At 63.1% G+C, this 54,700-nt stretch carries 58 protein-coding genes and 1 pseudogene (1 of these 59 cut by a window edge); 39 read left to right on the forward strand and 20 right to left on the reverse strand.

Annotated elements, in window-relative coordinates; translation table 11 throughout:
• Nucleotides 1-160: 160 nt before the first annotated feature.
• The 3 genes from NKJ20_RS06735 to NKJ20_RS06745 all read right to left on the reverse strand — a co-directional run bounded on the left by NKJ20_RS06735 (nt 161) and on the right by NKJ20_RS06745 (nt 2,994).
• Complete coding sequence (locus NKJ20_RS06735; protein WP_352586848.1) at nt 161-736, reverse strand: D-sedoheptulose-7-phosphate isomerase; 576 nt, start codon at nt 734-736, stop codon at nt 161-163.
• Nucleotides 737-743: 7 nt separating this feature from the next.
• On the reverse strand, nt 744-2,222 hold the full coding sequence (rfaE1, locus tag NKJ20_RS06740; RefSeq protein ID WP_352743201.1) for a D-glycero-beta-D-manno-heptose-7-phosphate kinase: 1,479 nt from the start codon (nt 2,220-2,222) through the stop codon (nt 744-746).
• A gap of 139 nt (nt 2,223-2,361) precedes the next feature.
• Nucleotides 2,362-2,994, reverse strand: coding sequence for a LysE family translocator (locus NKJ20_RS06745; protein WP_352743203.1), 633 nt, complete (start codon nt 2,992-2,994; stop codon nt 2,362-2,364).
• 176 nt (nt 2,995-3,170) lie between these two features.
• Here NKJ20_RS06745 and rfaD point away from each other — a divergent pair, with 176 nt between their 5' ends.
• Genes rfaD through waaC form a run of 3 tightly spaced genes read left to right on the forward strand, consistent with a single transcriptional unit; the run spans nt 3,171 to nt 6,087 of the window.
• Complete coding sequence (gene rfaD / locus NKJ20_RS06750; RefSeq protein WP_352450437.1) at nt 3,171-4,121, forward strand: ADP-glyceromanno-heptose 6-epimerase; 951 nt, start codon at nt 3,171-3,173, stop codon at nt 4,119-4,121.
• Nucleotides 4,094-5,101 (forward strand): lipopolysaccharide heptosyltransferase II, encoded by a 1,008-nt coding sequence (gene waaF / locus NKJ20_RS06755; protein ID WP_352743205.1) that lies wholly within the window; start codon nt 4,094-4,096, stop codon nt 5,099-5,101. The genes rfaD and waaF overlap by 28 nt, the downstream gene beginning before the upstream one ends.
• Entirely contained in the window at nt 5,098-6,087 is a 990-nt protein-coding gene (gene waaC / locus NKJ20_RS06760) for a lipopolysaccharide heptosyltransferase I (protein WP_352743207.1), read from the forward strand. The genes waaF and waaC overlap by 4 nt, the downstream gene beginning before the upstream one ends.
• A gap of 226 nt (nt 6,088-6,313) precedes the next feature.
• Here waaC and greA read toward each other — a convergent pair whose 3' ends face one another.
• Together greA and NKJ20_RS06770 are read right to left on the reverse strand one after the other, a co-directional pair.
• Entirely contained in the window at nt 6,314-6,787 is a 474-nt protein-coding gene (greA, locus tag NKJ20_RS06765) for a transcription elongation factor GreA (RefSeq protein WP_023719113.1), read from the reverse strand.
• 328 nt (nt 6,788-7,115) lie between these two features.
• Nucleotides 7,116-7,679 (reverse strand): tetratricopeptide repeat protein, encoded by a 564-nt coding sequence (locus NKJ20_RS06770; protein ID WP_352743209.1) that lies wholly within the window; start codon nt 7,677-7,679, stop codon nt 7,116-7,118.
• Nucleotides 7,680-7,915: 236 nt separating this feature from the next.
• Between NKJ20_RS06770 and NKJ20_RS06775 the strand changes: the two genes are divergently transcribed.
• The 4 genes from NKJ20_RS06775 to NKJ20_RS06790 all read left to right on the forward strand — a co-directional run bounded on the left by NKJ20_RS06775 (nt 7,916) and on the right by NKJ20_RS06790 (nt 11,054).
• Nucleotides 7,916-8,341 carry a DUF3775 domain-containing protein gene (locus NKJ20_RS06775; protein ID WP_023678354.1) on the forward strand — a complete coding sequence of 142 codons (426 nt, stop codon included), beginning with the start codon at nt 7,916-7,918 and terminating at the stop codon, nt 8,339-8,341.
• Between the two features lie 100 nt (nt 8,342-8,441).
• A complete protein-coding gene (locus NKJ20_RS06780; RefSeq protein WP_502900816.1) occupies nt 8,442-9,314 on the forward strand; it encodes an extensin-like domain-containing protein in 873 nt (290 codons plus the stop codon).
• A 111-nt stretch (nt 9,315-9,425) separates the two neighbouring features.
• Nucleotides 9,426-10,280: an extensin-like domain-containing protein gene (locus NKJ20_RS06785; protein WP_352743213.1), complete on the forward strand. Its 855-nt coding sequence runs from the start codon at nt 9,426-9,428 to the stop codon at nt 10,278-10,280.
• A 66-nt stretch (nt 10,281-10,346) separates the two neighbouring features.
• Complete coding sequence (locus NKJ20_RS06790) at nt 10,347-11,054, forward strand: LssY C-terminal domain-containing protein (protein WP_352743215.1); 708 nt, start codon at nt 10,347-10,349, stop codon at nt 11,052-11,054.
• Nucleotides 11,055-11,101: 47 nt separating this feature from the next.
• Here the strand turns inward: NKJ20_RS06790 and NKJ20_RS06795 are convergent, their stop codons facing one another.
• The gene (locus NKJ20_RS06795; protein ID WP_352743217.1) at nt 11,102-11,980 is read right to left on the reverse strand and encodes a zinc-dependent alcohol dehydrogenase family protein; all 879 of its coding nucleotides are present in this window, start codon (nt 11,978-11,980) and stop codon (nt 11,102-11,104) included.
• 269 nt (nt 11,981-12,249) lie between these two features.
• Here NKJ20_RS06795 and NKJ20_RS06800 point away from each other — a divergent pair, with 269 nt between their 5' ends.
• The 3 genes from NKJ20_RS06800 (at nt 12,250) to NKJ20_RS06810 (ending at nt 15,375) form a co-directional block, all read left to right on the forward strand.
• A complete protein-coding gene (locus tag NKJ20_RS06800; RefSeq protein ID WP_352743219.1) occupies nt 12,250-13,191 on the forward strand; it encodes a LysR family transcriptional regulator in 942 nt (313 codons plus the stop codon).
• Nucleotides 13,192-13,251: 60 nt separating this feature from the next.
• Nucleotides 13,252-14,562 (forward strand): hemolysin family protein, encoded by a 1,311-nt coding sequence (locus NKJ20_RS06805; RefSeq protein WP_352743221.1) that lies wholly within the window; start codon nt 13,252-13,254, stop codon nt 14,560-14,562.
• Between the two features lie 75 nt (nt 14,563-14,637).
• Nucleotides 14,638-15,375, forward strand: a complete 738-nt coding sequence (locus NKJ20_RS06810; RefSeq protein ID WP_352450450.1) for a class I SAM-dependent DNA methyltransferase — start codon at nt 14,638-14,640, stop codon at nt 15,373-15,375.
• Between the two features lie 133 nt (nt 15,376-15,508).
• On the opposite strand, the gene arr is transcribed toward NKJ20_RS06810, so the two are convergent.
• Nucleotides 15,509-15,916 carry an NAD(+)--rifampin ADP-ribosyltransferase gene (gene arr / locus NKJ20_RS06815; protein WP_352743222.1) on the reverse strand — a complete coding sequence of 136 codons (408 nt, stop codon included), beginning with the start codon at nt 15,914-15,916 and terminating at the stop codon, nt 15,509-15,511.
• A 190-nt stretch (nt 15,917-16,106) separates the two neighbouring features.
• On the opposite strand from arr, the gene NKJ20_RS06820 reads away from it, so the two are divergent.
• Entirely contained in the window at nt 16,107-16,400 is a 294-nt protein-coding gene (locus tag NKJ20_RS06820) for a hypothetical protein (RefSeq protein ID WP_352743223.1), read from the forward strand.
• Between the two features lie 52 nt (nt 16,401-16,452).
• Here the strand turns inward: NKJ20_RS06820 and NKJ20_RS06825 are convergent, their stop codons facing one another.
• Nucleotides 16,453-16,743, reverse strand: a complete 291-nt coding sequence (locus NKJ20_RS06825) for a hypothetical protein (RefSeq protein WP_352450454.1) — start codon at nt 16,741-16,743, stop codon at nt 16,453-16,455.
• Between NKJ20_RS06825 and NKJ20_RS06830 the strand changes: the two genes are divergently transcribed.
• The 4 genes from NKJ20_RS06830 (at nt 16,742) to NKJ20_RS06845 (ending at nt 20,763) form a co-directional block, all read left to right on the forward strand.
• The gene (locus NKJ20_RS06830; protein WP_352450455.1) at nt 16,742-17,092 is read left to right on the forward strand and encodes a hypothetical protein; all 351 of its coding nucleotides are present in this window, start codon (nt 16,742-16,744) and stop codon (nt 17,090-17,092) included. The two genes, NKJ20_RS06825 and NKJ20_RS06830, sit on opposite strands and share 2 nt — an antisense overlap.
• Nucleotides 17,093-17,170: 78 nt before the next feature.
• A complete protein-coding gene (locus NKJ20_RS06835) occupies nt 17,171-19,168 on the forward strand; it encodes an ABC transporter ATP-binding protein/permease (protein WP_352743225.1) in 1,998 nt (665 codons plus the stop codon).
• 257 nt (nt 19,169-19,425) lie between these two features.
• Nucleotides 19,426-19,899, forward strand: a complete 474-nt coding sequence (locus NKJ20_RS06840) for a VOC family protein (protein WP_352450557.1) — start codon at nt 19,426-19,428, stop codon at nt 19,897-19,899.
• Between the two features lie 84 nt (nt 19,900-19,983).
• Complete coding sequence (locus NKJ20_RS06845; RefSeq protein WP_352743227.1) at nt 19,984-20,763, forward strand: class I SAM-dependent methyltransferase; 780 nt, start codon at nt 19,984-19,986, stop codon at nt 20,761-20,763.
• 42 nt (nt 20,764-20,805) lie between these two features.
• On the opposite strand, the gene gcvA is transcribed toward NKJ20_RS06845, so the two are convergent.
• Nucleotides 20,806-21,699, reverse strand: coding sequence for a transcriptional regulator GcvA (gcvA, locus tag NKJ20_RS06850; RefSeq protein ID WP_352615639.1), 894 nt, complete (start codon nt 21,697-21,699; stop codon nt 20,806-20,808).
• Between the two features lie 207 nt (nt 21,700-21,906).
• Here gcvA and NKJ20_RS06855 point away from each other — a divergent pair, with 207 nt between their 5' ends.
• The 5 genes from NKJ20_RS06855 to NKJ20_RS06875 all read left to right on the forward strand — a co-directional run bounded on the left by NKJ20_RS06855 (nt 21,907) and on the right by NKJ20_RS06875 (nt 25,510).
• On the forward strand, nt 21,907-22,092 hold the full coding sequence (locus tag NKJ20_RS06855) for a DUF1127 domain-containing protein (RefSeq protein ID WP_352567970.1): 186 nt from the start codon (nt 21,907-21,909) through the stop codon (nt 22,090-22,092).
• 72 nt (nt 22,093-22,164) lie between these two features.
• Nucleotides 22,165-22,650: a VOC family protein gene (locus tag NKJ20_RS06860; RefSeq protein WP_352743229.1), complete on the forward strand. Its 486-nt coding sequence runs from the start codon at nt 22,165-22,167 to the stop codon at nt 22,648-22,650.
• Between the two features lie 34 nt (nt 22,651-22,684).
• Complete coding sequence (locus NKJ20_RS06865; RefSeq protein WP_352586823.1) at nt 22,685-23,410, forward strand: SDR family oxidoreductase; 726 nt, start codon at nt 22,685-22,687, stop codon at nt 23,408-23,410.
• Between the two features lie 234 nt (nt 23,411-23,644).
• Nucleotides 23,645-24,079 carry an FKBP-type peptidyl-prolyl cis-trans isomerase gene (locus NKJ20_RS06870; RefSeq protein WP_352450461.1) on the forward strand — a complete coding sequence of 145 codons (435 nt, stop codon included), beginning with the start codon at nt 23,645-23,647 and terminating at the stop codon, nt 24,077-24,079.
• A 753-nt stretch (nt 24,080-24,832) separates the two neighbouring features.
• Nucleotides 24,833-25,510 (forward strand): HAD family acid phosphatase, encoded by a 678-nt coding sequence (locus NKJ20_RS06875; protein ID WP_352450462.1) that lies wholly within the window; start codon nt 24,833-24,835, stop codon nt 25,508-25,510.
• Between the two features lie 41 nt (nt 25,511-25,551).
• Here the strand turns inward: NKJ20_RS06875 and NKJ20_RS06880 are convergent, their stop codons facing one another.
• Nucleotides 25,552-26,532, reverse strand: coding sequence for a quinone oxidoreductase family protein (locus NKJ20_RS06880; RefSeq protein ID WP_352743231.1), 981 nt, complete (start codon nt 26,530-26,532; stop codon nt 25,552-25,554).
• Between the two features lie 98 nt (nt 26,533-26,630).
• Between NKJ20_RS06880 and NKJ20_RS06885 the strand changes: the two genes are divergently transcribed.
• A complete protein-coding gene (locus NKJ20_RS06885; protein WP_352743233.1) occupies nt 26,631-27,023 on the forward strand; it encodes a winged helix-turn-helix transcriptional regulator in 393 nt (130 codons plus the stop codon).
• Between the two features lie 74 nt (nt 27,024-27,097).
• On the opposite strand, the gene NKJ20_RS06890 is transcribed toward NKJ20_RS06885, so the two are convergent.
• Nucleotides 27,098-27,703 carry an NADPH-dependent FMN reductase gene (locus NKJ20_RS06890; RefSeq protein WP_352743234.1) on the reverse strand — a complete coding sequence of 202 codons (606 nt, stop codon included), beginning with the start codon at nt 27,701-27,703 and terminating at the stop codon, nt 27,098-27,100.
• A 91-nt stretch (nt 27,704-27,794) separates the two neighbouring features.
• Between NKJ20_RS06890 and NKJ20_RS06895 the strand changes: the two genes are divergently transcribed.
• On the forward strand, nt 27,795-28,163 hold the full coding sequence (locus NKJ20_RS06895; protein ID WP_023678378.1) for a winged helix-turn-helix transcriptional regulator: 369 nt from the start codon (nt 27,795-27,797) through the stop codon (nt 28,161-28,163).
• A 49-nt stretch (nt 28,164-28,212) separates the two neighbouring features.
• Here NKJ20_RS06895 and NKJ20_RS06900 read toward each other — a convergent pair whose 3' ends face one another.
• The 4 genes from NKJ20_RS06900 to NKJ20_RS06915 form a co-directional block, all read right to left on the reverse strand.
• The gene (locus NKJ20_RS06900; protein WP_352450467.1) at nt 28,213-28,533 is read right to left on the reverse strand and encodes a hypothetical protein; all 321 of its coding nucleotides are present in this window, start codon (nt 28,531-28,533) and stop codon (nt 28,213-28,215) included.
• Nucleotides 28,534-28,676: 143 nt separating this feature from the next.
• Nucleotides 28,677-29,072, reverse strand: coding sequence for an acyl-CoA thioesterase (locus NKJ20_RS06905; RefSeq protein ID WP_023678380.1), 396 nt, complete (start codon nt 29,070-29,072; stop codon nt 28,677-28,679).
• A gap of 199 nt (nt 29,073-29,271) precedes the next feature.
• The gene (locus NKJ20_RS06910) at nt 29,272-30,243 is read right to left on the reverse strand and encodes an MBL fold metallo-hydrolase (RefSeq protein ID WP_352743236.1); all 972 of its coding nucleotides are present in this window, start codon (nt 30,241-30,243) and stop codon (nt 29,272-29,274) included.
• A gap of 262 nt (nt 30,244-30,505) precedes the next feature.
• Nucleotides 30,506-31,432 carry a LysR family transcriptional regulator gene (locus NKJ20_RS06915; protein WP_352743237.1) on the reverse strand — a complete coding sequence of 309 codons (927 nt, stop codon included), beginning with the start codon at nt 31,430-31,432 and terminating at the stop codon, nt 30,506-30,508.
• 106 nt (nt 31,433-31,538) lie between these two features.
• On the opposite strand from NKJ20_RS06915, the gene NKJ20_RS06920 reads away from it, so the two are divergent.
• The 7 genes from NKJ20_RS06920 to NKJ20_RS06950 all read left to right on the forward strand — a co-directional run bounded on the left by NKJ20_RS06920 (nt 31,539) and on the right by NKJ20_RS06950 (nt 38,186).
• Nucleotides 31,539-32,330 carry an alpha/beta fold hydrolase gene (locus NKJ20_RS06920; RefSeq protein ID WP_352743239.1) on the forward strand — a complete coding sequence of 264 codons (792 nt, stop codon included), beginning with the start codon at nt 31,539-31,541 and terminating at the stop codon, nt 32,328-32,330.
• Between the two features lie 126 nt (nt 32,331-32,456).
• Nucleotides 32,457-33,008, forward strand: a complete 552-nt coding sequence (locus NKJ20_RS06925; protein ID WP_352743240.1) for a GNAT family N-acetyltransferase — start codon at nt 32,457-32,459, stop codon at nt 33,006-33,008.
• 509 nt (nt 33,009-33,517) lie between these two features.
• On the forward strand, nt 33,518-33,694 hold the full coding sequence (locus tag NKJ20_RS06930) for a hypothetical protein (protein ID WP_352450472.1): 177 nt from the start codon (nt 33,518-33,520) through the stop codon (nt 33,692-33,694).
• Nucleotides 33,695-33,899: 205 nt separating this feature from the next.
• Entirely contained in the window at nt 33,900-34,400 is a 501-nt protein-coding gene (locus tag NKJ20_RS06935) for an SMI1/KNR4 family protein (RefSeq protein WP_352743379.1), read from the forward strand.
• Nucleotides 34,401-34,441: 41 nt separating this feature from the next.
• The gene (locus tag NKJ20_RS06940) at nt 34,442-36,058 is read left to right on the forward strand and encodes a GMC family oxidoreductase (protein WP_352743242.1); all 1,617 of its coding nucleotides are present in this window, start codon (nt 34,442-34,444) and stop codon (nt 36,056-36,058) included.
• Nucleotides 36,055-37,266 (forward strand): mandelate racemase/muconate lactonizing enzyme family protein, encoded by a 1,212-nt coding sequence (locus tag NKJ20_RS06945; RefSeq protein WP_352743244.1) that lies wholly within the window; start codon nt 36,055-36,057, stop codon nt 37,264-37,266. The genes NKJ20_RS06940 and NKJ20_RS06945 overlap by 4 nt, the downstream gene beginning before the upstream one ends.
• Nucleotides 37,263-38,186, forward strand: coding sequence for an NAD(P)-dependent oxidoreductase (locus tag NKJ20_RS06950; protein ID WP_352743246.1), 924 nt, complete (start codon nt 37,263-37,265; stop codon nt 38,184-38,186). The genes NKJ20_RS06945 and NKJ20_RS06950 overlap by 4 nt, the downstream gene beginning before the upstream one ends.
• Before the next feature lie 92 nt (nt 38,187-38,278).
• On the opposite strand, the gene NKJ20_RS06955 is transcribed toward NKJ20_RS06950, so the two are convergent.
• Nucleotides 38,279-39,217, reverse strand: a complete 939-nt coding sequence (locus NKJ20_RS06955; RefSeq protein WP_352450476.1) for a diacylglycerol/lipid kinase family protein — start codon at nt 39,215-39,217, stop codon at nt 38,279-38,281.
• A gap of 737 nt (nt 39,218-39,954) precedes the next feature.
• Here NKJ20_RS06955 and NKJ20_RS06960 point away from each other — a divergent pair.
• From NKJ20_RS06960 to NKJ20_RS06970, 3 genes are all read left to right on the forward strand, one after another.
• Entirely contained in the window at nt 39,955-40,389 is a 435-nt protein-coding gene (locus NKJ20_RS06960; RefSeq protein ID WP_352743248.1) for a DUF4383 domain-containing protein, read from the forward strand.
• A 6-nt stretch (nt 40,390-40,395) separates the two neighbouring features.
• A complete protein-coding gene (locus NKJ20_RS06965) occupies nt 40,396-41,526 on the forward strand; it encodes a hypothetical protein (protein WP_352743250.1) in 1,131 nt (376 codons plus the stop codon).
• Between the two features lie 160 nt (nt 41,527-41,686).
• Nucleotides 41,687-42,202, forward strand: a complete 516-nt coding sequence (locus tag NKJ20_RS06970) for a hypothetical protein (protein WP_352743251.1) — start codon at nt 41,687-41,689, stop codon at nt 42,200-42,202.
• An 8-nt stretch (nt 42,203-42,210) separates the two neighbouring features.
• Here NKJ20_RS06970 and NKJ20_RS06975 read toward each other — a convergent pair whose 3' ends face one another.
• Complete coding sequence (locus tag NKJ20_RS06975; RefSeq protein WP_352450480.1) at nt 42,211-43,833, reverse strand: FAD-binding oxidoreductase; 1,623 nt, start codon at nt 43,831-43,833, stop codon at nt 42,211-42,213.
• A gap of 118 nt (nt 43,834-43,951) precedes the next feature.
• Between NKJ20_RS06975 and NKJ20_RS06980 the strand changes: the two genes are divergently transcribed.
• Complete coding sequence (locus NKJ20_RS06980) at nt 43,952-44,437, forward strand: YegJ family protein (RefSeq protein ID WP_352450481.1); 486 nt, start codon at nt 43,952-43,954, stop codon at nt 44,435-44,437.
• Between the two features lie 26 nt (nt 44,438-44,463).
• On the opposite strand, the gene NKJ20_RS06985 is transcribed toward NKJ20_RS06980, so the two are convergent.
• Both NKJ20_RS06985 and NKJ20_RS06990 read right to left on the reverse strand, forming a co-directional pair.
• Complete coding sequence (locus NKJ20_RS06985) at nt 44,464-45,435, reverse strand: hypothetical protein (protein ID WP_352450482.1); 972 nt, start codon at nt 45,433-45,435, stop codon at nt 44,464-44,466.
• Nucleotides 45,436-45,496: 61 nt separating this feature from the next.
• The gene (locus NKJ20_RS06990; RefSeq protein ID WP_352743254.1) at nt 45,497-46,537 is read right to left on the reverse strand and encodes a CapA family protein; all 1,041 of its coding nucleotides are present in this window, start codon (nt 46,535-46,537) and stop codon (nt 45,497-45,499) included.
• Nucleotides 46,538-46,678: 141 nt separating this feature from the next.
• Between NKJ20_RS06990 and NKJ20_RS06995 the strand changes: the two genes are divergently transcribed.
• The 6 genes and pseudogenes from NKJ20_RS06995 to NKJ20_RS07020 all read left to right on the forward strand — a co-directional run bounded on the left by NKJ20_RS06995 (nt 46,679) and on the right by NKJ20_RS07020 (nt 54,571).
• A complete protein-coding gene (locus tag NKJ20_RS06995) occupies nt 46,679-47,932 on the forward strand; it encodes a hypothetical protein (RefSeq protein WP_352743256.1) in 1,254 nt (417 codons plus the stop codon).
• A gap of 114 nt (nt 47,933-48,046) precedes the next feature.
• On the forward strand, nt 48,047-51,337 hold the full coding sequence (uvrB, locus tag NKJ20_RS07000) for an excinuclease ABC subunit UvrB (RefSeq protein WP_352743257.1): 3,291 nt from the start codon (nt 48,047-48,049) through the stop codon (nt 51,335-51,337).
• A gap of 437 nt (nt 51,338-51,774) precedes the next feature.
• Nucleotides 51,775-53,305: pseudogene (locus tag NKJ20_RS07005) on the forward strand (ABC-F family ATP-binding cassette domain-containing protein).
• Nucleotides 53,306-53,409: 104 nt separating this feature from the next.
• Nucleotides 53,410-53,583 carry a hypothetical protein gene (locus NKJ20_RS07010; protein ID WP_352743259.1) on the forward strand — a complete coding sequence of 58 codons (174 nt, stop codon included), beginning with the start codon at nt 53,410-53,412 and terminating at the stop codon, nt 53,581-53,583.
• Nucleotides 53,584-53,711: 128 nt separating this feature from the next.
• A complete protein-coding gene (locus NKJ20_RS07015; RefSeq protein ID WP_352743261.1) occupies nt 53,712-54,140 on the forward strand; it encodes a VOC family protein in 429 nt (142 codons plus the stop codon).
• A gap of 77 nt (nt 54,141-54,217) precedes the next feature.
• Nucleotides 54,218-54,571, forward strand: coding sequence for a DUF1428 domain-containing protein (locus NKJ20_RS07020; protein WP_352743263.1), 354 nt, complete (start codon nt 54,218-54,220; stop codon nt 54,569-54,571).
• Here NKJ20_RS07020 and NKJ20_RS07025 read toward each other — a convergent pair.
• A protein-coding gene (locus NKJ20_RS07025) for a tetratricopeptide repeat-containing sulfotransferase family protein (RefSeq protein ID WP_352567997.1) crosses the window boundary here: on the reverse strand, nt 54,558-54,700 show its final stretch. 1,513 nt of this gene lie beyond the right edge of the window; only the last 143 of its 1,656 coding nucleotides appear in the window; its start codon lies off the right edge, out of view; its stop codon occupies nt 54,558-54,560. The genes NKJ20_RS07020 and NKJ20_RS07025 overlap by 14 nt on opposite strands.

Below are 54,700 nucleotides of genomic sequence, written 5' to 3' on the forward strand. Positions count from 1 at the left end.
GGGGTGCTCCCCCCCCCCTTTTGGGGGTGGGTGGGGGGGGGGCGCGCCGCCCCTGGGTGGGGGCACCCGCGCCTCACCACCCCCGCGCTCGGGCCGCTGCGGGGCCACCTCTCCCCCGCTTCGCGGAGGGCGAGGAACCCAGGTCCTGAGAGTTCGAGGATCACCCTGCGTCGCAGAGGCGCGTTTCGACCATTTCGCACAAATGGTGGTAGAGGCACAAATGCCCCTGCTGGATGATCGGCGTCGAGGTCGAGGGTACGTTGAGCAGGATGTCGGAGAGCGGCTTCAGCTTGCCGCCGGTGTCGCCGGTCAGGCTGACCACCGTCATGCCCATCATGCGCGCCTGTTGGGCGGCGGCGAGGATGCTTGGCGAATTGCCGCTGGTCGAGATGGCGAGCAGCACGGCGCCCGCCGAACCATGCGCCTCGACCTGGCGCGCAAACACCGTGTCGAAGCCGTAATCATTGCCCCAGGCGGTCAGCACCGCCGCGTTGGCCGGCAGCGCGATGACGTTGTAGGCCTTGCGCTCCCTGAGGAAGCGGCCGACCAGCTCGCCGGCAATGTGGATGGCATCGCTGGCCGAGCCGCCATTGCCGGCTATCAGCAGCGCCTTGCCCTGCGAAAGCGCGGCGACGACGGCGCTGACGGCCCGCTCCATCTCGCTGGTCAGGTCGCGCTCGACCATCGCCGAAATCGCGGCCGCCGAGCGGGCCAGGTAATCGTTCAGTTCGGACATGAAACCCTCAGTTCCCGGCGCGCAATCTGCCGATAGTGCCGGTCGTGCTCTTGCCGGCGACGAGGTCGACCAGCACGACGCGTCCGCCGGCCTTCTGCACGACATCGGCGCCAACCACCTGATCGACCGTATAGTCGGCGCCCTTGACCAGTATGTCGGGGCTCAGCGCCTCGATCAGCGAAAGCGGCGTATCCTCCTCGAAGATGACGACGGCGTCGACCGAGGCAAGTGCTGCAAGCACGCAGGCCCGGTCATGCTGGTCATTGACCGGGCGTCCCGGCCCTTTCAGCCGGCGCACCGAGGCATCGCTGTTGAGGCCGAGCACCAGCCGGTCGCACTGGCTGCGCGCCGCATGCAGCAGGCTGACATGGCCGGCATGCAGGATATCGAAACAGCCATTGGTGAAGCCGACGCTCAAGCCCTCGTCTTTCCAGCCCGCCACCAGCCGCGCAGCGGCGGCGGCATCGAGGATCGCATCCAAGTGGGCGACCGGACCATGCGAGCGAAACAGCGCACCGGTGAGTTCCTCGATCGTCAGCCGCGCCGTGCCGCGCTTGCCGACGACAACACCGCCGGCGGCGTTGGCGATCGATCCGGCCATGACACGATCAGCCCCTGCTGCAAGAGCCAGCGCGAAGGTCGCGATTACCGTGTCGCCGGCGCCCGAAACGTCGAACACTTCGCGCGCCTGCGTGGCGATATGGCGGGCGTCGTCCGCACCGATGACGCTCATGCCCTTTTCGCTGCGCGTCGCGACGACGAAATCGAAACCGTGCGCCGAAATCAGCTGGCGTGCCGCCGCCTCGATTTCGTCATCGGCAAACACTGCGCGGCCGACCGCCTCGCCGAGTTCCTTGCGGTTGGGCGTGATTGCCGTCGCGCCGGCATAACGCGCATAGTCGCGGCCCTTCGGGTCGACCAGCACCGGCTTGCCCGCTTGCCGACAGATCGAGATCAGCTCGCCGGCGACGCCGTCGAGCAGCACGCCCTTGCCATAGTCGGACAGGATGACGATGTCGGCGCGTGCCAGCGCTTCGCGAAAATGCCCGACCAATGTCGCGCGCTCGGCATCGCCCAGCGGCTTGATTTCCTCTTCGTCGAAACGCAGCACCTGCTGGTTGAGCGCGCTGAAGCGGCTTTTGGACGACGTCATGCGATCGGCATCCTGCGCCAGCCCGCCGGTGTCGACGCCAAATTCGCCGAGCATGCGCACGAGGTTCTTGCCGGCCTCGTCAGCGCCGATCACCGAGACCGGTATGACGGCAGCGCCGAGCGAAACGATGTTGGCGACGACATTGCCGGCGCCGCCCATCGCCAGCGTTTCGCCGCGCCCGTGCAGCACGGGGATCGGCGCTTCCGGCGAAATGCGCTCGATCACGCCGTTGACGAAACGGTCGAGGATGAAATCGCCGACCACCAGCACGGTGGCGCCGCCGAAGCGCGAGATGGCGCGGTGAAGAGGTTCGGGAGAGGGCAGCTTGATCATGTCAACGCGCGGGAGGGCCGATTTTCGGTGACGGGAAATTCAATTGGCAGGGCGGGCCGTTCATGGCGATGCCGATATACCGCAATTTCAGCCGACGCAACGGCGGGCCTTCGACCGATCGCGGCGGCGAGACAGTGCGTCAGCTTTTCTGCAACGCGACATGCACGCCCAGTCCGACAAGCACCGCACCGCCGGCGCGCCGCATCAGGCGCTGCGCCCGGCTCGACTGCCGCAGCCTGGCAATCACCGCGCCGGCCAGTATCACGCAAACAATGTCGGCCGACGAGAACATCAAATTGACGATCGTTCCAAGCACGACGAACTGCAGCCAGACCGGAAACGCTGCCGAGGCATCGATGAATTGCGGCAGGAACGCCATGAAGAAAATCGCCGTTTTCGGGTTGAGCACCTCGACGGCGACGCTCTCGAAAAACGCGCGGCGGGCGGATTTCGGCTGAATTCCCGGCAAGACAACCTCGCCTTGCGCCTTGGCGCGAAACAAAGAAACACCGAGCCAGACCAGATACAGCGCACCGACCAGCTTGACCGCCATGTAAAGCGCCGGCACGGCATGGAAAAGCACCGACAGGCCGACGGCGGCGGCGAAGACATGAACGTAGCCGCCGAGATGGATGCCGAGCGCCGCCATCAGCCCGGACCAGCGGCCGCGCGCCATGGTTTGCGCGGCGGCATAGAGCATGGCGGGGCCGGGGATATAGGCGAAGATCGCCGTGGTGGCGAAAAAGGCGACAAGCAGTTCGGTTGACGGCATTACCTTGCTCCTGTCGCCGGTCGGCCGGCAGGCCGACTGAAACGTGACGTTTGCGGCGCCACTATGGCGCTCATCCGGCCGCCCAGCCACCTGCTTTGTCGACAGCCCGGCCCGCCTCCCCTATAAGGCCAGAATCCCACAAGGGCTACAACCGGCACAAGGTACCAGAGGCTTTCATGATCATCGTCACGGGCGGCGCCGGCATGATCGGTTCCAACATCGTCGCCGCGCTCAACGCCGAGGGTTTCAGCGACATCCTCGTCGTCGACGACCTCACCGACGGCCACAAGATCGCCAACCTCGCCGATCTCGAGATCGCCGATTATCTCGACAAGGACGATTTTCTGGCGCGGATGGAGGCCGGTGACCTCGGCCGCATCGAGGCGGTCTTCCACCAGGGCGCCTGCTCGACCACCACCGAATGGAACGGCAAGTTCATGATGGAGGTCAACTACGCCTATTCGAAGCGCCTGCTGCACGCCTGCCTGGCCCTGCGCGTGCCGTTCCTCTATGCCTCCTCCGCTTCGGTCTATGGCAGCGGCGCCGAGTTCCGCGAGGAGCCGCAATGCGAACGGCCGCTGAACGTCTATGCCTATTCGAAAAAACTGTTCGACGACTATGTCCGCCGCACCGTTTTCGATACCGATCACTCGCCGGTCGCGGGCCTGCGTTATTTCAACGTCTATGGACCGCGCGAGGCGCATAAGGGCGCCATGGCCTCTGTCGCCTTCCATCTGTTCAACCAGGTCGAGCAAGGCCAGAACCCGAAACTGTTCGGCGCCTATGGTGGTTTCGGGCCCGGCGAGCAGAGCCGCGACTTCATCCATGTCGGCGATGTCGCCGACGTCAATCTGTGGCTGTGGAAACGCGGCTCGAGCGGCATCTTCAACTGCGGCACCGGCAAGGCCCAGCCGTTCCGCGCCATTGCCGAAACGGTGATCGATACGCTCGGCCAAGGCCAGATCGAATTCATCGAGTTTCCCGACCACCTCAAGGGCAGCTACCAGAGCTTTACGCAAGCTGATATGTCCCGCTTGCGCGCAGCCGGTTACAATGGCCAGTTCCGCACAGTGGAAACCGGCGTCAGAGACTATGTCGAATGGCTGAAAGCCCAACGATCCTCGTGATCGGCCCACGCTGGGTGGGCGACATGGTGATGGCGCAGTGCCTGTTCCAGGCGCTGAGGGAGCTTCATCCGGATGCCGCCATCGACGTGCTGGCGCCGGCCTGGGCAGCACCGCTGGTCAAGCGCATGCCCGAAATCCGCCAGCAGATCGACCTGCCGCTGCAATCCGGCGCGTTCGAATTCCGCATCCGAAGGCGCTTCGGCCGCCTGCTGCGCGGCCGCTACGACACGGCCTTTGTCCTGCCGGGAAGCTGGAAGTCGGCGCTGATCCCGTTCTTTGCCGGCATTCCGCGCCGTGTCGGCCATCTCAAGGAAATGCGTTACGGGCTGCTGACCGACATCGTGCCGTTGCCCGATCGCCTGAAACGGCGCACCGCGCAGGCCTATTTCAGCCTTGCCCGTGGTGGCGCCTTCCAGGCGCCGAAGCTCGCCGTCGATCAAGCCAGCCAGGCGGCACTGCTCAGCCGTTTCGGGCTGACGGCGGCGAAATTCGTGGCAGTCATGCCCGGCGCAGAATTCGGCCCGGCCAAGCGCTGGCCGAGCGAACACTATGCCGGCCTTGCCCGCGAGATGATGGCGAAAGGGTTTGGCGTCGCGCTGTTCGGGTCGAAGAACGACGCTGAGGTGACGGCGGAAATCGCCGCGCTGGCTCCGGGCGCCGTCGATCTTGCCGGCCAGACGCGGCTCGAGGATGCCATCGACCTGATCGCGGCGGCGAGGCTCGCCGTCTCCAACGACAGCGGGCTGATGCATGTCGCCGCCGCCGTCGGCACGCCGGTCGTCGCCGTCTACGGCTCGACCTCGCCGCAGAACACGCCGCCGCTCGCCGAGCGCCGCGAACTGGTCTGGCTCGGCCTGTCCTGTTCGCCCTGCCACAAAAAAATCTGCCCGCTCGGTCATCTCAACTGCCTGAAGACGCTGGAGGTCGAACGCGTCGTGGCGGCGGCGGAGCGGCTGCTGGAAATGCCGGCCGCCGCATGAAAGTGCTGATCGTCAAGACATCGTCCATGGGCGACGTCATCCACACCTTCCCGGCGATCGAGGACGCGCGCCGCGCTCGGCCGGATATCTCCTTCGACTGGTGTGTCGAAGAGGCATTTGCCGGCATCGTGGCGCTGCATCCAGCCATCCAAACCATCCACAGCGTGGCGATCCGGCGCTGGCGCAGGAAGCTGCTCGAGCCCGGCACATGGCGGGAAGTGGTCGGCTTGCGCCGGGCCTTGCGCGATTGCCGCTACGACCTCGTCCTCGATGCACAAGGCTTGCTGAAATCGGCGCTGGTGGCGCGGCTGACGGCAGCACCGATCGCCGGGTTCGATCGGTCGAGCGCCCGCGAGCCTTCGGCAAGCCTGTTTTATGGCCATCGCTTCGCCGTGCCGCGCGGCCTGCATGCTATCGAGCGCACGAGACGCCTGTTCGGCCTGGCGCTCGGCTACGAGCCGGATTTTTCCAGGCTTGAATCGGGTATCGCGCCGCCAGCCGGAAGATCGATTCTTGCCGGCGAAAAGACCGCCTTCCTGCTGCACGGCACCAGCCGCGAGGACAAGAAATGGCCGGTCGCGGACTGGATCGAAATCGCCAGGCTTCTCGTGGCACGAGGGATGACCCCGGTCACCACCTGGTCGAACGACCGGGAACAGGCGGTTGCCGAAGCGATCGCCCACGCCGTTTCGCAAACCGTGGTGGTTCCCAGGTCGCCGCTAGCCGAGATCGCCGCCGTCATCGGCGGCTCGGCGCTGGTCATCGGCGCCGACACCGGCCTGACCCATCTCGCCAGCGCTTTCGGCCTGCCGACGGTGGCGATATTCCTCGCTACCGAGCCTGGCCTGACCGGCCCGCGCGGGCCATTCTCATCGACGCTGCTGGCCAGGCCCGGCCACAGCGTCACGCCGCCGGAGGTGATGGCGGAAGCCGAGAGATTGCTGGCGCTTCGGGGGACCGGTCAGGTCAAGGTCGGTAGAGGATAGTCCTGAAAGTTGGCGCTGCCCCTCATCTGGCTACCGCCATCTTCTCCCCGTATAGGGACGGGGAGAAGGACGCCTTCACCGAAGATTTCGCCAATCGGTGGCGTTGCAGGAAACGGCGCCGAGGTTCCGGACGGCCCCTTCTCCCCGTCACTATACGGGGAGAAGTGCCCGGCAGGGCGATGAGGGGCGGCGCTACCTGACGGGATTAGGGCTCGCCTCAGATTCCTCAGATGAACTGCACCTGGACGATCTCGTAGCCCCTGGCGCCGCCTGGCGCATTGACCTCGATGGCGTCGCCGACTTCCTTGCCGATCAGGGCGCGCGCGATCGGCGAGGAGATCGAGATGCGGCCGGACTTCACGTCGGCTTCCTGGTCGCCGACGATCTGGTAGGTCTTTTTCTCCTCGGTATCCTCGTCGACCAGCACCACGGTGGCGCCGAACTTGACCTTGTCGCCGCTGAGCTTGGTGACGTCGATCACCTCGGCCCGCGCGATCAGGTCCTCGAGTTCGTTGACCCGGCCCTCATTGAGGCTCTGTGCCTCTTTTGCCGCGTGATATTCGGCATTTTCGGATAGGTCGCCATGCGAGCGCGCTTCGGAAATCGCCTCGATGATACGCGGCCGCTCCTGTTGCTGGCGCCAGCGCAGTTCTTCCTTCAATGACGCGAACCCCTCGCCTGTCATCGGGACCTTGTTCATAATGCCTGACCTTTCCTGCCGCCGCCCCCGCAATCGGGAGCGACCTTGTCGATGGTACAAAAAGAAAACGGTCCGGCAGCCTCGGGCTAACGGAACCGTCTCACCACAATTTCGCAAGATATAGCAATCTTCGCGGGTTTTTCACGTCCAAAAAGTCGGTTTTTGAAAAATCATCCACCGATTGCACGGCTGACCCCACGTCAAGCGGGGGTTTCCAAGATCGTATCGTGTACCGTGATGCCAAATCTCGGTTGTGGCCAACATGTGCAGCACAGCAAAAAACCGGCTGCGATCGCTCACAGCCGGTTATGAGGAGCGTTCCGGAGGATCAGCTCCTCATGAAATGATCGATCTGCTCCGACAGCATGCCGTATTCGCGAGACCCCTTGCCCGTGCGCTTCTCGATCTCGCGGAGCTGTTCCTGGGCGCCGGCAAGATCGCCGATCTGCAGGTGCGCCTCGCCGAGATATTCGCGCACCAGCGTGTAGTTCGGGTCGATGCGCAGCGCTTCCTCGTAATAGCCGAGGCCGACGGTGACGCGGCCGGAATGGCGGTGCGAATAGCCGAGATAATTGAGGATGCGCGGATCCTGCTTGTTGGCGGCGAGGCTGAGCACGGCGATCGCCTCGTCGTAGCGTCCATCCATCGCCAGCGCGCGACCGGCATCGTAGATGCTGTCGTCGTCCAGCATGCCTTGCTTCGGCGAGACGCATTTCTTCTGTTTCTTGTCCCACGCCTCCCCCTTCTTGCACTGGGACTGGCCGCCGCCATTGCCGCCGCCATTGCCGCCGCCACCGCCACCTCCCCCGCCTTCACCAGCCGAAAACGCCGGAGCCGCAATCAGCGGCAGGGCGGCGATGGCCATGGCGTAAATCAGCAATCGTCTGCGCATCGAATTCTCCTTTGAACCTGACAATGCAACACTAACGCCGGGCCAACGCCGTTTCGTCCCGGAAAATGTCATCCTATCTCAAAACCGCGATCTCTCCCAGCAAGGCCATCTTATCCCGGGAAGAGTGGGCATCGGAAATCATGCTTCACGATCAACGCCGCCGCGCAAGATAATGTGACGAGCGCTGCAAATCCGCTATCATCGGGCCGACCGAGCACGAAGCAGGGAGACGGCCGGTGCAGCAACGCGTTGAACGAGACTGGGAGCTTTCGATCGGTCCCGACACCGTGCGCCTGTTCATCCTGAAGGCGAAGGCGCTCAGCGCCGCCGTCAACGAAGACTATGCCGACGGCGCCGAGCACGAGGTAGAGCTCGACGGCAACGCGCACGACAACCACCATCATGACGGCCTTGCCGAGGAAAGCTCCGAAGATCTCACCGAAGAAGAACTGCGCGAGCTGATCGATGATCTCAATGTCGACGAAGCGGCTGAACTGATTGCGTTGGCCTGGGTCGGCCGCGGCGACTATGACGCGACGGAATGGACGGACGCGCTGTCCGCCGCCCGCGAGCGCGCCAACAAGCGCACGGCAAAATATCTGCTCGGCATGCCGCTGCTGGCGGACTGGCTCGAGGAAGGCCTGGAAGCGATCGGCGCGTGACGGCGCGGTTACCGATTGTGATCGGCCGCCCCCCTCGCTCAAGGCAACTTCCCTGCATTCTGGCCGTTGCGATGTAATGGCGGCGTTTGGCTTTTTCAGATTGGGCAGATTGCTGCTGGCCGTTGCGGCTACGCCGCTGGCGGGACCCGTTTTAGCCAAGGCACCCGACCTACCGCAAACTGCACCGGTTCCGCAGCTCAACCAGCAAGTCACTCCGCCCCCACCAACCGAGATCCCGGTCCCCGAACCGCGCCCGGAGGATGCTCCGGAGCCGCCGGCGATTGCACCGCAGCCGCCCGAAAAGCCGGCACGGGCTGAGCCGCCGGCAAGCCCACCAGGCGCGCCACCAATCCCGGCCGAGGCAGACGAGAAGGCGGAGCAAAAAATCCTTCCTGATCCTCGATCGGCCGCCATTGCCGGGAAAGAAATGCCGGCCGAGGAATTGGCCTGCCGCAGGCGGCTGAAATCGATGGGCGTCGATTTCGAGGAGCGCAAGCCCGAGCATGATACGGCGGTCGGTTGCTCGATCCCCTACCCGATCGTGCTGAGGACGCTCGGCAAATCCATCGCCATCGGCCCGGAGCCCGAGCTGAATTGCCAGATGGCGGAAGCGGCCGCACGCTTTGCTGCTTCGGTCATCCAGCCTGCCGCAAAGGCCGAGTTCGGCGCGGATATTAAATCGATCGGCCAGGCCTCCGCCTTTGTCTGCCGGTCGCGCAATGGCGGCGGCAAATTGTCGGAGCACGCCTTCGGCAACGCGCTCGATATCGCCAGCTTCAAGCTTTCGGACGGGAAGGAGATCGATGTCGGCCCCGCGCCGCCGGAAAAGGACGCGAAATTCCTGGATACAGTGCGCAAGGCGGCCTGCGGGCCGTTCAAGACCGTGCTTGGCCCCGGCAGCGATGCCGATCATTCGCTGCATCTCCACTTCGATCTCGAACCGCGCCGCAATGGCGGCACGTTTTGCCAATGACCTTGCCTATGGGGGCGCCGCAATTTGGCCGCAGGCGTGAACGGCGCCGCTGATTTTTCCTTTACTCTTCAGGTTTAGAGTCTGTGCCATCTAGGGACAGGAACCCTTCCGATGGCCGGGCTATTTCGCGCTGCGCTTGCCGCTGTGCGGCACACAGAATGCGCGCGCATAGCCGGCAGGCTTGCCGCCCTGCTTGCCATTGCGGGGGTCTCCGCCTGCAATACCGGCAGCGTGCTGTCGCTGCAGCCGGCCGTCGATGTCGGCAGCCAGACCGCTGCCGTCCCGCCCAATTCCGACCCGCAATATTCCGGCGCGCAAGATTCCGGGCCGCAATATTCGGGTATGCAGCGCCTCGTCCCGTCCAATCCCTTTATGACGGCCGCCTATCCGCGCCTGGACAACCCGATGTCGCCGGCCGAACAGCTGCCGGCCACAGAGATCGATTGCCGAAAGGAGCTGAAACGCCTCGGCGTCGTCTACACCGACGTTGCACCGATCCATGAAGGCCAGTGCGGCATCGACTATCCGGTCAAGGTCTCGGCCATCGGCAGTGTCGAGATGAAGCCGGCCGCGACGCTGACCTGCGACATGGCCGCCACCTTTGCCGGCTGGACCAGGAACGAACTCGTGCCGTCGGCCCGCTGGCGCTATTTCTCAGGCGTCAAGACCATCCACCAGGGCTCGAGCTATTCCTGCCGCAGGATTGCCGGCGAAGGTGTTTTGTCGGAACACGGCAAGGGCAATGCGCTCGACGTGATGAGCATCGAGCTTAACAATGGCGACGACATCGACGTCCGCAAGCCCGGCCTGTTCGCCTTCCGCACGCGCGGCTTCCTCAACAATGTCCGCGCCGATGGCTGCCAGTATTTCACCACCGTGCTCGGCCCCGGCTACAACTACGACCACCGCAACCATTTCCATTTCGACATCAAGAACCGCAAGAACGGCTATCGCGCCTGCCGCTGATTGCAGCCCCTGCCCAAGACTTGCTGCGCCGGTTAAGATGGTGCGCAGACGCTTGGGTGGTGCCTCTTGAGCCAACGAAGCCTTCGACGACGTGTAACGACCTGGCTGGTGGCATGCTGTGCCGCTTATCTTTCGCTCGCCTATTTCGCCGCGCCTGAGTTCTGGACGTTACGGGACCGCAATTTTCGCAATCAGCAATTCGAGATGGTGACGCACACGCCGCAAGGCATTCCGGGCGATCCGATCAATGTCGGCCTGGTCGGCATGAAGAAGGAGCTTGTCCATGCTTTTGCCGTCGCCGGCTGGGATACGGCAGACGCGATCACGCTGAAGACGGCGATCGAGATCGGCGAAAGCGTGCTGTTTAACCGCCCCTATCCCGACGCGCCGGTCAGCCGGCTGCTGTTCGAAGGCCGCGCCCAGGACCTAGCCTTCGAAAAGCCGGTCGGCGACAGCGCCGATCGGCGCCACCACGTCCGCTTCTGGCAGACCGATGCGACCGGAGACGACGGCCGGCCGCTTTGGCTTGGCTCTGCAAGCTTTGACCGCGGCGTCGGCCTCAGCCATGACACCGGCGCGATCACCCATCATATCGGCCCCGACATCGACGCCGAGCGCGACGGGCTGATGCGCGACCTCTCCGCCGCCGGCATGCTGATCTCGACCAGCGAGATACCAGGCGTCGGCGCCACGAAGACCGGGCGCAACGGCGAAGGCGATCCCTATTTCACCGACGGCAAGGCCATCATCGGGATCCTGCTGCAACTGCCGTAGGCGCGCAATCGGCCTTCCCGTCTGACAGCCATTTCGTCCCGACGGGTTCAGGGCACGGTGATCACGATCTTGCCGAACGGTCCTGTCTCCAGACGCTCAAATGCCTGCGGCACCTCGTCGAAGCCAAACACCTTGTCGATCACCGGCTTGATGGCAAGCGTCTCGATCGCCTGGTTCATTCGCTCGAAAGCGCGGCGGTGGCCGATCGATATGCCTTGTACGACGATCCGATTGCGCAGGAACGGAATGATCGGGAAACTGAGCTCCATGCTGCCGAGAAGGCCGATGAGCGACAGCCTGCCGTCGGCGCCCAGCGCATTGAGCGAGCGCCGCGCATTGTCGCCGCCAACCATTTCCAGCACATGGCTGACGCCGGCCCCGTTTGTCAGTTCGCGCGCCGCCTCGTCCCATGCCGGCTGGCTGCGATAATTGATCCTCTTCCAGGCGCCGAGCGCCTTCGCCCGCTCGAGCTTCTCGTCGCTGCTCGAGGTGATGATGGTGCGCAGGCCGAAGGCGGCGGCAAATTGCAGCGCAAACAGCGACACGCCGCCGGTGCCCTGGATGAGAACGGTTTCGCCCGGGATCGGCTTGGCCTCCTCGACCAGCGCGAACCACGCCGTCAGCGCCGCAATCGGCAGCGTCGATGCCTCGACGTCGCTGAGCTGCGGCGGCGCCGCCACGGCGGCATCCTCATGAAAAAGCACATGCTCGGACAGCATGCCGGGCAGTGACGAACCAAGCGTATGCTTGTGCAGCACCGGCGGGGCGTCGCCGTCCGGCCAGTCGGCGATCACCTGGCCGAGCACGCGCTGCCCGATGCCGAAGCGGCTGACTTCGCTGCCGGTGGCGACTACTTCGCCTACCGCGTCCGATGTCGGCACGAACGGAAAGCTGAGGTCCGGTATCAGCACGCCATCGACGATCATCCTGTCCTTGTAATTCAGCGATACCGCTGTGACTCGTACCAGAAGATCATGCGGCCCGGGTTGGGGCAGCTTTCCATCAGCCGGCTTCAACCCTGGACAGGCCGAAACCGTTCATCTGCCAGGATCTGTTTTCGGTGCTCATTTGGTTCGCGCTCCGTGGTTGATGATTGCGCGAGACATTTACGCCGTTTCACTATGGAGAAAAGTGCTTCCATGTGGCATGTTCTGCAACAGATTAAGGAGCAAAACTCTACAATAGGAGCGCTTCATTGGAATCAGCCAATTTGCAAGGCATCGTCGCATTCGCTCACGCGGTGGAGGCCGGCAGCTTCACCGGCGCTGGCGCACGGCTGCATGTCACCAAATCGGCGGTCGGCAAGTCGATCGCGCAGCTGGAACAGCGATTGGGCGTCCGCCTGCTCAACCGCACCACCCGCAGCCTCAGCCCGACCAGCGAAGGTCTGAGCTATTACGAAGCCTGCGTCAGGGCGCTGGCCGAAATCGAAGCCGCCCAGTCACTACTCGCTTCCCGCAAGCAGGTGCCTTCCGGGCGGCTGCGCGTCGACCTGCCTTTGGCCTTCGGCCGGCGATGCGTCGCCCCGGTGCTGTTCGACATTTCGAAGCGCTTCCCGGATCTGACTATGGAAATCTCGTTCAACGACCGGCGCGTCGACCTGATCGAGGAAGGCATCGACCTGGCGGTGCGTATGGGCGACCTCGACGACAGCTTGTCGATCGCCGCGCGCCGCATCTATGCCCAACGTTCGGCCATCTGCGCCGCCCCCGCCTATCTCGACGCCCATGGCAGGCCGCAATCGATCGAGGACCTGGCCAGGCACAGCCTCATCGGCTACGGCCGCGACGGCACGGTCCATCCCTGGACCGTCAGGCATGTCGACGGCCGTCTCGAAAAATTCGCGCCCAAGGCGCGGCTGGTGCTCGGCCACGGCGAACCGATGCTCGATGCGGTACTGGCCGGCTGCGGCATCGTCTATCTGCCGACATGGCTGACGGCCGACAGCATCAGGCGCGGCGAGCTCGAAATGGTTCTGTCGGACTGTCTTGTCGAAAACACCGTGGTGCATGCCATCTGGCCGGTAACACGCAATCTCGCGCCAAAGGTGCGCGTCGTCGTCGACGCCCTGATCGAGCATTTTTCCGCGCCGCCCTGGGATGCGGCATGGGTGCCGCCTGATTGCCCGGCTCGCTAAATTTAAAAAGCGCGACCCGTCCTATTTTCGAAAACCGCGCGGCAATGCTATGGACCCGGCATGCTTTATGCTGAAATTGCCATCGTGGTCGTCCTCATCTGCGTGAACGGCCTTCTGTCGATGTCCGAGCTCGCCATCGTCTCGTCGCGGCCGGCGCGCCTTAAGACGATGATCGACCGCAACGTCAAGGGTGCCGGCCGGGCCCTGGCGCTCGGCGCCAATCCGGGAAAATTCCTGTCTTCGGTGCAGATCGGCATCACTTTGGTCGGCGTCTTGTCCGGTGCCTTTTCCGGCGCCACGCTCGGCGAGCGGCTGGCCACCTCCCTGGCGTCGGCCGGCATCCGCGAAAGCCTCGCCGATCCGCTCGGCGTCGGCATCGTCGTCGCCCTCATCACCTATGGCTCGCTGATCATCGGCGAACTGGTGCCCAAGCAGATCGCATTGCGCGACCCCGAAAGGGTAGCCGTCAGGGTCGCCCCGGCAATGACCATCCTCGCCAGCGTCTCGGCGCCGCTGGTCTTCCTGCTCGATTTTTCCGGCCGCGCCCTCCTGTGGCTGCTTGGCCAGCGCGGTCAGAGCGAGGATAAGGTCACCGACGAGGAGATCAAGATGCTGGTCGCCGAAGCCGAGCACCACGGCACCATCGAATCCGACGAACGGCGGATGATCGCCGGCGTCATGCGGCTCGGTGATCGTGCTGTGCGCGCGGTGATGACGCCGCGCACCGAGGTCGACTGGATCAATCTGCAATCCGACGAGGCGGCCATCAGGAAGCTGCTGATGGACACCCAGCATTCGCGCCTGCCGGCCGGCGACGGCGGCGTCGACGCCATGATCGGCGTCGTCCAGACCCGCGACGTGCTGGCCGCAATGCTTGCCGGCCGCGCTCTCGACCCGCGCCGGCACGTGCGGGCCGCGCCAATCGTGCATGACCAGGCCGACGCTCTGGACGTGCTTGCGACGCTGAAGGAATCCGACGTGCCGATGGCGCTGGTGCATGACGAATACGGCCATTTCGAAGGCATCGTCACCCCGGCCGACATACTGGAAGCGATCACCGGCGTATTCCGTTCCGACCTCGACGCCGGCGACGAGGAAAACGCGGTCAAGCGCGAGGACGGCTCATGGCTGCTCGCCGGCTATATGCAGGCCGACGAGATGGCAGAGGTCCTCGGCATCGACCTGCCTGAGAGCCGCGATTACGAAACCGTCGCCGGCTATGTGCTGTCGCATTTGCACCATCTGCCGGCGACCGGCGAATGTGTCGACGCGCAAGGCTGGCGCTTCGAGGTCGTCGACCTCGACGGCCGCCGCATCGACAAGCTCATCGCCACCCGCCTGCCCGGCCGCCACCGCGAGGTGGTGCGGTAACGATCGACGCGACTTATGGGCTATATGCTGGCGGCGACACCGCTCGCACGTCAAAGTTGATTGGGAATACCGCCTATGGTCGACCACCTTTTCGCCGACCCATATCTCGCTGCCGTCTACGATGCCTGGCACCCGAGATCTGCGCGCGACGACTATGATTTCTACCTGCCCCGCATTCTAACAGCAGACGCGGTGCTTGATGTCGGATGTGGAACGGGCACCCTCCTTCACGAGGCACGCTTGGCCGGACATTCAGGGCGGCTCTGCGGCATCGACCCAGCACCCGGCGTGTTGGATCGCGCACGAACGCGCGCGGATATCGAATGGGTTCTCGGCGATCTCCAATCGGCCGGCTGGACAGCCGAGTTTGATCTCATTGTGATGACGGGGCACGCATTCCAGGCCCTTGTCAGCGACGAAGACCTGAGGGATTTCATGGCGGCTGTCCGACACGCCCTTGTGCCAGGCGGATGCTTCGCGTTCGAAACGCGGAACCCTTCGGTGCGGGCGTGGGAGCACTGGACACCCGAAAATGCGGTGGTCGTTGAGCTGCCTGACGGGTCGCTGGTGCAGATCACAACAGAGGTGATCACGCCGTTCGATGGACAGACGGTGACATTCACCCACAGGTTCGGCGGAAAGCATCCGAGCCTTCCGCAAGTTAGTCGCAGCACCTTGCGATTCCTCGAGACGGACGCCTTATCGAGCCTGCTGGGGAACGCGGGGCTACGGATCGAACAGCAATTCGGCGGCTTTGACGGCAGCCCACTTGGCCCTTCGAGCCCAGAGATCATCACGTTCGCGACGAGATGAAAAGGAGCATCCGCTCTCCAGCCCTGCAAGCAACGACAACTCGCGGACCCATTGCGGACGTGGAGCCGTATTTCGCGGGGACTGCCGCCGACCGCAAGTCAGAGCCAAGCTTGGCAATCGCAGGACTCAGCGATCAATCGATTGCCTCGATGCCTTGTGCCTTCAGCCGTTCGAGATGGTCCTTCATCTCTTTCAGCCGCTCGGGCGAGTGGCCCTGCCACTCGGTGACCTCGCCGGTGATCCTGAGCGGCTCGCGGCAGCGATAGGACTGCGTCGGATTGCCGGGAAATTTCTTGTCCGTAAGATTGGGGTCGTCCATGATCGGGCCGGTTGTTTCCACGATGTAGATCCTTTCGCGTCCGTCACCGGCGGCCAGTTCTGCACCCCAGATAGCCGCATCCAGAGTGCCGGTTAGATAGACCCAGGCTGCCTGCTTTCGCACGCCGTAATTGGAGCTGTAGCCGGCTTCGATCAGGTCTCCCGGCTTAAGATCGGCCCGGGTGCCGTGGTAGAATTGGCGCGGCTTCGCGGGGGCTGTCATCGGCTCATCCTCGCTGTCTCAGGCGTCATGGTGTTGTGGTGCGCACTATTTCATGCACGTCATCGAATCAACCGTCTGGCCGTGCGGTTATCGGACGTCCTCTCATTCCGGTCGTCCCGCCCAAAGTACGCTACCAGTCGGCTGCCGGTGCGGGTATTATCGGCGCCCTGTACGTCACTATGGTGGAAAAATGGATCTGCAAGCCTTCAGGGATTCGATTGCAAAACCACAGCCGCCAGCCGGCTTGAGCCCTGCCCTGGAGGCGCTGTGGTGGGATGCAAAGGGCGATTGGGCTAAGGCGCACGAGTGCGCGCAGCAGCGCGACGACACGGCGGGCATGCACGTGCATGCCTATCTCCACCGCAAGGAAGGCGACCAGTCGAATGCGGAATATTGGTATCGCCGCAGCAACGCGGCGCCGTCGACCTTAACGCTTGACGAGGAATGGCAAGAGCTGGCACGTACACTTTTGCAGCAAAGCTGACGCTTGCTCAGTCATCGTAAAATAGCCGGTCCTGCATCCACTCTCCGGGGTTTCAGCTGGCGCCCTGTGGCTTGTCCCTGCCGTTCCATTCCGCATTGCGCGCCTGCGCCTCTTCGGCGATCAGCTTGAACTCCCGCATCTTCGCAGCTTCGATGGCGAATGCGCGGCTTGGCAGGACGCCAGGGTCCTCCTGACTGTTCTGAAACTGAAAACGGGCCTCCAGTTCGGCCCATATTCGCTCGGGTGCCGTATCCTTGCTGGCAAGCAGCGCAACGACCAGCGCCAGAGTCTCGCGCTGGGCGTTCAGCCGCCCTTCGATCTCTTCATTCGGCAATTCGGACATGCGGGTCGCTTCCGGTTTCTGGCTCAACGGCAAAATCGCACCCTTGTTCCGGAATTCGGGGCTGGCGCGGTCCGGCTGGGCAGCAGATGCTCGCAATCGCAATCGAGATGACCTCTCCTCCTCGATCCTGTTGACTCGGCCGATGGCACTTCTCGCGCCGCTTGCGTCCAGCCTCTTCGAATGCAGCATGCGGACAAATCTTGAGAGCCTGAAGCGAATTGTCGAGATCGCAGCAGGTGATGCTTTGTTGCAGACTGACCCGCAGCCGACGCTCGGCGGTCTGCCCCGCAACGATCAAAGCCTGTCATCGAGAACGACCATAGGCTGCTGCGAGCACCGGAACAGCTGAGAAGCCTTGGCGTTGTTGGCATCTGGGATCTCGAGCGGACGCTATGAAACCTTCTGATTTTTAAGCCGTTATCGCCGGATGCCCGAGGCTAAATTTAAGCTGAAATCGGTTGACGGCGCCCAATCGCGCGATGCCGAGAAGTCGCGCCACGAGAAACAATCGCCTGTCGAAGTCGCGTCCGAGGTCGTCGGCGAGCCCGCGCCGCCGCCGGATGTCACCGAACCCGATCCTGAGCTGACACCTGAAGAGGCCGAGCGGGCGCGCAAGAGATACCTGCTCAAGCGCTTCTGGATCAGCGCGCGCGGTTACTGGGGCGGCAGTGGCGACAAGGTCGCCTGGCCGTTGACGATCGGGCTGTTGGTCCTGATCGTCGCCAATGTCGGCTTCCAGTATGGGATCAATGTCTGGAATCGCGCAATTTTCGACGCCATTGAGCAACGCAATGCCCACACCGTATATTGGCTGAGCGCCGTATTCCTGCCACTCGTGCTCGGAAGCGCCAGCCTTGTGGTGGCGCAAGTCTTCTTTCGCATGAGGATACAGCGCCGCTGGCGTTCCTGGCTCACCACCGCGGTCATCGCGCGCTGGCTCGCAAGCGGCCGCTACTATCAGCTGAACCTCGTCGGCGGCGATCATAGCAACCCCGAAGCCCGCATCGCCGAGGATTTGCGGATTGCCACCGAATCGCCCGTCGATTTCATCGCCGGTGTCATCGTCGCATTTCTGTCGGCCTCGACCTTCATCGTGGTGCTCTGGACGATCGGCGGCGCCCTGACCCTGACGATTGCAGGTTCGACCGTCACCGTTCCCGGCTTCCTGGTCATCACCGCAGTGCTCTATTCCGCGATCACGTCCACTTCGATGGCGGTCATTGGCCGCCATTTCGTCCACCTCTCCGAGGGAAAAAATCAGGCGGAAGCCGAGTTCCGCTACACGCTGACGCGCGTGCGGGAAAACGGCGAGAGCATCGCATTGCTCGGCGGCGAGGAGGAGGAGCGCAGCGGCGTGGACAAGACATTTGCCCATGTGCTCAGGCAATGGGCGCTCCTTGCAGGTCAGCACATGCGCACGGCGCTGGTGTCTCAGGGGTCGAGCCTGTTTGCGCCTGTCGTGCCGGTCTTGCTTTGCGCTCCAAAGTTCCTCGAAGGCAGCATGACACTTGGACAGGTCATGCAGGCTGCCTCGGCCTTTGCCATCGTGCAGGGCGCGTTCGGATGGCTGGTCGACAACTATCCCCGTCTCGCCGATTGGAACGCCTGTGCACGGCGCATCGCCTCGCTGATGATGTCGCTCGACGGGCTCGAGCGGGCGGAACAGAGCAACACGCTGGGACGCATAAAGCGCGGCGAGACCGGCGGCGATGCGATGCTCAGCCTGAACAATCTCTCCGTGTCGCTCGACGACGGCACCGCCGTGGTCAAGGAAACCGAGGTCGTGATCGAACCAGGCGAGCGGGTGCTCGTCGCCGGCGAATCCGGCTCGGGCAAGAGTACGCTGGTGCGGGCCGTCGCGGGTCTGTGGCCATGGGGTAGCGGCAGCGTCAACATCCGCGCCGACAGACGGTTGTTTATGTTGCCGCAACGGCCCTACATCCCGACCGGGACGCTTCGCCGCGCTGTCGCCTATCCAGGCGCCGCCGACAACTGGACGCTGGATAAGATCAAGGCTGCCCTCGACAAGGTGGGACTCGACTACCTCAACGACCGGATCGAGGAGGACGCGCCATGGGACCAGATCTTGTCGGGTGGCGAAAAGCAGCGCCTCGCCTTCGCGCGTCTTCTGCTGCACCGCCCCGATATCATCGTGCTGGACGAGGCAACGTCGGCACTCGATGAGAAGAGCCAGGACAAGATGATGGAGATGATTATTCGCGAATTGCCGAAGGTCACCATCATAAGCGTAGCGCACCGCGCCGAGCTGGAGGCCTTCCACAGCCGCAAGATCACATTGGAGCGGCACAAGGGCGGGGCAAAACTTGTCAGCGATATCGAACTCGTCCCGCGCAAGGACAGACGGAACTTGCTCATGCGCCTTCTGAGGCAACGGCGCGCCAACGGAAAGCCAGCGCGACCTTGAGCAAAGCGGCGCTGCCCTACGCAAAGAGTGAGGCCGCCAGTCGGACCAGGCGGACCATCGCCGGTTCGAGTCACTGCCCGCATCTGGTCCTGAAAGCACCAGCCGTGGTACCTTATTCCGGGCAGCTGCTGCTGTCGGAACGTCGATGGCACGAGCGCATTTCCATGTCCGGTGCAACGCCGAGGCCAGCTGTGAAAAACCCGGGTTGATTTCAAAAGCCCAGATTGATTTCGAAAGCAAAGGGACCAGCAATGACAATCGCCAAGAACACGATCTGCCTTTGGTACGACAAGGACGCCGAGGCTGCGGCCCGCTTCTATTCCGAGATTTTTCCCGACAGTTCGGTGAAATCCGTCCACCGCGCTCCCAGCGACTACCCGTCCGGCAAGGCAGGCGACGTGCTGACGGTCGAGTTCACGGTCGCCGGCATCCCCTGTCTCGGCCTCAATGGCGGGCCCGCGTTTAAACACAACGAAGCCTTCTCCTTCCAGATCGCCACCGACGATCAGCAGGAGACCGACCGCTATTGGAACGCAATCGTCGGCAATGGCGGCCAGGAAAGTGCCTGCGGCTGGTGCAAGGACAAATGGGGCATCTCCTGGCAAATCACGCCGCGCGTGCTGACCGAAGCCATGGCCGCCGGCGGCGATGAAGCAAAGCGCGCATTCGAGGCGATGATGGAGATGAAGAAAATCGACGTTGCAGCGATCGAGGCGGCGCGGCGCGGCTGACAGTTCGGGGGTGGCCCGACGCGAAAAGATCAGGGCAGAGCGGCCGGAAATGCTGCCGGCCCATCATCTCCAGGCAGGCGTGCGATGGTGCTGAACTGCGCTGCGTTTTACGACGCCGAACTGCGACGGCACAACGAGGTCTTCAGGGCTGCGGTCAAGGTGGGAACGCGCGATCGCGTGCTCGATATCGGATGCGGTTCGGGACAATCCTCTCGTGATGCTGCCCGTGTCGCGGTGGAAGGCAGCGTGCTCGGCGTGGACGTATCGGCCGAGATGCTCGAGATCGCCCGGAAGTGTAGCGCGAAAGAGGGATTGCGAAACGTCGCCTTTGAGCGGGGCGATGCGCAATTGTTGGTATTTCCGCCTGCCGGTTTCGATCTGTGCATTAGTCGATTTGGAGTGATGTTCTTTGCCGACCCCGCGGCGGCGTTCGCCAACATCGGCCGGGCGTTGCGACCAGGGGCGCGTCTTGTATGGATGGTATGGCAGTGCGAGGGCCGCAACGAGTGGGCGACTACCATTCAGCGGGCGATTGCGCCGGGGACCGCCATATCGGCGGGCGCCGCCACCCCGTTTTCGCTTGGCGACCCCGCCATCACCGCGGAGATCTTGCGTGCATCCGGTTTTGTTTCGGTGGACTTTGCCGAAGTGCATGAGCCGGTCTTCTACGGCCAGGACGTCGATGCGGCCTATGACGCTTTGCTTGGCCTGCAACTGGTCAAGGATCCGCTCGCCCGCGCGGATGTGGATGTCGACGCGGCGCTGCGGCGGTTGCGCGATCTGCTCGACGCACATTTGACCGCGGACGGTGTGCTTTTCGACTCGCGTGCCTGGATCGTCACCGCGTTTCGGGCGAGCGGATAGTAACCACTCGATGTAGACGATCCTGTTCTCTCGGCCTTCCCGTCAGTCCATTTGCGGCGCGACTTCTGAGAGCAGCCAATCCCGAAAAGCCTTGACTTTGCGCTGACGGATCGCCTCTGGCGGGTAGACGAAATAGAAGCTGGAGGGGGATTTCAGGGCGTGGCCGAAGGGGCGGACGAGTCGCCCGGCGGCAAGGTCGGCCGCAACGAGCATGGTCCGGCCGAGCACCACCCCCTCGCCTTGTGCGGCCGACTCCATGGCAAAGGTGGCAGAGTCGAAGGTAATCCCGCTCTGCGGGTCCACGCCCTCGACCCCGGCGCTTGCTAGCCAGGTCGCCCAGTCGATCGGAAAGCTGTCGCGGATCAGCGTGTGGTGTTTGAGGTCCTGAGGCGTGCGGAGCGGATGTGCACCCTCAAGAAGCTTTGGGCTGCACACTGGAAACACCTCCTCGCCGGTGAGGAACTCTGACGTGAGCCCCGGATAGTTTCCGTTGCCATAACGGACGGCGACATCGATGCCGTCGCCGAGGAAGTTGGTCAGCTTCCCGCTTGTCGAAACCCGCACATCGACGTCGCCATGCGCACGGTGAAAGCGATAGAGGCGCGGCACCAGCCATCTGCCCGCGAAGCCATCGGAGGTGCTGACGTTCAATGTCGAGCTCGAATAGCGGGCTGTTGCTGCCGCGGTGGCGGTGGCCAACTGGGCGAGCGCCTCGCGCACCGCCCGCGCATAGGGCTCGCCAACGGCTGTCAGACTCACCGAACGCGTACCGCGCTCGAACAGCTGCACACCGAGCTGATCCTCAAGATTCTTGATCGCCCGGCTGATCGCACCGTGGGTGACATGAAGTTCCTCTGCCGCCTTGGAGAAACTCAACAGGCGCGCCGCAGCCTCGAAACTTGGCAAAGTGGTGAGGGGAGGCAGCTTCCGGGGCATGGATCGATACCTGTACGTGTGAGTGATGCTCACAGATTGTCGCCGATAAGTCGTTTGTCGTCCAGGCCAGAAGCCGGCATGTTTGCTCGCGTAATCAGTCATTCACCGCCGCTGCAAAAGGCGAGTTTGATGTGACTGATACTCTCGCTGACGAAAGTCGCGGGGCAACTGCTGAAACCAAAACTGCCGCCACTCTGGGAGAGCACCATGAACGCCAAACGAGTTGAACCCATCGTCGACGTCCTGACCGGCATGGCCGGCCGCATTCTCGCCTCGAGCAGCCGGCGCCGGACCGGGCGGCAGATTGCACGCTTCTCGACCCGCCGGCTCGAAGACCTCGGGTTTGCCCGCGACTGGGACGGTTCGGTCTATCGGCCGTCGGACCACCGCTAGCCTGAACGAAAGCAACAGCGGACAGGCTCTTCGCCAAAGATCGCTGTCGCAAGGAATTAATGGAGAACGGACATGGCCACCATCCACCCATTCCTCTGGTTCAACATCGACGCGGAGCAAGCCCGCGATTTCTATCTCTCGGTCTTCAAGAACAGCAAAGCGCTCCAGACCATCGAATACACCGACTGGGTGTCCGGAACCAACAAGACGGTCCCGCATGCCACCTTCGATTTCGAGCTCGAAGGACTGCACCTTACTGCGCTCAATGCCGGGCCGCAGCCGCCCTTCAACGAGCGGCTCTCGCTTTACATCGAGACCAGGGACCAGGCCGAGACCGACTACTACTATGAGGCGCTCACCGCCGGCGGCGGCAAGGCACAACCCTGCGGCTGGCTCACCGACAGATACGGCGTCTACTGGCAGGTCATCCCGGAAATCCTGCCGCGGCTCAGTGCCGATCCGGATCGCGAAAAGGCCAACCGCGTCCGGCAGGCGATGTACGGGATGCGCAAGATCATCATCGCCGACCTCGAAGCCGCCTATGCGGGCAAGGCCTGACCCTCACCGCAATCGCAACGAACGGAGAACCCTCATGACATCGCTCGTGGACAGGAAAGTCATCGTCGTCGGCGGTAGTTCCGGCATCGGTCTCGGCGTCGCGGAAGCTGCTCTCAACGGCGGAGCGAAGGTCGTGATCGTCGGACGCTCGCCCGAGAAACTGCTGGCTGCCGAACGGACGCTCAATGCGGGCCGCGTGACCAGCGTGGTCGCCGACATGACCGACGAAGCGGACGTCGCTCGCCTGTTCGACGAGGTCGGTCCCTTCGATCACCTCGTATCGACCGCCGGAACACTGCCGCCCGGCGATCCGATCGGCAGTACCGACATGGAGGCTGTGCGAGGCTTCGTCGATAACAAGCTGATTGGCGCTGTCATGCTCTCCAAGCATGCTGTGCGCACCCTGAAAGCCGGCGGCTCGATGACCTTCACCTCGGGAATAAATAAGGATCGGCCGCCGGTGCCGGGAGGCTCGGTCGTCTCCGCGATTGCCGGTTCATTCAGCTACTTCGCCCGCGCCCTGGCGCTCGAACTGGCCCCGACGCGCGTCAATGTCGTGTCGCCCGGATGGGTCGATACACCGATGTGGGACATTGTTGGAGAAGCCAAATCCAGCTTCTTTGCCGACATGGCTGCCCGGTTGCCATCGAGAAAAATTCCGACCGCTGCGGACGTCGCCGCCGCCTACCTCTACCTCATGGAAAGCGACTTCACGACCGGCGAGACGATCCGCATCGATGGCGGCCATAACCTGATCTAGCCGCCATTTGCACGCCGCCTGGATGGGCTGAGCCGGCATGACTGCTAGACCGGTGCACTGCTGCCGAAGGCGACGAACGCCGGCGGGTCATGCCGGCGTCGCGCAATCGGGGTTTACATCGGCAGCCAGGTCCCTAGTTTTAGCGTTTCGCGCCGCGCACCTAAGTGTGTGGATGATCGAGGACGGGACCGTGAGCTCTGGCCGGCCCCTCGAAACTTTCAAAGGATGGCTATCATGACACAGGCCAAGAATGGCGACACCGTGCGCATCAATTACAATGGCCGCCTGGCTGACGGCACTCAGTTCGATTCTTCCGGCAACGAACCGCTGCAATTCACGTTGGGTGAAGGACAAGTGATCGCCGGTCTCGAAACCCATGTCGAGGGTATGGAGGTGGGCGCGAAAAGCACCGTCACCATTCCCGCCGACGCCGCCTATGGCCCCCACCGCCCCGAAGCGGTCATGACCGTCGACCGCGCCCGCGTACCAGACAACATCAATGTCGATATCGGCGCTCGACTGCAGGTCAGAACCCCGGAAGGGCGCCCGATGCCGGTAACAGTCGTCGGCGTGGACGACACCAGCGTCAAGCTCGACGGCAATCATCCGTTGGCCGGGCGCGATCTCGTGTTCGACGTTGAACTGGTCGAGATCGTTCAGGCGGCGTAGGGCACGGCAAAGCGCGTGACGGCCATGATTTTCGGGTGACGCATTTCGACCGGCGGTTCCGGCGGTGCGTCACCTGTTTGGAGGCAAAGACCGCGACGGCGGAAATCGTGTAGCGTGCAGCAACCCATAGAGACATTCGGCATCTGGAATGTCCAATTCAGCGTCGCGGTCTCGAGGACCTGTGGAAGGGTAGTGTCTCAGTTTGAAATTAAGACGACGGTCCATCGTAGTCAGGCGGTGGCGGCGTGCCTGGCCACCGAAGCACGACTTCCTCGCAGGAGTCTTGCATGCGCATGACGCGGACGGCGTTGCCGATCACATCGGCGGGGCGCTTCTGGCCTTTAGGTCCGGTGGGCAATTGCTGCCTCCTGAATTGGCCAGCGCTTATACGCGACGACCCAGAGAATGATTATCATTCCCAACGGGACCACAGAGAGAAGCACCCACGCCCGAGACATTCTTAGTCGCCCAAACAGCACCCACGCGGGGATTGCTGTGAGGACTGTCAACAAGGCGAATGGTAGCAACTGAATCGGATCTGACATTGGGTGCCTTCCATGCTTTCCGCTGAGCACATAGGCGGTTTCGCCTAGGCGAGCAAACCGGGATAGGCGCTTTCGCATATTTCAAATTTCAAACTGAGACACTACCTTTGGAAGACCTCGCTTGACAGCCGACTTCTCGTGACAGCAAAGTCTCGTGATGCGGGCGATTGGTTGGAATAGAATTGCGCGTGCCGGGGCAATCGTGCTGATGATTGGCACAAATGTTCCTGCGCCGGCACGTTCCGACTCGCTCCTTCTCACAAGCCCGTCCCAGCCAGCCAATGTCGGCGATGCGATGCTGGCGGCTGCCAATTATCATGATTCCGGCGACTATGACCGCGACCTTGCCGCTGTGGCGAAGCAGGCAGGCGACTGGGTCATCAAGCGCGCAATGGAGGTGCCTCGCCCCGCACTGGTGCTCGATATCGACGAGACGGCTTTGGCCAACTGGGAAGTGATCACACGTGACAATTTCGGCCGCCCGATCGGCGGCGCCTGCGACATCGCAATCGATGGTCCCTGTGGCTGGGCCGCCTGGGATCAGCTTGCGAAGGATCCGGCCATCGACGCCGTGCTGGAGGTTTTCCGGCAGGCGCGAACGGCGAAAGTCGCGGTGTTCTTCATCACCGGACGTCCGGAGGACCAGCGTCAGGCAACCGAACAGAACCTGCAGTCGGCCGGCTATGCCGGCTACGAGCACCTTTACATGGTCCAGCCTGGGGCCAAATACGGCTCCGCCGCAGATTTCAAGGCACCCATAAGGGCCGAAATCGAAAAGGCCGGCTACACGATAATTGCCAATGTCGGTGACCAGCCATCCGACCTGTTCGGGGGGCATGCGGAGAAGCTGTTCCTGCTGCCAAATCCGTTCTACCGGGTTCGCTGACGGCCTGTACGGCACAACCCCGGATCCTTGCGGAGCACCTACTAAGGTATCAAGACGACCTTGCCGGTCGCGCTGCGCTCCTCCAGCAGGCGATGCGCCTGGCTGGCCTGGTCGAGCGGGAAGCGGCCACCTTTGGTCACCACAAGCTGACCACCAGCGGCCAGACCGAAAAGCTCCAAAAGGCCGTCACGGAGCCCGTCCGTAGACAGCAACGGCAGCAGGGCAAAACCCTTCAGCGACTGGTTGCGGCCGATCATCGCCTCCATCTCCGGGGCGCCGAGCGCGTATCTGCCAAGTGCTGCAAACACCAACTCTCCGCGAGGTGCCAGAGCCTCCAGCGCAACCGCCGTCAGCGGGCCGCCGACAATGTCGTAGATGATGTCGACGCCGGCGCCGTCTGTGGCTGCCCGGACGTGCACCGGCCAATCCGTGTTGCTGTAGTCGACGGCAGCATCGGCTCCCAGCGACAAAGCAAGGTCGAGCTTGGCCTTGCTGCCGGCTGCCGCGATGACACGGCTCGCGCCGGCGCGCTTGGCAAGCTGGACGAGCAACGAACCGACGCCGCCCGCGGCAGCGGCGACCAGCACCGATCTGCCGGCCGGCGGGCTTTGCCGCGATAGATACAATGCCGTCAGTCCTTGCACCATCAATGCCGTCGCGTTTTCGAACGAGAGCGAATCCGGCAAGGGCACGGCCAGGCTTGCGTCGATCGTCACATACTCGGCATAGCCGCCAAACGGGCGGCTCGAGGCGAACAACGGCGCGGCGACGCGCGTGCCGAGCAAGGAAGCGTCCACCCGCTGCCCAAGCGCCTCCACGATCCCGGCGGCCTCGACGCCAGGGATCATCGGCAGTTGCGGCGTCACCGCATAGCGATCCGCGCGCATCAGCACTTCGAAGAAATTCACCCCGGCCGCATGAACGCGGACCAAGACCTCGCCGGCTTGCGGCTCAGGCTTCGGCACCGTGACTATGTCGAGAACGTCGGGCCCGCCGAAGCGGCTCAGTTGAATGGCTCTCATCGCATGCACCGATCGCTGTTGGCATCGGCCGCTGTTTGCCACTATCTGCCTGGCTTCGACTACACACCGATTTGTCCGCTGCTGACCGGGAGGTGACCATGGCCAAGCTGATCAAGAGACTGCCGACGCTGCCGGCGGAGCGCGCGCTGAAAGTGATTTCGGGCCGCTGGAAGGCGGTCATCCTGTACCATCTCTTCGACGGCCCCCGGCGGCTGTCGACGCTGCAGGCGCTGATGCCCGATATCACCCAGAAAGTGCTGATCCAGCAGCTTCGCGAAATGGAAGAGCACGGCCTCGTCCGCCGCGAGATCTTTGCCGAGATACCTTCGCGCGTCGAATATTCGGCGACGCGGCTCGGCCTCAGCCTCGAGCCGATCCTGCTGGCACTTTGCCAGTGGGGCCAGCATCACGCCGACGAGCTGAATGAGATGGACCGCCTTGCCGATTGCATCATCAGACCACGGCAAGCGCAGGACGCCCATGCCGTGTGAACAAAAAGGGCGGCGCATGCGCCGCCCCAATGCTTGGGAGAATTAATCCTTGGGAGGACTGCTCGAACCTGTGCTCAGGCCGCCTTGACTTCCTCGGCGACGGCATCGGCCTGACGCGCCGTCTTCAGCACCCTGGCCCACCATGCAATGTCGTTGACCAGCGCGGTTGCCGCCTGGTTGAGGTGCTCGAACTCATCGAGCTTCTTGTCGCCTTGCTTGACCGCAAGGAAATCGGCCCAGGCGATATGTACGGCGGACTTCACCGGCGCCATCTGCAACTCGACCGCATGCAGCCTCAGCTGCTCGACCGCGCGCGCGCCACCGACGCTGCCATAGCCGACGAAGCCGGCCGGCTTCTTGTTCCACTCGTTGGCGGCGTAGTCGATGGCGTTCTTCAGCACGGCCGTCGGGCCATGATTGTATTCCGCAGCGGTGAAGATGAAGCCGTCGAATCCGGCGACCTTCTTTTGCCAGCGCTGCGCCACTTCGTTCTGCGACGGCGCCCAGGCGGAGGATGCGACCTCATCGAAGAACGGCAGCGGGAAATCGCGCAGGTCGACGACTTCAACGTCGATGTCGGCGTGCGACTTGGCTATCTTGGCAATCCATTGGGTCGGGACGTCGGCAAAGCGGGCCGCGCGGGTTGAACCAATGATGATGGCGATTTTGGGTTTTGACATAGAGGGGGCTCTCCTTACGGGAATACTGGTATCGTTTAGATACCTGAGCTATATGAGTAACTGGCCGCTCAATGTGCAAGGAGGCACTTTTTTGTTACCAAGGCACCCGCACCGCACCGAGGACTGCCGCGCCATCTCGGAAATCCTGCAGCGCGTCGGCGACAAATGGACGGTGCTCGTGGTCGGCAAGCTTGGCAACGGGCCGCTGCGTTTCAACGAGCTGCGCAGCGCGGTCGGCGGCATTTCGCAAAAGATGCTGACCACGACCTTGCGCGGGCTCGAGCGCGACGGCTTCGTTACGCGCACCGTGTTCCCGACCATCCCGCCGCGGGTCGACTACGAATTGACCGATCTTGGCTACGAACTGCTGGTGCCGGTCGATGCGCTCGGCGAATGGGCACGCAAGAACACCGAGCGCGTCAAGGCGGCGCGCGAGAAGTTCGACGCCATGCACAGCTGAACCCTTGTGCTGCAAGGGTTTGAACCTGTCGGGGAGCCTCGGATGAGCGCTACTGCTGTAACTGCATCTTGCTCTTCGGCAGCTTCTCGATCCGGTTCCATTTCGGGTTGGGACTGACCACCCTGCCGCCAATCGTGCAGGTCGTGGTCGTCTCCTTGCGGCAATTGCTCACCGTCGTGCCGCTGGTGTCGCATTTCGTCGCCGAGCAGATCTCGCACTTGGCCGCTTGCCCGTTGATGGTGCGGTTTTCCGACGTGCAGGTGGCGCCTGGATCGCCTTTTTTGACCTCGGCAAAAGCGCTTGCGGACGACAGGCAGAGCAAGGCTGCAAAGGCACCCGCCAGGGCAGCGTTCAGCATGTGTTGACGCATTGTCTTTCCTCCCAAGATCCCGTCGGTCGCGCTGCAGGCGCGCATGCGGGAACCCGTTAGCCAAAGACCACGCGGGATCGCTGTCCGCATCCCCCGCGCGGGAGAGACGGCTGTTTAAATCCGTCTTCTGGAATCAGGCCGGGTCAGCCTTCTGCCGGAACCGCCTTCGGCTTGCCTTCGCCGTCCAGCGCCACCATGACGAAGTCGGCATGGGTGACCTTCTCCATCAGGTCGGAGAGATAGCGCTGCGCCCAGGCTTCGACCTTGAGCGTCATCGAGGTGCGGCCGACGCGTTCGACATGCGTATAGATGCACAGCGTGTCGCCGATCTTCATCGGCTTGGCGAAGGACATTTCCTTCACCGCCGCCGTCACCACGCGGCCCTTGGCGCGCTCGGCGGCGCGGATGCCGCAGGCGAGATCCATCTGCGCCATCACCCAGCCGCCAAAAATGTCGCCTGCCGCATTGGCGTCGGAAGGCATGGCCAGCGTGCGCAGCGTCAGATCGCCGATCGGCCGCCCGTCCGCGTAATGCACCATTTGGCCAATCCTCTCGAAGCCGATCGTCCGATTCCGTATCGTCATGGCACGGACAGGTCAACGCGCCACTGAACAGGTCGCGGCCTGAGGTTCGGCTATCGGTCGACAGTGTTGAAAAGATGCTGTGCGGAGCTAGACGAGCGCACCAGCAGGATTGCATTCCATGGCCGAGGTAAGAAAGCTTACCAATAGGCGTGCTTCACAAAGCGGGCCAGGGCGTCGGGACGTAGGCATAGGCGTTGCCCTCGCGAATAACATGACCGATGCCTGGAAAGGGCAGGTGCATGCCTGCGACGAGCAGGCCATCCGCCGACACCATGTCGAGCACCTTCTTGCGTGTGGCGATTGCGGCCTGCTGGTCCACGTCGAAGGCGATTGCCCATTCCGGATGCGCAAATTGCAGCGCGGAGGCGTGGATTACGTCAGTGAAGAGCAGCAGGTTGGCGTCACCAGAGCCAATTCGAAGCGCGAGATGCCCCGGCGTGTGTCCAGGCGCAGGCAACGCCCTGATCCCGGGCGCGATCTCGACTTCGCCTTCGATCTTCCGGACCTTGCCATGGTAGGGCACCAGCGATTTGCGCGCTATTTCGAAGTACGGTTTCATCTGGTCGGGCGCCTTGGACCGGATCCCGTCATCGTGCCAGAAAGCGAATTCCGGCGCGGCAACCACGACCTCCGCTGCCGGGAAGGCGGCCTTGCCGCCGATACCGACAAGGCCGTTGGCATGGTCGGGATGGAGGTGGGTGATGATTACCGTGTCGATTTCTTCCGGCCTGACGCCGGCGGCGGCGAGCGCCTCAGGTATATGTCCCAGTATAGGCCCCATCGCCGATGCCGTGCCGGTATCGATCAGCACCCGTCTGTCGCCTTTGGTGACAAGGTAAGCATTGACCGAGGTCGGGAGTGGTTTTGGCAGGAATGCCTTTGCCAGCAGCGCTTCGGCGGCAGCCGTATCTGCGGAAGGGAAGAGTTCGAGGCCGAGATTGAGGTAGCCGTCGCTCAGTGCTGTGATCTCGAGGTCGCCGAGCATGAACCTGTGGGCGCTCGCAAGCGAAGCCGGAGACCGGGCGGCGATAGCCGCAGCGTTGCTCCCAAAGAGGCTGATCGGGGAAAGTAGCAGGGCGCCGGCACTAAAGGTGCCGATGCCGAACGTTCGACGGTCGATATTCATGGTCTTGTCCTTCGAATTGCAGATGAAGCTAGTCCCAGACTACGTCGTCGCAGCCGGGGCGGATGCCGACCGCTCGGACCACTCTTGGGCGGGGGTCGGCGCGGTTCATGGCCAACTCCTTGCGACATCAATAATCCGCCTCACAAACTGCGGGAATAGTGATGGGATGCAGTTCACTGCTGCAGATTATGCAGCAATGAACTTAAGCGGGTAAGGCCGCTGGTTCGGCCCTCCGAACGGCCTCGCTGAGCCCCGGCTTCGCCTACTGGACAGGTTGCCGGGGCTCGAGCGCTCGGCGCAACGTCGGCGCTTCTTGCTCGATATAATCCCACAGACGGTTCGAGATCGGCCCGTGCGGCCGGTCGCGGCGGCGCGCCACCACCAACTCCTCGGTACGGCCTGGCAGATGACGGCCGGCCATGGATTGCAGGCGTCCGTCGCGCAGCTCATCCTCGATCAGGAAGCGGGGCATGTGGCCCCATCCGAGGCCCTGCAGGATGATTTCCTTCTTCATACCCTGATCGGCCACCATGCATTGCGGCGCACCCTCGATCATGAAGTAGTCTTGTCGCGGTGAATGGCGGGCCGTGTCGCGCATGACACATTGGGTGAACGCGTGCATCTGATCCGGCGTGATGGGGTGCTTGATGCGCTCCGGCAGAAAGCCCGACGCTACTACTGGGACGAAGGGCACCTTGCACAGATCGATCCATTCCACCCGCGGATCGCTCTTGTCGATCCAGTGCAGGATCAAATCGGCTTCGTCATCGAAGAGGCGCTCCCACGGGCCGCCCACCGCCTCGAAATGCAGGTGCAGGCGTGTGCCCGGACACTGGGCGAAGAACCGTCCGAGCATGCCCAGTGCCTGCGGGCGCGGGCACAGGTCGCCGATCACCACATGGATCTCGCTTTCTTCGCCCATTGACAGCTGAGCAGCATGAAGCCGCAAGCCCTCGAGCTCGCGCAGCAGCGATTGTGCCCTGCGATGGAACGACAGCCCTGCCTCGGTGGGGCGCACGCGATAGCCGCTGCGATCCAAGAGAACGAGGTCGAGTTGCCGCTCCAGCTTTGCAACGGCTGCGAACACCGCCGGGTGCGAGCGATGCAGCATGGCCGCCGCAGGCTGAAAGCCGCCGCAGCGGACCACGGCATCGAAGCATTGCAGGTCGTGCAGGGTGAATTCGGCCATGTCAGCTTCTATTACAGAGATAGTCCTATCTTTGTAATATCATCAAAAGCGCGCCGCAACTAGGCTTTGCCACATTCAACGCTCCAAGAAGGAAGGTGTATTCACCATGAATGAGCTGGATTTCGTGACCGTCGGCGATGGCACACGCATCGCCTACCGCATCGACGGCGACGCCGGGAACCCCGTGCTGATGCTGTCGAATTCCATCGCCACCACACTGCGGATGTGGGACATGCAGGTCAACGAGCTGTCGAAGCATTTCCGTGTTCTGCGTTATGATTTTCGCGGCCACGGAGGGTCAAGCGTTCCGGCCGGTGCTTATTCGCTCGACCGGCTTGGCCGCGACGTGATCGAGCTGCTCGATGCCTTGGCCATTGAACGCGTACACTTCCTCGGTCTGTCGTTGGGCGGCTTCGTCGGGCAGTGGCTCGGCATCCACGCGCCCGAGCGGATCGAACGCTTGATCCTGAGCAACACCTCGTCCTACCTCGGACCGGCAAAGCAGTTTGACGAGCGGATTGCCGCCGTGCTGCAGGCGCCGGACATGGCGGAAACCGCCGAGATGTTCCTGGGCAACTGGTTCCCTGCGCGTATGCTGGCGGCCAACGAGCCCGTCATCGAGGAATTTCGCGCCATGCTGCTGGCTATCGACCGGCAAGGCTTGGCTGGTCTGTTCGCGGCGGTTCGCGATGCGGACCTTCGCCGAACCGCAGCGCTGATTTCCAGGCCAACGTTGGTGATCGCCGGCCGGCACGACACTGTGACAGCCGCCAGCCATAGCGAGCTGATCGCGGCGACGGTGCCCGGCGCGAAACTGGTTGTTCTGCCCGCGGTTCACTTGTCGAACGTCGAGTACCCCGCCGAATTCATGGAGGCCGTGCTCGGTTTTCTGCGCTGAGTTGGTGCATGACGGGGATGCTGAGTGGCTCCGTTTCGAACATCACCCGCATGGACCGCAACCTATGATGCACTAACGCGTAGCTCAGGCTAGACTGGGCAAGGTAGGTAGCGGATGACGGCTGACATGGAACTTGGCTTTCGCCCATTAACGTCCGATCTATGGCCCGCGCTCGAGAACCTGTTTGGTGACAGCGCCGCCTGCAGTCGCTGTTGGTGTATGTACGGACGGATCGGCAGTTCTTATCGAAAGCGACCCGGCGAGGAAAACAAGGCAGCGTTCCGGCAAGCCGTCCAGCATGGTCCGCCTCCAGGCATCCTCGCCTTCGACGGCGATACGGCTGTCGGGTGGTGCCGGGTGACGCCGCGAGATGCCCTGCCCTGGCTCGATCGGCTGTGGCAGCTCAAGCGTGTGGATGATGCGCCGGTCTGGTCCTTGTCCTGCCTGTACGTGCGAAAACGATACCGCAGGCGGGGCGTAACATTCCAGCTGATAGCAGAGGCACTGGAACTCGCGAGGCGCGCAAATGCTCCTGCGCTCGAAGCCTATCCTTTCGACGCGGACGTATCGCCGAGCGCTTCCGGCAGCGGATATGCCTCCACCTTCGCGCGCGCCGGGTTCAGGGTCGTCGCTCGCAGGACGCCGGCCCGCCCGATCGTGCGCTATGATTTCAGGTAGATTGCCGATCATCGCCTGTAATGGTTGGACGGCTTGTCGACAAAGCACAGCGAAGGCATGGCCAGCGTCCTGAGTGTCAGATCGCCGATCGGCCGCAGATTCTCGACAACGGATGAACCGAATCGTCTAACCAGGACTGATAGATGAGTAGCTCTCAAATGGATAAGTATGTCTGGGCCTCGGTCTTATATTACACCGTGGCTGCAGTTGGATTTGTGGTTATTTTTTGTCTCGATCAATGTGCTTGGAATTTTGTGGGGCCTGCTTGCAATATTCGGGTATTTGGCGCTGGTTACATCTCTCAACATATGGCGACGCAATCGACATCCGCGAAGCGTCTATCAAGTCGAATTGACCAAACGAAGACTGGACGGCTAATCACCGCTGGATGAAAACTCCGAGCATCGCGCCAGTCGCTTTTTTCACATCGGATGCCGGAAGACCCGGCGACGCCGCGCCGCGCCCAAGCCTAGGTTAGAGGCCGAATTCCGGAGCCGACCGCAGCCGCCATGCAGACCTATGATTTCATCATCGTCGGCTCCGGTTCGGCCGGCTTGGTCATGGCCGAAAGATTGTCGGCTTCCGGCCGGTCGCTAGAGCCACTTGGTAAAGTTTTCGATGCGATGGATGCGTTCGACAGATTAGACCCTACGGACCCGTCGAACTGGGTAAATGGAGCCTATTAAGGAAATGCCTAAGCAGGAAGAATGGTCAAGCGAAGAAGACGCTCGTGCATACAGAGAAATCCGAGCATTGGTCGATAAATGGAAACGCCTCGGGCAGAAGACCTATCCGGATGGAACCGAGTGGATTGGCCATACCCCACATCGAGCGCCTCAAGCGTATTTGCATCAGCTGTATGCACCACTTGACGCCATCGGAATTGGGCAGATGGAGTCTGAAATTTCGCGTCGACTCCCAGATAATTTCCGTTGCTTTCTCATGCTCCACAACGGGATAGGTCTGTTTGCGAATTATATAAGCGTCTATGGGCTGCGACGTAGCTGGTCACGCACGAATTTGGTGGAGGCGGGTCAACAACCCTTCTCCATACTGGAACCGAATGTACAGAGACGGCCAGGCAATGCACCAGACGATGTTCTCTTTATTGGTTCACTCGGGGATAATAGGAATTTAATTGGCATGAATCCGGACGGGGGGTCTTTCGCTGGGAGAGTGATGATCCTCTGTCCGGTTCGACCAAGTCCTACTCAAGCGTGTTCACCTTCCTGCTGGAAGAAGCCAATGAGGCGGCGGCCCTGTTCGACCCGGATGGGCGCGAACACGACTGAACTCGGGCAGCAGGCACAGGCTGACATTCAGACTGAATATCCCCGGTCGCTTTTTTCACAACGGATGCCGGAAGACCCGGCGACGCCGCGTCGCGCCTAAGCCTAGGTTAGAGCCGAATTCCGGAGCCAGCCGCAGCCACCATGCAGACCTATGATTTCATCATCGTTGGCTCCGGTTCGGCCGGCTCGGTCCTGGCCGAAAGGCTGTCGGCTTCCGGCCGCTTCTCGGTGCTGGTGCTCGAGGCCGGCGGCAGCGACCGTCGCTTCTACGTGCAGATGCCGCTCGGCTACGGCAAGACCTTCTTCGACCCGGCGGTCAACTGGAACTACAAGGCCGAGCCGGATCCCGGCCTGGCCGGCAATGCCGACCACTGGCCGCGCGGCAAGCTGCTCGGCGGCTCGAGCTCGATCAACGCCATGGTCTGGATCAGGGGCGCGCGCGAGGATTTCGACGCTTGGGCAGCGGCCGGCAATCCCGGCTGGGGCTTCGATGACCTGCTGCCCGCCTTCAAGGCGCTGGAGGATAACCAGGCCGGCGCCGACCAATGGCGCGGCGTCGGCGGGCCGCTGCATGTCACCGACTGCTCGACCTCCGTCCATCCGCTCACCAAGCGCTATCTCGCCGCCGCCAACCAAGCCGGCCTGCCGCTCAACCCGGATTTCAACGGCGCCTCGCAGGAAGGCGCCGGCGTCTACCAGATCACCACCAGGAACGGCCGCCGCATGTCGGCGGCGCGCGCCTTCCTGCGCCCGGCGATGAAGCGCAAAAACGTCCGCGTCGAGATCAACGCGCTGGCGACAAAAATCCTGTTCGAGGGCAAACGCGCCGTCGGTGTCGAGTACCTCCAGAATGGAGAGACGAAAACCGCCCGCGCCGGCCGCGAGATCATCCTGTCGGGCGGCTCGGTCAATTCGCCCCAACTGCTCCAGCTCTCCGGTGTCGGTCCATCGGCGCTTCTTGCTGGTCTGGGCATTCCTGTCGTTCACGCCAACGAGAATGTCGGGGCAAACCTGCAGGACCATGTCGGCATCAATTACACTTTCAAGGGCAGGCTGCCGACGCTCAACCAGATCCTGCACCCATGGTGGGGCAAGCTGCTGGTCGGCATGCAATACGTGTTTTTGCGCTCAGGCCCGCTGTCGCTGTCGATGAACAATGCCGGCGGCTTCTTCCGCACCGATCCGGCCGCGGCGCGGCCCAACATGCAGCTCTATTTCCAGGCGTTTTCGACCGTCATTCCGAAGAGCGGCGAACGCCCGATCCTGACGCCCGATCCATGGCCGGGCTTTTCCATCGGGCCGTCCAATTGCCGTCCGTCGAGCCGCGGCGAAATCATGATCCGTTCCGCCAATCCGCGCGATTATCCCAAAATCGTCGCCAATGCCTTTTCGACCGAGGCGGACGTCGCTGAAATGCTGGCGGCGGTGAAATTCGTCAGGAAGATCGCCTCGATGCCGGCGATGGCCGAGATTATCGAGGAAGAGGTTTTGCCCGGTCCCTCGATCACCTCCGATGCGGATCTCATTCAGGATTTCAGGAAGCGCTCGGGCACCGTCTATCACCCGGTCTCGACCTGCCGCATGGGGCCGGACGCGGCGCGCGCCGTCGTCGATCCGCGCCTCAAGGTACACGGCATCCAGGCGTTGCGCGTCATCGATGCCTCGATCTTTCCCGACAACATAACCGGCAACACCAACGCCGCCGCGATCATGACCGGATGGAAGGGCGCCGAACTGGTTCTGGAGGATCAGAAATGAAAATCACCGACGTCAAGACCTGGGTGGTCGGCAATCCGCCGCCCGGCATCGGCGGCAAGTATTTCATCTTCGTCAAGCTCACCACCGATGGCGGCGTCGTCGGCTATGGCGAAGCTTACAACGCCACCTTTTCGGCTCATGTCACGGCGAAAATGGTTGAGGACATGGCCGAACGCTATCTGATCGGCCGCGATCCGCACGACGTCGAGAATTTCTTCCGCCGCGCCTATTCGTCCGGCTTCACCCAGCGCCCCGACGTGTCCGGGATGGGATGCTTTTCGGCGCTCGAAATCGCCTGCTGGGACATTATCGGCAAGGAGGCCGGCAAGCCGGTCTACAAGCTGCTCGGCGGCCAGGTTCACGAAACGCTGCGTTCCTATACCTACCTCTACCCGCACAGCGGCAGCGTCCATTCGGAGGACGCCCGCGGCAAGAACGTCTACAACGACCCCGATCTGGCCGCCGCCTGCGCGCTCGAATATGTCGAGCAGGGTTTTGACGCGGTCAAGCTCGACCCGGCCGGTCCCTACACCGCCTTCGACGGCCACCAGCCGCGCCTCGTCGACATCGACCTCTCCGCCCGTATGGTCAAGGCGATCCGCGAGGCGGTCGGCACCAGGGCCGACATCCTGTTCGGTACGCACGGCCAGTTCACCGCATCGGGCGCGCTGCGCCTCGCCCGCGCCATCGAGCCCTATGATCCGCTGTGGTTCGAGGAGCCGGTGCCGCCCGACATGCCCGAGGTGATGGCGCAGGTCGCCCGCGCGACCTCGATCCCGATTGCCACCGGCGAGCGGCTAACAACCAAATTTGAGTTCGCCCGCGTCATCGAGAACCGTGCGGCGACCATTCTTCAGCCCGACCTTGGCCGCTCCGGCGGCATTCTCGAAACCAAAAAGATCGCCGCCATGGCCGAAGCCTACCACATCCAGGTCGCGCCGCACTGCTACTGCGGACCGATCGTCGGCGCCGCCAACATCCAGCTTGCGGTGACGCTGCCCAATTTCCTCATTCTGGAATCGCTGAAACAGTGGGACGGTTTTCACGCGAAGCTGCTCAAGAAGAAGATCGAATGGCGGGACGGCAACGTCATCCCGTCGAAGGAGCCAGGCCTCGGTGTCGAACTCGACGAAGCCGTCTGCGAGGCGCATCCCTGGACCGGCAAGGACCTGCATTTGCAGATGCTGCAGACGCCGTTGATGCCGTGAGCGCGCGTCAGAGCTATGCCTTCGTCGGTCTTGGCCATCTCGGCGGCCAGCTCGCCGCCAACCTGATCCACAACGGCTTTGCCGTCACCGTATTCGACCGCGACCAGGCGGCCGTCGAGCGGCTGGTGATGCTTGGTGCCGATGCCGCCAACAGCCCGGCTGATGCCGCTGGCCGCGCCGGCAATGCCATCACCTGCCTGCCCTCGCCAAAAGTCAGCGAGGCGGTGCTGGCCGGCCCCGGCGGATTGCTCGAAGGCCTGCCCGCAGGCGGCAGTTGGATCGAGATGTCGACCACTAGCCAAGACGAGATCGTGCGCCTTGCATCCCTCGCCTCGGCAAGAGGCGTCGAGACGCTCGAATGCCCGGTCACCGGCGGCGTGCATCTGGCAGCCGTCGGACAGATCACCGCGCTGGTCGGCGGCGACGCAGCGCTTTATGCGCGCCACCGCCCTGCCGTCGAGGCGATGTGCGCGCGCTCGTTCCTGATGGGTCCGGTCGGCTCGGCGGCGGTGATCAAGGTCATCACCAACATGCTGGCCTTCATCCATCTGGTCGCCGCCGGCGAAGCGCTGATGCTGGCCAAAAAGGGCGGGCTCGACCTTGCCCAGTCCTATCACGCCATCGTCGCCTCCTCCGGCAACAGCTTCGTCCATGAGACCGAAAGCCAGCTGGTGCTAAACGGCTCCTACGACATCGGCTTCACCATGGATCTGGCGTTGAAGGATCTCGACTTCGCCCTCGGCATGGGTGAAAAATTCGGCGTGCCGCTCGAGATTGCCTCGCGCGTCGACGCAATCTTCAGGCAAGGCAAGCAGGCCTATGGCGGCAGCGCCTGGTCGACGATGATCGTGAAACTGCTCGAGGATGCCGTCGGCACCGACCTGCGCGCACCCGGTTTCCCGGCTAAACTCGCAAGTTGATATTGGCCGGATTATCAATCGATTTCAGTCGATTGGAGAGATCGCCGGAACCAGAGCCGCAGTCAACTGAATCAAAGTCTCAACGCCTTGATTCAATATCTCAGCGTCAATGCGCCGGGCAGGATCTCGAAAGTCGCTGGTATGCGACCCGGCGATTCGCCGTCTATGTCGATCAGCGCGGCGTTCTTTTGCACATCGCCGAGCGGCTCGACAACCACTTTCTTGCCGCGCAGGATGGTGATCGCAGGATGGTTGCGGTGCCGCCCGCCATAGAGCAGGCGGATGTCCCAGATCAGCTTCAGCTTGCCGGCGGCGCGCAGGATGACGATGTCGAACTCGCCGTCGTTAAGCTCGGCGTCGGGCGCGATCATCATGCCGCCGCCGAAGAATTTGCCGTTGGCCACCGCCACCAGCGCCATGCGCACCTCGACCGGGGCACCGTCGTCGATGGTGATCGCAACGTCCTGGAAGCGGTAACGGAGGAATTCCCAAACCGTGCGCCAGTAGAACAGCGCCTTGGCCGAAACCTTGCCCTTGCGCTTGTCGGCATTGACCGCGCGGTCGGTGGCGCCGGACAGCCCCAGGCTGGCGATGTTGATGAAATGGCGGCTGGCCAGCGCGCCATGGTCGTCGACATAGCTGATGCAGCCGGCATCGACCTTGCGCGGCTTGGCCCCGGCAATCCGCTTCAGCGTCAGATCGACATTGTTCGACAGGCCGAGCCCGCGGGCGAAGTCGATGCCGGTGCCGCAAGGCAGCAGCCCGAGTTCGGCCGTCCGGCCGCTTTCCCGGAAAGCCTTCAGCAGCCCGTCGGCGACTTCGCTGGCGGTGCCGTCGCCGCCGGCCGCGATCACCAGCTCGAAGCCGATGGCGGCAAGGTCGAGCGCCAGCCGTTCGGCATCGCCCTCGGCCTGCGTTTCACGCAGCTCGAAATCGCCGAAATGTCTTTTCAGCGAAGCCGCAACCTCGGGCCAATGCCGCTTGAGCCTGCCGCCGCCGGCGATCGGATTGAGAACCACCGCGACCTTCAAGCCTGCCTCCCCAAGGCCATCGAACACGCCTTCCAATCATTTGCCGGCATTGAAGCCCGCGCCGAGCCGCGGGGCAAGGGTCGATTACCCGACAATGCGGCTTCGGCATCGAGGCGGCAAATCCCGACCGGCGGCGGCAGAGATCGGAAAGTCGCTATTTTGGCAGGGTCAGTCCCCGATAATCCCGCTATCCACAGGCATGCGGCAGTTCCGCCAAACGCTTATCCGACGTACGTTAAAACCCATCTCAGGCGGCTACCGATCGCCACGCCGAAAGGCAAAGCGGAACGGCGGATTTCCTGAGGCCCGTACGGCCCTGAACGAGAACAGGCTTGCTTGTTGGAGGGATGGACGCCGAGACCTACGGGGCCGCGGAAAGCGTGCGAACGCCGACGGCGGACCGATGCTGCCATGAAGGACGGCAAAAACCTTCGATGGCGCGCTGGGCAAAGCTCGCAAGAGTGGAGACCGGCGTGGTCCGGAACGGACGCTGCCTTCGGGCGGCGACTGGCAGGACCGTCAAAATCAAGGCCGGCATGGCGCGACATCTTTCGGGAGTTGCTGCCGCGACCGTGTCCTGATCTGACAGGGAGGCGCTGGGAGAAATCCCGGCGCCGACTGTCTTTGTGGCCCCGCCTGACGATTTTGCCGGCGACGCTTCACGCTGCGCCAAAATCAGCTACTATCCATTTGCCGTCGGGGGCCGTTTAAAAGGGCTGACGGCAGGGGGACATTTCATGACGCTCATCCAGAAGCTTGCTGTTGCCTATGCTTTCCTGTTCTTCGGCGTTGTTGCGATCGGCTATGTGCCGGCTTTCAACGACGCCGGCGGCAATCTGTTCGGCCTGTTTTCGCTGCAGTGGTATGACGATTTGCTGCACGCCTTCTCCGGCGTCTGGGCGCTGGCCGCCGCCTTCATCTCGCACCGCCAGGCGGTGTTCTATTTCAAGCTGTTCGGCTCGATCTATCTGTTCGACGGCGTGCTCGGCCTGGTCACCGGTTCCGGCTGCCTCGATGGCGGCATCTTCATCAACGGCTTCCGCTCCCTGAACGACATCGAATTCCCGGCCCGCTTCTTCGCCAACCTGCCGCACATCGTCATCGGCGGCTTCGCCGTCTACGTCGGGTTCTGGATGTCGAAACGTGTGTACGACCATTTCGCCACGGCCTGACCGGCCATGTTCCTGTTCCGCTGGCTGAAGCGCATCATCAAGGCGATCCTCTGGCTCGTCGTCATTGTCGTGTTGATCCCGATCGCCGGGCTGGCCTACGGCTTTCTCACGACGCCGTCGCTGGACACAACGCCATTGCCGGGCGTCGCCGAGGGTGCCCCGCCAAAGGCGCTGGCCGACAAGATCCGTGCCGAGATCCCCGGCTACCAGCGGCCGGAGGAATCGACCTTTCTTACCTATCCGGAATGGGCCATCGTCTACGCCGCGCGCGAATATGCCGGCTTCGTCGACAAGAACCAGCCGAGCGGTTTTCCCTATCTCTCCCATATCGGCCGCTTCTGGCAGGACTATGCGATGGTCATCCGCGCCAGCTCCACCTACAAGTTCAACCTCGACAACCACCAGATGCTGGTGGTCATCGGCACCAGTCACACGATCGAGCACGCCATCCAGTGGGCCTATGAAAATACGATCGGCCGCGTCACCGAAGCGACAGCCGGCAAGCGCACCGCCGTCGACATCTACCAGGCCAAGGTGGCGGCCGATTATGCCGGTTTTCTCGACCAGGTGCCGTGGTACCAGTTTCCCTATGCCGAAAAGCGTGCCGGCCTGTTTGCCGTCCAGCCGGCAGCGGACGACAGCGCCGTCCGCACCAGCGAACGCAAGCTCGCTTTCGGCCTCGCCGACACGATCAAGCAGGGCTATGCCGATCTGATCAAGTCGGCGCTCGCCGCCACCACCGATCCCGCCTTGCTCGATATTCATGTCTGGGCCAAGGGTCCGGTCGGCGAGGTGACGCGCAACGAACCCGACACCTTGCTTGAGCGCGATCTCGGCGCCGACGGCGCGATCTTCGTCACCAGACGCTATCAGGTGTTCACCGACATGATCCCGCGCCTGATCGGCAAGGGCGTCTCCTTCGTCGAGATCGGCGGCAATGACGAGATCATGGTCACCATGCTTTCCAATGACGAGATCAATGTTCCCGAAGGTGCACGCACCTTGTTCAGCTACCCGCTTCCGGCGGAACCTTCGACGCGCCGCACCGGCCTGACCGTCGCCGTGCGCAAGCTGCACATCGTTCTGCCGGCGCTGATGACGGCGGGCGCCAGGCTCGAGCATGTCTACGATTACTGAGGCCTTTCGGTCACAGCCGGCCTCGGCAGGACGTTGCGTGATGCTCCGTCACGCTCATTCCACAATCGCGGCCAAATCCCGCCTTGTTCCGCAACGATTGATGATGCCGTAGACACGTTGTCTTGCGCACATGTGCCAGGCAACTCGGAGGGACACGACCGTGATCAAGACCGCCCTTGTCGCCATGACCATCGTCGGCTGCGATTGCGACGCCAGGCTTTGCGAATATATCGGCGAGACGCCTGCCAAATGGTCGACCATCGCCGAATGCGAAGCGGCGATGAAAAGCCAGGTGCTGCACGAGCGCAATTTCGACTATCCGCTGGTCTCCGGCATCTGCCGGACACAGAACTCGTCTTCGTCATCGCAGCTCGCTGCGACCGCTTCCGAGCCTGAATTGACGACGGCCAGTACGGCCGCGACAGACCCGCTGCCACCGGAACTGAGCCATCGGCCCAGTGCTGCGGTCGGAACGCAGGCCACGGCGACGGAAACGGAAGCCGTCCGGCCGGTCGCCTATGAAGCGGCGGTCGATGGCGGCCGCGCCGTGCTCTACCGCACGAAGGCCGGCTACGCCGTGGTCAAGACCGATCTCGGCCGCGCCGCATCGGCAACGATCGGCATCGCCAGGCGTTCGGCGAACTGGCTGGCGGCGAAGCTGCCTGACGGTCTGTAGCCGCCGCTTCAGGCCGTGCCGATCAGTGCCTTGACGGCGCGATAAAAAATCGACGAAAACAGCTCGCCCGGATCGTATTGCAGCTTCTTCGCCAGGAAGGACGGCAGTTCCGGATAGGAGGCAAGCAGTTCCTTGCCTGTGTAGTGGAGCTGGTAGGGCAGAAAAAAACGCCCGCCATGCTTGATCGTCACGTCGATCAGCGCCCTTGTCAGCGCCCGCATCCTGGCATTGCCGTCGGCGTTTGTCGGCTGATTGATGTAGAGCACCAGCGAATAGGCCGGCTCCGGCGCATAATTCAGCGCCACATCCTCCTTGTGGACGATGCGCACCGAGGCGTTGAGCACCGGCAGGGTCTGGTTGCGCAGGATCTCGCGCGCTTCCGCGATGAACGGGTTATAGGCCGCCCGCGGGATGAAATACTCGTGCAGGATGTCGGTCTCGTCGAGCAGGTCGTTGAACAGATAGGGCACTGAATCGTGCATCGGATTGTTGCGCGTGACGAGGCAGGCCTCGCCCTCGGCCATTGCCGCCGTCCGCGCCACCGTGCAGCTCTCGAATTGCGGCTCCAGCGTCTTTTCGGTGAACCATTTCAGCTCCTGGAACAGGCTGCCCCATTTCGCCAGGTTGATGATCACCCGCTTGAGCCCGACCGAACCCGGTTCACCGATTGCCGGCTGGTCGGCCGGCGGCTGGTCGGCCACCTTGTCATAGCGATAGACGATCATATCCTCGAGGAAATTGCCCGGCGCAGTCGACAGATGCCCATAAAACAGACCGATCGCCCTGTTTGGCTCCAGAACCTCGGCGAAGAACGTCGGGAAATCGTCCGATTTGATGATCTCGCGCGAGGTCCGGTAGACGGCGTTGTCGACGATGTCGAGTGTCGCCTCCAGCACCACGCCGAACAGGCCGTAGCCGCCGACGACGTGGCGGAACAACTCGGTATTTTCGGCCGGTGAGCAGGTCGTCACCGAACCGTCCGCCAGCATCACCCGCATCGATCGGATCGAGCCGGCGACCGAGCCGGCCTGGTGGTCCATGCCATGCGCGTTGACTGACAGCGAGCCGCCGACCGAAAAGATGTCGGTCGACTGCATCGCCTTCACCGCGAAGCGCGGGTGCAAAAGGTTCTGGATGTCGTGCCAGCGCACGCCCGGCTGCAAGGTGATCGTCTTCGCCGTCGGGTCGACACTGACCTTGTTGAATTTGCGCATGTCGAGGACCAGCGCGTTGTCGTCGAAGGCGTGGCCGCCCATCGAATGGCGCACCGCCGCGACCGAGACCTTCAGGCTATTGGCGCGGGCAAGGGCCAGCGCGCTCGCGATGTGGTCTTCCTCGCTGACTTCGATAACGCCGTAGACCGGTGTCATCGACAGGCCGCTGGCATCATTGATATCGCCGCCCTTGGTCAGCCATGGCAGCGACGGATCGTAGGCTGGCGGGCCCTCCAGCGGCTTCTGCGCCAGGTCGATCCCATCAATGTCGGCGATGCGCCCGGAATTCTTCTGCCCCGACGGGCCGCGCGCCAGGCGCGCCACGGTCGTCCCGCCCCACAGCATCGCGCCGCCGACCACCGCCGCACCCAGCAGCAGCCGCCGCGACAGGCGAAACCCCTTGCGTTCCTCGACCATAGCCCCACCCCACTGTCCCAGGAATAGCGCCTGATGGCGACAAAAACCAGTTGCCAATCAGACGTTCGGCGAATGATGATCCGGTTTGTCTGGCGGAAATGTCGAAAGCAGTCGCACCATGAAGCTTGCAGCCCGTACCGCGCTTGCCCTGCTGCTCGCATTTGCTCCGGTCTCAGCCGACGCCCAAAGCGGTGAGAAGGGAGTCCTCGGTGTGGCAAGGGACGATCCGGAGATGGCGGCGGCGATTGAGCAGGCCCGCGCCAGCCTGGATGACTTCCTGATCCTGTCCGAGGCGCCGCCGTCCGGAACAGCCACGTTCAAATTGAAGGTAAGGATCGAAGACGGAACCGCGACGGAACATTTCTGGATCATTCCCTTTCACCGAACGGCGAGCGGATTTGCCGGAATTTTAGCAAACGAGCCGCAGGCAGTGCACAACGTCGTCGCCGGCCAGGAGATCGAATTCACCCGGGACGAAATTTCGGACTGGGGATACACCAAGAACGGCCATCAGGTGGGCAGCTTTACCGTCTGTGTGATGCTCAAGAAGATGTCGAAGGAAGACGCGGACTATCTCCGCGACAATTACGGCTTCGACTGCTAATGTCCGAGCGCGAGGCGCTTTAGCCGCTACCCCGCCTCCTCGTCCTGCGCCCCAATCTTGCGCACCAGCGCCGCGGTCGCCAGGATCGTGGCCATGTCGGCGATGATCGGCGCAACATGCTTGACATAGTCGAGCGGCACAGAGATGTCCGGCAGCTCGAAGAAGTTCTTCGTCTGCGGAAGCAGCAGAAAGCCGTCGCTGCCGTTGAGCGCGACGCGTGCCGGTTCCTTCGGCCATGTTTCGCCAAGCCATTCGAGCGCCTGCGCCAGCCGGCCGGTCACCAGCGGCCGCGCCGCCTCGATATTGTCGGTGCGGAACTCGTAGGCGGCATCGAGCTCCGGCATGCCGCTGGATAGTTCCTGCATCTTGCTGCCGAAGATGCCGCGGAAGAAGCCGACGGCCTTGTTGGTCCGGCGCGCGGCCACCAATATGCCGGGGAACGGCACGATTGTCTCGAAGGCGACGATGACGCCCTTGAACACCGCCGTCGTGCTCTTGCCCGTCCCTTCCCGGAGATCTGCTTCGTAAAGCTCGAACGCAAACCCCTCATAACGGCCGGAAAAAACATCATCGAAAGATTGCCGGTTGAACGGACCAACCGTCTCGCGCGGCAACCGGTCGAACGAATTCGGCTTGACGTTGTGCCGGTACCGCATGTCCTCGATGAAGCCGAAGATGATCGGCAACAGCGTGCTGCGAAACGACTGCTGCAATTTGCTCGCCGGCTTGATCGCCTGGAAATAGAGCAGGATCGCCGCCAGGAATCCGCCGATATAGAGGAACACATGCGGGGTCGAGAACCACTGCTCGTTGGGGTCGGCAACCCCGTTGAAGAGCCAGGCCACAAGCGCCACGAACACCAGCACCAGCCCGATGAAAAGTGGCACCCGCCAGCGCGTCCGGCGATGGGCCGAAGCTCGTTGCGCCTCATAGGCCTCGATGTTCTTCCTGAGGCCGGCGATCACCGCTTCGCTCGGCATGAAATCCGCAGTTTCCATCACCCACCCGCCGCCACAAGCCTGCCCGCGCTGGGCATGATAGCCGGTTTGGTGGACCGCGTCAGCGCACGGCACCGAAGACCGCATCGAGGCGGGCTAGAACCCTTTGCCTGGATTTTCCCGCCAGCGTTTCAACCGGGACCAGCCGCTCGTGATCGCCGGCGCGCAGCCGCATGAAGGCATGCAGCCGGTAGGCGGCGATGGCCCCGCGCGTGCCGGGATCGTCGCTGATGTCGACGACGAGAATGGCGCCGACGCGGCCGGGCCATGGCTGCCGCGCGAAGGCGGTGCCGATGAAATCGCCGAGCCCATAGGCAACGAGTGTCTTGCCGATCCGCTCGATCGGCTGCACGACATGGGCATGATGTCCGGCGATCAGGCCGACGCCATGTTCGGCCAGAAGTCGCGCCATTGCCCGCGTCTTCGCACGTGGAAAATGCCGGAATTCCCAATCCCAATGCGGCACCGCGCAGAGGAGGTCGACACCCGAAGCGGCAGCGTGCGGCCATTGCGTCGGATCGGCTTGCATCGAGACTCGGCCCGCGAACTGAGCCTCGTCGGTATTGCGCCACAAGGTAAAGGCGGCAAGGCCTATGGTCAGCGAACCAACCGCAAACCGCTCGACCGGAGCCGCAGTGCCGATCGTGCGGATGCCTAATTGCTCCAGCGCGGCGACGGTCTCGTCGAAGCCGGCAATACCCTGGTCGAGCACATGGTTGTTGGCCAGCGACAGCACCAGTTTTTCACGCGAAATGCCGGCGGCGGCCAGCGCCTCGGCAAGGAACCGCTCGCTCATCGCGTGGTGCGTGCCAAGCCTGGTGCCCAAAACAGCGCTCGGCCGCTCCACCACCGGGCTTTCGCAATTGCCGACCACCAGATCGGCCGAGGCAAGCAGTGCCGCAATCGCCGGATCGCAGTCCGGCGCGCGGCGATTGGCCACCGCCGAGATATCGCCGACGAAAGCCAGCCGCACCGTCCGCGCCGGCAGTGGTTCGAGCAGGGCTGCGGCCGCCGGAGCAAAGCCGCGCGCGTCGCCATTGAGCGAAGGCCGGAGAAAACGCGGCAGCCACGACAGTTTGTAGGAAAGCGGATAGTTCGACACGCGACGCCCAATCGTTTGCCTTGTGTAGACCGTCCGCCGGATTGATTGAAGCGTCGACTGTTGTGGGTGAACCGCAGGCCACAGGCGCAGCGAACCAAATGCGTGTATGATCCACTGCGGAGCGACAAAGGGGCGATCACGATGACGCGTTTTTCCAGGCTGGTGGCGTGCGCCATCATTCTTCTCCTGCCGCTGGCTTCACCCAGCGCCGCGGCTCCCGAAGCGGCGGCCCTGTTCGAGGCAAAAATCGTAGCCGAACGCGACAGCGCTCTTGCCGCTCTGGAAGCCGCCGCGCCAGGCGATCCGGCAGCCGCCTACGCCGCCGGCGCCGGCGAATTCTTCACCGCGCTGGAGATCCTGGCCGGCGGCCTGCACCGCCACGGTTTCGACAGCCCGCAATCCTTCATGCTGCCGCTGATGCGGCTGCCGGTGCCGGACAATGCCAATCCCGAGCCGCTGACCTACGAACAATTCCGCGCCATTCTCGTCGCCTTCCGCGACCGGCTGGAGAAATCCGCAGCCACGCTCGGTTCGGTACCCCCCGACGCCGACATCGGCATGGTCATCGACCTCACCCGTCTCGGCATCGACGTCAACGAGGACGGCACGATCGCGCCGGACGAGAGCGCCGCCGCGATCATGGCGTCTCTGTCACGCGGCGGTGGTGCGCCAGACGCGGCCGCACCCGCCCTCACCTTCCGCTTCGACCGCGCCGACGGCTATTGGCTGCAGGGCTATGCCGAGTTCCTGATGGCGCAGGCCGACTTCTGGCTGGCGCATGATTTCAGAAACACGTTCGACGGCTCCTTCCACATGCTGTTCCCGCGCGCAAAACTGCCGCTGCAGGATACGCTCGTGCCGCTGGACGGTGGCACGAATGGCGGCATCCTGACGTCCGAATGGCGACTAGCCGACTTTATCTCCCTGGTGCATCTCATTAACTGGCAAGTGGTCGAGCCAGAGCGCCGGCAAGCGGCACGCCGCCATCTCATGGAAATGATCCGGCTGTCGCGCGAGGACTGGAAAGCCATCCGCGCCGAAACCGACAATGACCGCGAATGGCTGCCGGGGCCGCAGCAGAAAGGCACCAGCCCGCTGACCGGTCTCGAAGTTGGTGAGCAGCAGGTACAGGCCTGGCTCGCCGCCCTTGATATGGCCGAGGATCTTCTGGAAGGCCGCACCTTGCTGCCGCATTTCCGCATCGCCGACAAAGGCATCAACATGAAGCGCTTCTTTGATGAGCCAAAAACCTTCGACCTGGTGCTGTCGATCACCGGCCCGGCCATCGCGCCCTATCTCGAGCGCGGCAAGACTCTCACCAGCGAGGAGTTCAACCAGATCCAGCGCCAGTTCGGCGGCGCCGGGTTTCTGACGTTCGCGCTTTGGTTTAATTGAGCGGCGCACTTCGACGTTGCTCCTGACAGCCTACTGTCAGCAGCCAAATTGCGCGCGGCACCCTTCACCACTCCGCTCTTTCCATTTTGGCCGATACCTCCCATATTCGGGGCCATGGCCAGACTCTCCGACAAGAAAACGCCGCCGCCGGCGAATGACGAGCGCGCTTCGCCGCCCAAGCGGCGCAGTCCGCTGACCGATTTCCTCGATGCGTCGGAGCCCCTGTACAAGGGCGGCTTTGCCGAGGCGCCGCAGGCCGAGTTCACCGGCGCGCCGCTGACCGGCTCGATCGCCGACTGGGCCGAACAGATCGAGCAGGAAGCCGAGAAGGAAGGGCGTCAAATCTCCCCCCTCGAGGGGGAGATGTCGCCGAAGGCGACAGAGGGGGTCGGCAAAGGAAGCGCTCGGCATCAAGGGTCGCCGAGCACTGCCGCACCGACCCCACCCGGCGGCTCCGCCGCCACCCTCCCCTCGAGGGGGAGGGAAGGCGCCAAGTCTGCCAAGAAAATCCCGGAGCGCTCCTCTTCTCCCGGCCGTACGGCACGCGGCACCTCGATGGGCGGCGCGGCTTCGGCGCGGGAGCGCACTGCGGCCGGTCTCAACCCTGTCGCTGGCCTCGATGTCTCCCTGGAAGAGGCCGAGACCATGGCCTCGGGCGGCGTCACCGCGACCGTCGCGGCGCTGTCGGCGCTGATCGAATCCGGCAATCCGCTGCACAAGGACGGCGTGCTGTGGACGCCGCACCGCCCTGCCCGGCCTGAGAAATCCGAAGGTGGCATCGCCATCAGGATGGTCTCGGATTTCGAGCCGGCCGGCGACCAGCCGACGGCGATCAAGGATCTCGTCGAAGGCGTCGACCGCAACGACCGCACCCAGGTGCTGCTCGGCGTCACCGGCTCGGGCAAGACCTTCACCATGGCCAAGGTGATCGAGGAGACGCAGCGCCCCGCTCTGATCCTGGCGCCCAACAAGACGTTGGCCGCGCAGCTCTACTCCGAGTTCAAGAAATTCTTCCCGGAAAACGCCGTCGAGTATTTCGTCAGTTACTACGACTATTACCAGCCGGAGGCCTATGTGCCACGGACCGACACCTACATCGAGAAGGAATCCTCGATCAACGAGCAGATCGACCGCATGCGCCATTCGGCGACGCGTTCGCTGCTTGAGCGCGACGACGTCATCATCGTCGCCTCGGTGTCCTGCATCTACGGTATCGGCTCGGTCGAGACCTACACGGCGATGACCTTCCAGATGCAGATCGGCGACCGGCTCGACCAGCGCGCGCTGCTCGCCGACCTCGTCGCCCAGCAATACAAGCGCCAGGATATCAATTTCGTCCGCGGTTCGTTCCGGGTGCGCGGCGACACGATCGAGATCTTCCCGGCCCACCTTGAGGATCGCGCCTGGCGCATCTCGCTGTTCGGCGACGAGATCGAGGCGATCACCGAGTTCGATCCGCTGACCGGCCAGAAGACCGGCGAGCTGAAGAGCGTCAAGATCTACGCCAATTCGCACTATGTGACGCCGCGGCCGACCTTGAATCAAGCCATCAAGTCGATCAAGGAAGAACTGAAGTATCGCCTGCAAGAGCTTGAAAAGGCTGGCCGCCTGCTTGAGGCGCAGCGGCTTGAGCAGCGCACCCGCTTCGACCTGGAGATGCTGGAGGCGACCGGGTCCTGCGCCGGCATCGAGAACTATTCGCGCTATCTGACCGGCCGCCAGCCGGGCGATCCGCCTCCAACCTTGTTCGAATACATACCCGACAATGCGCTGGTCTTCGTCGACGAAAGTCACGTCACCATACCGCAGATCGGCGGCATGTATCGCGGCGACTTTCGTCGCAAGGCGACGCTGGCCGAGTATGGTTTCCGCCTGCCGTCCTGCATGGACAACCGGCCGCTGCGCTTCGAGGAATGGGACGCCATGCGCCCGCTCTCCGTCGCGGTTTCGGCGACGCCCGGCGCCTGGGAGATGGAGCAGTCCGGCGGCGTCTTCGCCGAGCAGGTCATCCGCCCGACCGGCCTCATCGACCCGCCGGTCGAAGTACGCCCGGCCAAGACGCAGGTCGACGACGTCGTCGGCGAAATCCGCGAAACCACGAAGGCCGGCTACCGCACGCTGGTCACCGTGCTGACCAAGCGCATGGCCGAGGATTTGACCGAATATCTGCATGAGCAAGGCATACGCGTGCGCTACATGCACTCCGACATCGACACGCTGGAGCGCATCGAGATCCTGCGCGACCTGCGCCTCGGCGCCTTCGACGTGCTGGTCGGCATCAACCTGCTGCGCGAAGGCCTCGACATTCCCGAATGCGGCTTCGTCGCCATTCTCGATGCCGACAAGGAAGGTTTCCTGCGCTCCGAGACATCGCTGATCCAGACGATCGGCCGCGCCGCCAGAAACGTCGACGGCAAGGTCATCCTCTATGCCGACCAGATCACCGGCTCGATGGAGCGGGCAATGGCCGAGACCAACCGCCGTCGCGAAAAGCAGATGGAGTGGAACGCGGCCAACGGCATCACCCCGGAATCGGTCAAGTCGCGCATTTCGGACATCCTGGACTCGGTCTACGAGAAGGACCATGTCCGCGCCGACATTTCGCAGTTCACCGACAGCGCCGGCGCGATGATGGGCAACAATCTGAAAGCGCATCTCGACGCCCTGGACAAGCAGATGCGCGACGCCGCCGCCAACCTCGATTTCGAGAAGGCCGCCCGCATTCGCGACGAGATCAAACGGCTGCGCGAGATGGAACTGTCCATCTCCGACGATCCGCTGGCCAAATATGCCGACATGGAAAGCCCGGTCTCGGGCCGCGAAAAGGGCAAGCACAACAAGGGCGTGGCCAAACATCGTACGGCTGAGGAACAGGAGCGTTTCCGCAAGCTCGACGAGGCACGTGCCGCCGAAGAGGCGGCCCGGCCCAATCTCTTCCGCAAGCCGGCGCTCGACGAAATGGGTGCCGATGGCACCGTGCCGGTGAAGAAGCCGCTGTTTTCGAAGCCCTCGCTCGACGCCATGGGGCCGGGCACGGATATGCCGACCCCGGCCGGCGCAGTGTCGCGTTCGCTGTTCAAGAAGCAGTCGGCCGAAGAGGCGCACGGCTCCGATTTCGGCATCCCGGGCGAACCGACCAAGCCGCTGTTCAAGAAGAACTCGCTCGACGAGATGACCGTGCGGCGGACGGAAAAGCCGGTCGAAGGAAAGGTGCCAGCGAAACCACAGCCAATCTCCCCCGGTGTGGGGGAGATGCCCGGCAGGGCAGAGGGGGGCGCGAAGGAACGCAACGATTCCGCCAAACCCATTGTCCGCCAGCGCAGTGGTATCGGCTCCTACGAAGACCCGGCCGACGCCCGCCGCGAAGAGCGCCGGCCTGGCAAGACGGGGCGCCCGGGACGCTAGCGAGCTTCCCTTCTCCCCCAGGGGGAGAAGGTGGATCGGCGCGCAGCGCCGAGACGGTTGAGGGGTGCTGGACGGATCGCCGTCGGTGCCAAGCTGGAGCACCCCTCATCCGACCGCTTCGCGGCCACCTTTTCCCACAAGTGGAGAAGGGGGAGCCTAGCCACTTGCCATCGGCCCTAGCCTTGGTGTAGCCAGTTTCTACAACTCGAACGTCTTGAAAGGAGGGCTGCGTGTATTACGACCACCACCGTCAGCGCGGCCCTGTCTCTGCCCTGCGAGCTTGCTTGCAGGGCTGACCAGAGACGGTCCGGGTTTTCCCGCTTCGATTTTCTTGGTCTGCCCTTCGTGGTGCTGCAACGCTGAGCCTGATTGCCAGCCTGCGCACCGTCAAAGTGCATTGAACCGGAGCTCACTCCGGCCAGACCAGAGAAATCGATATGGCCCTGATCAGCCTCAAATCCCTCGGCGTCACCCTGAATGCGCCGCTGTTTTCCAACCTCGACCTCACCATCGGCACCGGCGACCGGCTCGGCATCGTCGCCGCCAATGGGCGCGGCAAATCCACTTTGCTGAAGTGCCTGACCGGCGAGATGGAGCCGACATCAGGCGACATCACCCGTACGCGCGGCCTGCGCGTCGGCTATGTCGAGCAAGTCGTCCCGGCAGCGCTGGCCGGGCGCAGCTTCCAGCAGGTGGTCGCTGATGCCTTGCCGGCCGGACAGGTCGAAAGCGAACAATGGCGCGTCGATGTGGTTCTTGACTCGCTTGACGTGCCAGAACCGATGCGCGGGCGGCCAATGCAGGCGCTGAGCGGCGGCTGGCAAAGGCTGGCGTTGATCGCCCGCGTCTGGGTCACCGATCCCGACGTCCTGCTTCTCGACGAGCCGACCAAATCACCTCGATCTCGGCAAGATCAGCCAGCTCGAGACCTGGCTGAACGCGCTGCCACGTGAGGTGCCGCTGGTGATTGCCAGCCACGACCGCGCTTTTCTCGATGCTACGACCAACCGGACGCTGTTCCTCCGCCCCGAACAGTCGCCGGTATTCTCGCTGCCCTATTCACGAGCCAGGGACGCATTGAGCGAAGTCGATGCCTCGACCGAGCGCAAATTCCAGCGCGACATGAAAGTGGCGCAGCAGCTGCGCCGGCAGGCCGCCAAGCTCAACAATATCGGCATCAATTCCGGCAGCGACCTTTTGACGGTCAAGACCAAGCAGCTCAACCAGCGGGCCGAGCGTCTGGAAGAAGCAGCAGCGCCGGCACACCGCGAAAGATCGGCGGGCGCGATCAAGCTCGCCAATCGCGGCAGCCATGCCAAGGTGCTGATCACGCTCGACGATTTGGTGGTCGGAACACCTGACGGCACGGTTCTGTTCAGCACCGGCAAGCGCCACATCTGCCAAGGCGACCGCATCGTCCTGCTCGGCCGTAACGGCGTCGGCAAGTCACGGCTGATCGGCCTGATCCGGAACGCCATCGTCGAGCCGGAAACGGCGGCGCAAAGCCTGAAGGTGACGCCGTCGACCGTGCTCGGCTATAGCGACCAGGCATTGTCGGGCATCGGCGGCGACGACACGCCGCTGGCGATGCTCTCGCGCAGATTCGATGTCGGCGAGCAGCGCGCCCGCTCGCTGCTGGCGGGCGCCGGCGTCGGCATCGACATGCAGGAGCGCAGGATCGGCGTGCTGTCGGGCGGACAGAAGGCGCGGCTGATGATGCTGGCGCTGAGGCTCGCCAATCCCAATTTCTATTTACTCGACGAGCCGACCAATCATCTCGATATCGATGGTCAGGAAGCACTGGAAGCGGAATTGCTGGAACATCAGGCGAGTTGCCTGCTTGCCTCGCACGACCGCTCCTTCATCCGCGCGGTTGGCAACCGCATCTGGCTGATCGAGAAACGGCGATTGACCGAGATCGACAGCCCGGAGGAGTTCTTCCGGGAGGTTGCCGAAGCCGGCGGCTGAAGGCTTGCGGAAAAAAATTCCGGCGCTCTGTCGGATGATGATCGCATGCCACGTCCTTGGGTTGCCGACACGGTGATGCCGGCGCCAATCGAGGAGAAAGCATCATGTCTATTCTGCCATCCATAGGTCACGCCGTGACGCGTTACTCGGCGGCTCGCGCCCGTTATCGCAGCGAACGCGCCATCCTTTCATTGCCGATCGAGCTGCGCAAAGATATTGGCTGGCCGGAAATCGTCGTCGACGCGCAGAACAGCCCGCGGATTCGCATCGAAGGTTGAAGGGTAGCAGATAGCCGTCGCGGCAGGCGCCATTTCGAATCCAAAAAACCATCGGCCGTGTAGGATCGTCGCCGTTCCGTTCGTCCTGTGGTTCGCAAAGGCAAACCAGACGCAAAGAGGAGCATGACATGAATGACCAGCCGCAGACCCAGCCCGCCGCCAAAGTGCTTGGCGGATTGACGCCCTACCTTCAGCTGGACGGCGCTTTCAAAGCCGCAGAATTTTACCAAAAGGCCTTCGGTGCCGAGCAGGTCTTTGCCTATCCGCCGGACGAACAGGGCCGCACCATGCATATCCATCTCCACATCAACGGTTCGACCCTGATGCTTTCCGACTTCTATCCCGAGCATGGAATGGCCGCTGTGAAGCCGCAGGGCTACACTATGCAGCTCCATCTCGGCAGCGAAGACATCGACGCCTGGTGGCAGCGAGCCGTCGAGGCGGGGTGCGAGGAAGTCGTGCCGTTGCAGGTGATGTTCTGGGGCGACCGCTGGGGCAATATGCGTGATCCGTTCGGCGTCGAATGGGCAATGAACGCACCGGTGAAAGCAGCTTAGCATTCCACACAGGCTGTGTCTGAAATCACCTCTCCCGCTCCAGAGGGAGAGGAAAACGATCGCATGGAGGAAGTCAGATGTCCTATGTCGACGGTTTCGTACTGGCCGTGCCGAAGGCAAATCTCGATGCCTACAAGAAAATGGCGCAGACGGCCGGCGCCGTCTGGAAGGAGCATGGCGCGTTGGCCTATGTCGAATGCATTGGCGACGACGTACCCTATGGCGAGCTCACCTCGTTCCCGCGCGCCGTGCAGGCCAAGGAAGACGAGGTCGTCGTCTTCTCCTGGGTGGTCTACGAATCGCGCCAGAGCCGCGACGCGGTGATGGCCAAGGTGATGGCCGACCCGCGCCTCAAGTCGGACTGGGAGACCATGCCGTTCGACGGCAAGCGCATGATCTTTGGCGGTTTTCAGCCCTTCATCGAGCTGTAGGCGCCCCTCGATCAAGTTTGTCGTGCAGCGGCTTCAGCCGGTCGCCATAGCGCTTCCACAGGTCGACCGAGCCCTGATACATCGGCTGGCGCACTTGCGCAGCCGACGCCGTTCGCACCGGCCGGTCGG

This window comes from Mesorhizobium sp. M0185 (genome assembly GCF_040322175.1).
Lineage (GTDB): Bacteria > Pseudomonadota > Alphaproteobacteria > Rhizobiales > Rhizobiaceae > Mesorhizobium.

What these genes read in the sequence shown, in the direction of transcription:
- NKJ20_RS06735 (WP_352586848.1), bottom strand. Translation starts at nt 736, where the DNA reads ATGTCCGAACTGAACGATTACCTGGCCCGCTCGGCGGCCGCGATTTCG.
- rfaE1 (WP_352743201.1), bottom strand. Translation starts at nt 2,222, where the DNA reads ATGATCAAGCTGCCCTCTCCCGAACCTCTTCACCGCGCCATCTCGCGC.
- NKJ20_RS06745 (WP_352743203.1), bottom strand. Translation starts at nt 2,994, where the DNA reads ATGCCGTCAACCGAACTGCTTGTCGCCTTTTTCGCCACCACGGCGATC.
- rfaD (WP_352450437.1), top strand. Translation starts at nt 3,171, where the DNA reads ATGATCATCGTCACGGGCGGCGCCGGCATGATCGGTTCCAACATCGTC.
- waaF (WP_352743205.1), top strand. Translation starts at nt 4,094, where the DNA reads ATGGCTGAAAGCCCAACGATCCTCGTGATCGGCCCACGCTGGGTGGGC.
- waaC (WP_352743207.1), top strand. Translation starts at nt 5,098, where the DNA reads ATGAAAGTGCTGATCGTCAAGACATCGTCCATGGGCGACGTCATCCAC.
- greA (WP_023719113.1), bottom strand. Translation starts at nt 6,787, where the DNA reads ATGAACAAGGTCCCGATGACAGGCGAGGGGTTCGCGTCATTGAAGGAA.
- NKJ20_RS06770 (WP_352743209.1), bottom strand. Translation starts at nt 7,679, where the DNA reads ATGCGCAGACGATTGCTGATTTACGCCATGGCCATCGCCGCCCTGCCG.
- NKJ20_RS06785 (WP_352743213.1), top strand. Translation starts at nt 9,426, where the DNA reads ATGGCCGGGCTATTTCGCGCTGCGCTTGCCGCTGTGCGGCACACAGAA.
- NKJ20_RS06795 (WP_352743217.1), bottom strand. Translation starts at nt 11,980, where the DNA reads ATGATCGTCGATGGCGTGCTGATACCGGACCTCAGCTTTCCGTTCGTG.
- NKJ20_RS06805 (WP_352743221.1), top strand. Translation starts at nt 13,252, where the DNA reads ATGCTTTATGCTGAAATTGCCATCGTGGTCGTCCTCATCTGCGTGAAC.
- NKJ20_RS06810 (WP_352450450.1), top strand. Translation starts at nt 14,638, where the DNA reads ATGGTCGACCACCTTTTCGCCGACCCATATCTCGCTGCCGTCTACGAT.
- arr (WP_352743222.1), bottom strand. Translation starts at nt 15,916, where the DNA reads ATGACAGCCCCCGCGAAGCCGCGCCAATTCTACCACGGCACCCGGGCC.
- NKJ20_RS06820 (WP_352743223.1), top strand. Translation starts at nt 16,107, where the DNA reads ATGGATCTGCAAGCCTTCAGGGATTCGATTGCAAAACCACAGCCGCCA.
- NKJ20_RS06830 (WP_352450455.1), top strand. Translation starts at nt 16,742, where the DNA reads ATGCGGGTCGCTTCCGGTTTCTGGCTCAACGGCAAAATCGCACCCTTG.
- NKJ20_RS06825 (WP_352450454.1), bottom strand. Translation starts at nt 16,743, where the DNA reads ATGTCCGAATTGCCGAATGAAGAGATCGAAGGGCGGCTGAACGCCCAG.
- NKJ20_RS06835 (WP_352743225.1), top strand. Translation starts at nt 17,171, where the DNA reads ATGCCCGAGGCTAAATTTAAGCTGAAATCGGTTGACGGCGCCCAATCG.
- NKJ20_RS06845 (WP_352743227.1), top strand. Translation starts at nt 19,984, where the DNA reads ATGGTGCTGAACTGCGCTGCGTTTTACGACGCCGAACTGCGACGGCAC.
- gcvA (WP_352615639.1), bottom strand. Translation starts at nt 21,699, where the DNA reads ATGCCCCGGAAGCTGCCTCCCCTCACCACTTTGCCAAGTTTCGAGGCT.
- NKJ20_RS06855 (WP_352567970.1), top strand. Translation starts at nt 21,907, where the DNA reads ATGAACGCCAAACGAGTTGAACCCATCGTCGACGTCCTGACCGGCATG.
- NKJ20_RS06860 (WP_352743229.1), top strand. Translation starts at nt 22,165, where the DNA reads ATGGCCACCATCCACCCATTCCTCTGGTTCAACATCGACGCGGAGCAA.
- NKJ20_RS06865 (WP_352586823.1), top strand. Translation starts at nt 22,685, where the DNA reads ATGACATCGCTCGTGGACAGGAAAGTCATCGTCGTCGGCGGTAGTTCC.
- NKJ20_RS06870 (WP_352450461.1), top strand. Translation starts at nt 23,645, where the DNA reads ATGACACAGGCCAAGAATGGCGACACCGTGCGCATCAATTACAATGGC.
- NKJ20_RS06875 (WP_352450462.1), top strand. Translation starts at nt 24,833, where the DNA reads ATGATTGGCACAAATGTTCCTGCGCCGGCACGTTCCGACTCGCTCCTT.
- NKJ20_RS06880 (WP_352743231.1), bottom strand. Translation starts at nt 26,532, where the DNA reads ATGAGAGCCATTCAACTGAGCCGCTTCGGCGGGCCCGACGTTCTCGAC.
- NKJ20_RS06885 (WP_352743233.1), top strand. Translation starts at nt 26,631, where the DNA reads ATGGCCAAGCTGATCAAGAGACTGCCGACGCTGCCGGCGGAGCGCGCG.
- NKJ20_RS06890 (WP_352743234.1), bottom strand. Translation starts at nt 27,703, where the DNA reads ATGTCAAAACCCAAAATCGCCATCATCATTGGTTCAACCCGCGCGGCC.
- NKJ20_RS06900 (WP_352450467.1), bottom strand. Translation starts at nt 28,533, where the DNA reads ATGCGTCAACACATGCTGAACGCTGCCCTGGCGGGTGCCTTTGCAGCC.
- NKJ20_RS06905 (WP_023678380.1), bottom strand. Translation starts at nt 29,072, where the DNA reads ATGGTGCATTACGCGGACGGGCGGCCGATCGGCGATCTGACGCTGCGC.
- NKJ20_RS06910 (WP_352743236.1), bottom strand. Translation starts at nt 30,243, where the DNA reads ATGAATATCGACCGTCGAACGTTCGGCATCGGCACCTTTAGTGCCGGC.
- NKJ20_RS06915 (WP_352743237.1), bottom strand. Translation starts at nt 31,432, where the DNA reads ATGGCCGAATTCACCCTGCACGACCTGCAATGCTTCGATGCCGTGGTC.
- NKJ20_RS06920 (WP_352743239.1), top strand. Translation starts at nt 31,539, where the DNA reads ATGAATGAGCTGGATTTCGTGACCGTCGGCGATGGCACACGCATCGCC.
- NKJ20_RS06925 (WP_352743240.1), top strand. Translation starts at nt 32,457, where the DNA reads ATGGAACTTGGCTTTCGCCCATTAACGTCCGATCTATGGCCCGCGCTC.
- NKJ20_RS06930 (WP_352450472.1), top strand. Translation starts at nt 33,518, where the DNA reads ATGCAGACCTATGATTTCATCATCGTCGGCTCCGGTTCGGCCGGCTTG.
- NKJ20_RS06935 (WP_352743379.1), top strand. Translation starts at nt 33,900, where the DNA reads ATGGAGTCTGAAATTTCGCGTCGACTCCCAGATAATTTCCGTTGCTTT.
- NKJ20_RS06940 (WP_352743242.1), top strand. Translation starts at nt 34,442, where the DNA reads ATGCAGACCTATGATTTCATCATCGTTGGCTCCGGTTCGGCCGGCTCG.
- NKJ20_RS06945 (WP_352743244.1), top strand. Translation starts at nt 36,055, where the DNA reads ATGAAAATCACCGACGTCAAGACCTGGGTGGTCGGCAATCCGCCGCCC.
- NKJ20_RS06960 (WP_352743248.1), top strand. Translation starts at nt 39,955, where the DNA reads ATGACGCTCATCCAGAAGCTTGCTGTTGCCTATGCTTTCCTGTTCTTC.
- NKJ20_RS06965 (WP_352743250.1), top strand. Translation starts at nt 40,396, where the DNA reads ATGTTCCTGTTCCGCTGGCTGAAGCGCATCATCAAGGCGATCCTCTGG.
- NKJ20_RS06975 (WP_352450480.1), bottom strand. Translation starts at nt 43,833, where the DNA reads ATGGTCGAGGAACGCAAGGGGTTTCGCCTGTCGCGGCGGCTGCTGCTG.
- NKJ20_RS06980 (WP_352450481.1), top strand. Translation starts at nt 43,952, where the DNA reads ATGAAGCTTGCAGCCCGTACCGCGCTTGCCCTGCTGCTCGCATTTGCT.
- NKJ20_RS06985 (WP_352450482.1), bottom strand. Translation starts at nt 45,435, where the DNA reads ATGGAAACTGCGGATTTCATGCCGAGCGAAGCGGTGATCGCCGGCCTC.
- NKJ20_RS06995 (WP_352743256.1), top strand. Translation starts at nt 46,679, where the DNA reads ATGACGCGTTTTTCCAGGCTGGTGGCGTGCGCCATCATTCTTCTCCTG.
- uvrB (WP_352743257.1), top strand. Translation starts at nt 48,047, where the DNA reads ATGGCCAGACTCTCCGACAAGAAAACGCCGCCGCCGGCGAATGACGAG.
- NKJ20_RS07010 (WP_352743259.1), top strand. Translation starts at nt 53,410, where the DNA reads ATGTCTATTCTGCCATCCATAGGTCACGCCGTGACGCGTTACTCGGCG.
- NKJ20_RS07015 (WP_352743261.1), top strand. Translation starts at nt 53,712, where the DNA reads ATGAATGACCAGCCGCAGACCCAGCCCGCCGCCAAAGTGCTTGGCGGA.
- NKJ20_RS07020 (WP_352743263.1), top strand. Translation starts at nt 54,218, where the DNA reads ATGTCCTATGTCGACGGTTTCGTACTGGCCGTGCCGAAGGCAAATCTC.